Annotated in this window: 36 protein-coding genes, 1 tRNA gene and 3 pseudogenes (2 of these 40 running past the window's edge); 21 read left to right on the plus strand and 19 right to left on the minus strand. The window is 37.2% G+C overall.

The genetic code is table 11. The features are described 5' to 3' along the window. Positions 1-1,125, minus strand: partial view of a YifB family Mg chelatase-like AAA ATPase gene (locus ACFIML_RS02265; protein ID WP_375606130.1) — the 5' portion only. The gene continues 408 nt to the left of window position 1, outside the view; 1,125 of the gene's 1,533 nt are visible here — the first part of the coding sequence; it begins with the start codon at positions 1,123-1,125; its stop codon lies off the left edge, out of view. Positions 1,126-1,534: 409 nt separating this feature from the next. Here ACFIML_RS02265 and ACFIML_RS02270 point away from each other — a divergent pair, with 409 nt between their 5' ends. The 3 genes and pseudogenes from ACFIML_RS02270 to ACFIML_RS02280 all read left to right on the plus strand — a co-directional run. Further along, positions 1,535-3,499, plus strand: coding sequence for an autotransporter assembly complex family protein (locus tag ACFIML_RS02270; RefSeq protein ID WP_375687283.1), 1,965 nt, complete (start codon positions 1,535-1,537; stop codon positions 3,497-3,499). Further along, positions 3,499-8,157: a translocation/assembly module TamB domain-containing protein gene (locus ACFIML_RS02275; protein ID WP_375687285.1), complete on the plus strand. Its 4,659-nt coding sequence runs from the start codon at positions 3,499-3,501 to the stop codon at positions 8,155-8,157. The genes ACFIML_RS02270 and ACFIML_RS02275 overlap by 1 nt, the downstream gene beginning before the upstream one ends. Before the next feature lie 429 nt (positions 8,158-8,586). Beyond that, positions 8,587-8,853, plus strand: a pseudogene (locus ACFIML_RS02280) (Arm DNA-binding domain-containing protein); the annotation flags it as partial. Positions 8,854-10,381: 1,528 nt separating this feature from the next. Here the strand turns inward: ACFIML_RS02280 and ACFIML_RS02285 are convergent. Together ACFIML_RS02285 and infC are read right to left on the minus strand one after the other, a co-directional pair. Further along, entirely contained in the window at positions 10,382-12,148 is a 1,767-nt protein-coding gene (locus ACFIML_RS02285) for an ABC transporter ATP-binding protein (RefSeq protein WP_375606133.1), read from the minus strand. A gap of 600 nt (positions 12,149-12,748) precedes the next feature. After that, entirely contained in the window at positions 12,749-13,267 is a 519-nt protein-coding gene (gene infC, locus ACFIML_RS02290; RefSeq protein WP_026500140.1) for a translation initiation factor IF-3, read from the minus strand. Between the two features lie 195 nt (positions 13,268-13,462). Between infC and ACFIML_RS02295 the strand changes: the two genes are divergently transcribed. The 3 genes from ACFIML_RS02295 (at position 13,463) to dapE (ending at position 16,426) form a co-directional block, all read left to right on the plus strand. After that, positions 13,463-14,242: an alpha/beta hydrolase gene (locus ACFIML_RS02295; protein WP_375606134.1), complete on the plus strand. Its 780-nt coding sequence runs from the start codon at positions 13,463-13,465 to the stop codon at positions 14,240-14,242. 38 nt (positions 14,243-14,280) lie between these two features. Continuing rightward, on the plus strand, positions 14,281-15,027 hold the full coding sequence (locus ACFIML_RS02300; RefSeq protein WP_375687287.1) for a M48 family metallopeptidase: 747 nt from the start codon (positions 14,281-14,283) through the stop codon (positions 15,025-15,027). Between the two features lie 226 nt (positions 15,028-15,253). Continuing rightward, entirely contained in the window at positions 15,254-16,426 is a 1,173-nt protein-coding gene (gene dapE / locus ACFIML_RS02305) for a succinyl-diaminopimelate desuccinylase (RefSeq protein ID WP_375606136.1), read from the plus strand. Between the two features lie 1,847 nt (positions 16,427-18,273). Here dapE and hemW read toward each other — a convergent pair. Together hemW and rdgB are read right to left on the minus strand one after the other, a co-directional pair. Next, complete coding sequence (gene hemW, locus ACFIML_RS02310; protein WP_375607934.1) at positions 18,274-19,473, minus strand: radical SAM family heme chaperone HemW; 1,200 nt, start codon at positions 19,471-19,473, stop codon at positions 18,274-18,276. Continuing rightward, positions 19,470-20,117 carry an RdgB/HAM1 family non-canonical purine NTP pyrophosphatase gene (gene rdgB, locus ACFIML_RS02315; protein ID WP_375606138.1) on the minus strand — a complete coding sequence of 216 codons (648 nt, stop codon included), beginning with the start codon at positions 20,115-20,117 and terminating at the stop codon, positions 19,470-19,472. Before rdgB ends, hemW begins: the two co-directional genes overlap by 4 nt. A 514-nt stretch (positions 20,118-20,631) precedes the next feature. Between rdgB and hrcA the strand changes: the two genes are divergently transcribed. After that, a complete protein-coding gene (hrcA, locus tag ACFIML_RS02320; RefSeq protein ID WP_375610010.1) occupies positions 20,632-21,702 on the plus strand; it encodes a heat-inducible transcriptional repressor HrcA in 1,071 nt (356 codons plus the stop codon). A gap of 124 nt (positions 21,703-21,826) precedes the next feature. Further along, on the plus strand, positions 21,827-22,489 hold the full coding sequence (gene grpE, locus ACFIML_RS02325) for a nucleotide exchange factor GrpE (protein WP_375606140.1): 663 nt from the start codon (positions 21,827-21,829) through the stop codon (positions 22,487-22,489). A 95-nt stretch (positions 22,490-22,584) separates the two neighbouring features. Here grpE and thpR read toward each other — a convergent pair whose 3' ends face one another. The 6 genes from thpR to ACFIML_RS02355 form a co-directional block, all read right to left on the minus strand. Then, positions 22,585-23,124, minus strand: coding sequence for an RNA 2',3'-cyclic phosphodiesterase (thpR, locus tag ACFIML_RS02330; protein ID WP_375607938.1), 540 nt, complete (start codon positions 23,122-23,124; stop codon positions 22,585-22,587). A 624-nt stretch (positions 23,125-23,748) separates the two neighbouring features. Continuing rightward, positions 23,749-24,042: an HPr family phosphocarrier protein gene (locus ACFIML_RS02335; RefSeq protein WP_012754483.1), complete on the minus strand. Its 294-nt coding sequence runs from the start codon at positions 24,040-24,042 to the stop codon at positions 23,749-23,751. A gap of 17 nt (positions 24,043-24,059) precedes the next feature. Beyond that, the gene (locus tag ACFIML_RS02340; RefSeq protein WP_375606142.1) at positions 24,060-24,458 is read right to left on the minus strand and encodes a PTS sugar transporter subunit IIA; all 399 of its coding nucleotides are present in this window, start codon (positions 24,456-24,458) and stop codon (positions 24,060-24,062) included. 136 nt (positions 24,459-24,594) lie between these two features. After that, a complete protein-coding gene (locus ACFIML_RS02345) occupies positions 24,595-25,059 on the minus strand; it encodes an HPr kinase/phosphatase C-terminal domain-containing protein (RefSeq protein ID WP_375606143.1) in 465 nt (154 codons plus the stop codon). 23 nt (positions 25,060-25,082) lie between these two features. Continuing rightward, a complete protein-coding gene (locus ACFIML_RS02350) occupies positions 25,083-26,867 on the minus strand; it encodes a stimulus-sensing domain-containing protein (RefSeq protein WP_375606144.1) in 1,785 nt (594 codons plus the stop codon). A 39-nt stretch (positions 26,868-26,906) separates the two neighbouring features. Beyond that, entirely contained in the window at positions 26,907-27,629 is a 723-nt protein-coding gene (locus ACFIML_RS02355; RefSeq protein WP_005774392.1) for a response regulator transcription factor, read from the minus strand. 386 nt (positions 27,630-28,015) lie between these two features. Here ACFIML_RS02355 and lysM point away from each other — a divergent pair, with 386 nt between their 5' ends. Further along, a complete protein-coding gene (lysM, locus tag ACFIML_RS02360; RefSeq protein WP_375606145.1) occupies positions 28,016-28,471 on the plus strand; it encodes a peptidoglycan-binding protein LysM in 456 nt (151 codons plus the stop codon). Positions 28,472-28,581: 110 nt separating this feature from the next. Here the strand turns inward: lysM and ACFIML_RS02365 are convergent, their stop codons facing one another. Further along, positions 28,582-29,136 (minus strand): copper chaperone PCu(A)C, encoded by a 555-nt coding sequence (locus ACFIML_RS02365; protein WP_375606146.1) that lies wholly within the window; start codon positions 29,134-29,136, stop codon positions 28,582-28,584. A gap of 961 nt (positions 29,137-30,097) precedes the next feature. Here ACFIML_RS02365 and dnaK point away from each other — a divergent pair. From dnaK to ACFIML_RS02385, 4 genes are all read left to right on the plus strand, one after another. Continuing rightward, on the plus strand, positions 30,098-31,990 hold the full coding sequence (gene dnaK / locus ACFIML_RS02370) for a molecular chaperone DnaK (RefSeq protein ID WP_375606147.1): 1,893 nt from the start codon (positions 30,098-30,100) through the stop codon (positions 31,988-31,990). 158 nt (positions 31,991-32,148) lie between these two features. After that, complete coding sequence (gene dnaJ / locus ACFIML_RS02375) at positions 32,149-33,291, plus strand: molecular chaperone DnaJ (RefSeq protein ID WP_375606148.1); 1,143 nt, start codon at positions 32,149-32,151, stop codon at positions 33,289-33,291. Positions 33,292-35,179: 1,888 nt separating this feature from the next. Further along, positions 35,180-36,085: an acetylglutamate kinase gene (argB, locus tag ACFIML_RS02380; RefSeq protein WP_375606149.1), complete on the plus strand. Its 906-nt coding sequence runs from the start codon at positions 35,180-35,182 to the stop codon at positions 36,083-36,085. A 32-nt stretch (positions 36,086-36,117) separates the two neighbouring features. Next, positions 36,118-37,032, plus strand: a complete 915-nt coding sequence (locus ACFIML_RS02385; protein ID WP_375606150.1) for a DMT family transporter — start codon at positions 36,118-36,120, stop codon at positions 37,030-37,032. A gap of 1,014 nt (positions 37,033-38,046) precedes the next feature. Here the strand turns inward: ACFIML_RS02385 and ACFIML_RS02390 are convergent. Beyond that, positions 38,047-38,190 (minus strand): annotated as a pseudogene (locus ACFIML_RS02390) (integrase); the annotation flags it as partial. Positions 38,191-38,638: 448 nt separating this feature from the next. Here ACFIML_RS02390 and lepA point away from each other — a divergent pair. Next, entirely contained in the window at positions 38,639-40,444 is a 1,806-nt protein-coding gene (gene lepA / locus ACFIML_RS02395; RefSeq protein ID WP_375687323.1) for a translation elongation factor 4, read from the plus strand. Between the two features lie 576 nt (positions 40,445-41,020). Here lepA and dapD read toward each other — a convergent pair. Further along, complete coding sequence (gene dapD / locus ACFIML_RS02400) at positions 41,021-41,869, minus strand: 2,3,4,5-tetrahydropyridine-2,6-dicarboxylate N-succinyltransferase (RefSeq protein ID WP_375687289.1); 849 nt, start codon at positions 41,867-41,869, stop codon at positions 41,021-41,023. Between the two features lie 106 nt (positions 41,870-41,975). Here dapD and ACFIML_RS02405 point away from each other — a divergent pair, with 106 nt between their 5' ends. Beyond that, entirely contained in the window at positions 41,976-42,839 is an 864-nt protein-coding gene (locus ACFIML_RS02405; protein WP_375606152.1) for an LOG family protein, read from the plus strand. A gap of 32 nt (positions 42,840-42,871) precedes the next feature. Here ACFIML_RS02405 and truA read toward each other — a convergent pair whose 3' ends face one another. Genes truA through def form a run of 3 tightly spaced genes read right to left on the minus strand, consistent with a single transcriptional unit; the run spans position 42,872 to position 45,082 of the window. Then, positions 42,872-43,615, minus strand: a complete 744-nt coding sequence (gene truA / locus ACFIML_RS02410) for a tRNA pseudouridine(38-40) synthase TruA (RefSeq protein ID WP_375687291.1) — start codon at positions 43,613-43,615, stop codon at positions 42,872-42,874. Between the two features lies 1 nt (position 43,616). After that, positions 43,617-44,546: a methionyl-tRNA formyltransferase gene (gene fmt / locus ACFIML_RS02415; protein WP_375606154.1), complete on the minus strand. Its 930-nt coding sequence runs from the start codon at positions 44,544-44,546 to the stop codon at positions 43,617-43,619. Next, positions 44,546-45,082, minus strand: a complete 537-nt coding sequence (def, locus tag ACFIML_RS02420) for a peptide deformylase (protein ID WP_375606155.1) — start codon at positions 45,080-45,082, stop codon at positions 44,546-44,548. The genes fmt and def overlap by 1 nt, the downstream gene beginning before the upstream one ends. Positions 45,083-45,172: 90 nt before the next feature. Between def and ACFIML_RS02425 the strand changes: the two genes are divergently transcribed. Further along, on the plus strand, positions 45,173-46,354 hold the full coding sequence (locus ACFIML_RS02425) for a DNA recombination protein RmuC (RefSeq protein ID WP_375607945.1): 1,182 nt from the start codon (positions 45,173-45,175) through the stop codon (positions 46,352-46,354). A gap of 112 nt (positions 46,355-46,466) precedes the next feature. After that, on the plus strand, positions 46,467-47,054 hold the full coding sequence (locus tag ACFIML_RS02430) for a hypothetical protein (protein ID WP_375606157.1): 588 nt from the start codon (positions 46,467-46,469) through the stop codon (positions 47,052-47,054). A 1,662-nt stretch (positions 47,055-48,716) separates the two neighbouring features. On the opposite strand, the gene ACFIML_RS02435 is transcribed toward ACFIML_RS02430, so the two are convergent. Together ACFIML_RS02435 and ACFIML_RS02440 are read right to left on the minus strand one after the other, a co-directional pair. Further along, positions 48,717-48,792: transfer RNA gene (locus tag ACFIML_RS02435), tRNA-Ala, on the minus strand. Positions 48,793-48,909: 117 nt separating this feature from the next. Continuing rightward, entirely contained in the window at positions 48,910-49,293 is a 384-nt protein-coding gene (locus ACFIML_RS02440; RefSeq protein WP_375606158.1) for a TIGR02300 family protein, read from the minus strand. Between the two features lie 187 nt (positions 49,294-49,480). Between ACFIML_RS02440 and aroA the strand changes: the two genes are divergently transcribed. The 4 genes and pseudogenes from aroA to ACFIML_RS02460 form a co-directional block, all read left to right on the plus strand. Then, complete coding sequence (gene aroA, locus ACFIML_RS02445; protein WP_375606159.1) at positions 49,481-50,809, plus strand: 3-phosphoshikimate 1-carboxyvinyltransferase; 1,329 nt, start codon at positions 49,481-49,483, stop codon at positions 50,807-50,809. Further along, on the plus strand, positions 50,806-51,453 hold the full coding sequence (cmk, locus tag ACFIML_RS02450; protein ID WP_375687293.1) for a (d)CMP kinase: 648 nt from the start codon (positions 50,806-50,808) through the stop codon (positions 51,451-51,453). The genes aroA and cmk overlap by 4 nt, the downstream gene beginning before the upstream one ends. Positions 51,454-51,587: 134 nt before the next feature. Further along, positions 51,588-53,288: a 30S ribosomal protein S1 gene (gene rpsA, locus ACFIML_RS02455; RefSeq protein WP_026500132.1), complete on the plus strand. Its 1,701-nt coding sequence runs from the start codon at positions 51,588-51,590 to the stop codon at positions 53,286-53,288. A 226-nt stretch (positions 53,289-53,514) separates the two neighbouring features. After that, a pseudogene (locus ACFIML_RS02460) lies at positions 53,515-57,671 on the plus strand (GH36-type glycosyl hydrolase domain-containing protein); it runs 4,413 nt beyond the window's last position.

Below are 57,671 nucleotides of genomic sequence, written 5' to 3' on the forward strand. Positions count from 1 at the left end.
ACCAGAAATACGGGACTGATAATCGATTTGACAGCGTATCCCTTTAGGGCAAACATGGTCTTTTTCGCCTGCCATACCACAACGGCAAGGATTCATTGCGGCAATAAGTTGGAATCGAGCAGGATAGCTAATATGGTGATTAGCGCGGGCGATAACTGACTCCCCACTTTCTAAAGGTTGACGAAGAGAATCAAGAACCTGTGGAGAAAATTCAGGCAATTCATCAAGGAATAACACACCATTATGAGCAAGGGAGACCTCTCCCGGTCGTCCTTTAAGCCCTCCACCAATCATTGCGGCCATGGACGCAGAATGATGTGGGGAACGAAAGGGGCAATGAAGTGAAATGGTATTATGAACCGTTTCTCCTGTAATAGAAGCAATCAGAGAGACATCTAAAAGCTCACGGCTATCAAGAGGTGGCAAAATGGAAGGTAAGCGTTGCGCTAGCATAGATTTTCCAGCACCAGGGGGACCTACAAACAAAAGGTTATGGCGTCCAGCAGCACAAACTTCTAAGGCACGTTTGGCTGTTTTTTGTCCTTTGATTTCGCAAAGATCTGGAAGCTCAGTTTCGATAGTATATTGGCGCGGTTGTGGACGTTTTTGAATTTGGGTTCCTTTAAAATGGTTGACTATAGTGAGCAGAGTCTCTGGGGCAAGAATATTTATTTCTGCATTTGCCCATGCTGCCTCAGGTCCACATTGAAAAGGACAAATCAGTCCTTTATCGAGTGATAAAGCTGTCATGGCGGCTGGTAACACACCATGAACAGCGGTAAGTGAACCATCTAATGATAATTCTCCTAAAATGACATAGTCTTCTGCTACTTCAGGAGGGAGGATTTCCATAGCAAGCATTAAGCCTACGGCAATTGGCAAATCATAATGTGATCCCTCTTTAGGTAAATCAGCTGGTGCAAGATTAATCGTAATTCGTTTAGTAGGCATAGAAAGTCCACAAGCGTGGAGGGCTGCTTGTACACGTTCACGGCTTTCTGCAACTGCCTTATCAGCTAATCCAACAATAGCCATTCCTATTTTACCAGACGAAATCATAACCTGTACATCGACAGGGACTGCTTCTAGACCGCGAAAAGCAACAGTTGTAATACGTGCGATCATTTATTTATTTCCCCCCTTTAGACTTGGTAGAGACAATCATATCTATTTATAAAAATCAAGAAGCATCTCTATAGCTTTTTTTATAGAGAGAACTATATACGTGGGCAGTTTTTTAGCATTCCCATGGAAAGTCATTTGTACAAATTTAACCATGATGATATGGGACGCAATAAAACATTTATAATAAGCTAAATAAATATGTTAAGAAAAAAAAGAATGAGGCTGTTCGTGTTATACAACAGTGCAGAATTTTATGAAAATATAAGGGGAGGATAACGTTATGTATCGCAGAGTGTTATTTGATGTGATAAAACGTGTAAAATGTGCAAAGTAATTATATTTACCTTTCTTATTTTTATATTATTTAAAGCGTAGTAGATGCAAAGTGTATTATAAGGTATCTGATTTTATGGTATACCAGACAAGAATTTTGTTAAAATCAGGGACTCTGCGCTGTGTATTTATAGGCTTGTGTTTTACTTTTTCTTTTCCACAGCCACTTGCTGCATTTGATTTTTTCGGCATCCCTCTTTTTGGTCAAAAGAAAACAAATTCTTCTTCACATTATGCTAAAAGTACAGAGAAATTTTATAAAGTTGATGTTGTTGCACCGCCAGGCGCACCATTAGAAGGTATAAAAATAGTTAAATCTGTTTCTTCTCTTGTTGCTGATAAAGAGAAAGCATCCGCCAGTTCTTCTGGTTTGCTCGCCAAGGCGCGTTCAGATTATCGAGCAATTCTTTCTGCTCTTTATGCTGATGGACGCTATGGTGGTATTATTAGTATTAAAATTAATGGCTTAGAAGTCGCTGATTTAAGTCCGGTAACTCAACTTCCAGCACGGTCCAATATTGTTATTACAATTAATGCTGGTCCACAATATGTTTTTAGTATTGCAAATATTGATAAAGTAGCTCCGTTTGAAAAACGTAAAGCGCATAAAATGCCCACAATTGAAGAATTGGGCTATAAAGTTGGGGCTATTGCTAAATCTGAAACTATTTTGAAAGCAGAAAAATGGGCGATAGAAGGATGGCGGCAACAAGGTTATGCTAAAGCTAAAATTATGAAGAGTGAGGTCGTGGCTGACCATGCTGCGTTGCGTGTTGAAGGACGGATTGTTGTTGCTCCTGGACAAAAGGCTTATTATGGTCCTTTAAGTGTGCGTAATATAAGTAAGAAACCACGTGTAGATTCAGCTTATATCGCGTGGATGACCGGATTGAAACCAGGGCAGATATACGATTCCGATGCGTTAGCTAAGGGAAATGAACGTCTTGCGCGCCTTGGTGTTTTTCGTGCTATCAATATACGTGAGGCTGATACTATTAATCTAGATGGACGTTTACCGCTTGCACTTGTTGTACAAGAACATAAACCGCGTCGTTTTGGTGTAGGCGGTAGCTATTCAACTTTAGACGGTGCCGGTTTTGAGACTTATTGGATGCATAACAATCTTTTTGGTCATGCAGAGACTCTTAAAATTGAAACAAAAATAACTGGTGTTGGTAGCAATAAAAAGCAATCATATAATTTTAAAAATTTTGATTATCTTTTCGGAGGCACATTTGTAAAGCCCGGTGTACTCACGCCAGATACAGATTTCAGGTCAGAATTAAAAATACAACAAGATGTTTTAGAAAATTATACGACAAAAGCCATCAAAGGAAAATTAGGTATTACGCATATTTTTAATGGTAATCTATCGGGACAGGCTGCTGTAGAAGTTTCAAATGGTTATTCACGTGATGTCTATTTTGGGAGCCGTAATTTTACAACAATCGGTTTCCCTAGCGGCTTGATTTACGATAGTCGTAATAATAAGTTTAATGCAACAAAAGGTTTATATGGTGAAGTTTTCATTGAGCCTTTTTATGAGATGCGTTTTAGCAACTTTGTTGCAAAAGTAACAGCAGAAGGTCGCTCTTATTGGGCGTTGGATGAAGGGGATCGTTTTGTTGTTGCTGCGCGGGCAAAGCTTGGTACAATTCTTGGGAATGATACAGCACAAGTACCCGCAAATACGCTTTTTTTTGCTGGTGGTGGGGGCTCTGTTCGTGGTTATGCTTACCGTAATATTGGTATCAAAACAGAAAATGATGGGGTTGTTGGTGGACGGGCGCTTATTGAGGGGTCAGCAGAATTGCGTGTTTCTTTAAATGATAAAATAGGGTTTGTCAGTTTTCTTGATGGAGGTTTAGTAGGGGAAAAGGCGAATTTTGATTTTTCTCAAAAAATTAAATGGGGAGCCGGTATAGGAGGTCGTTATATGACGGGTCTTGGTCCTTTACGCGTTGATTTAGCCTTTCCTTTAAAGAGAGAGAAGGGTGACCCTCGCATTGGTTTTTACGTGGGTATAGGGCAAGCATTTTAATGAAAAAAGGTGCACGTTTATCAGCTTTCTTCTTTGTATTTTTGTTTTTTGGGGTGGGTTGTTTTGTTTTTGCGCAAAGAGGAGACATTCTTCCCTCTAGCGAAATGAAAACAGATGATCGCTCATGGTTTGTTTCTTTAATTGAACGAAAGCTTTCAGCGCCTAATCGTCAAGTTCGTTTACACAATATGCAAGGGACACTGTCTTCTCAAACATCAATTGATACTATTACTGTCAGTGATAAAAAAGGGGTTTGGCTTAAAATTACCAATGCTAAAATGGATTGGAATCGTCTAGCGTTGCTGAGAGGGCGGATGGATATTAACCAGCTTTCGGCAGAACAGGTTACATTTTTACGCAAACCGCAAGGCAATTCTTCTTTTGTTTCTTCCCTTGAGACAGGTAAGTTCTCTTTACCAAAATTGCCGCTTGCTCTTTCTATCAATACACTTACAGCCCAACATGTGACATTTGAACAGAATCTTTTTGGTTTTTCTGCTGATATATCCTTAAAAGGCAATTTCACCTTGGCTAGTGGTAATTTTGATGTCGATATAGCAGCTCATCGTTTAGATGCACCGGGTTCTTTTTCTGTTCTCACCAAGATATCTGATAGTAATCGTACAGCTCAAATTGATATTTCTGCTAACGAACCACAAAATGGTATTTTGGCGAATATTTTTAACATTGAACAACGTCCGGCATTAAATCTCGTCATGAAAGGTGATGGTACTTTTGATGATTTGGTTATCAAACTTTCTTTAGAGTCTGATCATCATTCTATTGTAGATGGTAATGTTATTCTTGCAAGCGTTCCAGAAGGACAGAGTTTTTCTACGAAACTAGAGGGAACACTGAGCCCTTTAATACCTTCTCAATATCGTAGTCTCTTTGAATCTAATATAACATTAAAAGCAAAGGCAAGAAGAACAAAAGAAGGTTTGACACACCTTGATCAGATGGTTATTCAGAACAAAGCAATGAATGTTATAGCCAATGCTGAAATAACCGCCGATGGATTCTTGCGACGGCTTTTTGTTGATGGAAAAATGGCTCTTGATAACGAAAAGGAGTCTGTTCATTTATCTGTATCAGAAGTGCCAAAACCTGCGAATACTCTTGCTTTGAACATTGACTATGGTCGCGAAGGGCAACAATCTTGGAATGGGCGGTTGGTTGTAAGTCATTTAAGCAATAAAAATATTTATATTCGCGATGCAATTTTTGATATGGGAGGAGTAAGCGAAAATCTTGATAATGTAGCTTCTCGTCATGTTGGTGTTCAGGTTAAAGGGACGCTTCAAGGGGTTAAAAAGATTAAGGGAGCGTTAGTAGAAAATTTAAGCCAAGCGGTTCATGTGCATTTAGATACGGATATTGTTTCGAATAAACCAATTTTGATTCATGATCTGAGTGTTACGGCTCAGGGTTTTTCTTCTTGGTTAAAAGGGACAATGGAGAATTTTGTTTTTAAAGGCGATCTCGGTTTAAAAGCTCAAACATTAACTCCTTTGGAAGTGTTCAGTAAACAATCACTTTCTGGTAATGCAGATATTAAAGCCAAAGGAACGATCAGTTTATTGAGTGGCATTTTTGATCTCCAATTATCAGGAATGGCTGACGATATGAAAATAGGCATGCAGTCTTTTGATCGTTTATTCAAAGGAAATACTAGTCTTTCAGGTGGAGTTGCTCGAAATACAAAGGGCTTCATTTTACGTCATTGGAATTTGAAAAATCAATATACAAACATAAAGGCTAATGGTTATTTTTCAGATGAAAGCGCTAAAATGGACTTATCTGCTCAAATATCTGATTTGTCCAAATTAGACCCAAAGATAAGTGGTGCACTTACAATTCAAAGTACGGCGAGAGGGAGCAATAGCCATATAAAACTAAATACACGTGCTCATGTGGCTGAAGCACTCTTTGTGGGGAAGAAACTTCAAAACACAACGTTTAACATAGAGGCACTTATGGATAATACAGCACCGATTACTTCTTTAACAGGAGTTGTAAAAGGTGAAGGAACTTTTGCTAAGAAACCTTTGCATTTATCGGCCTCTTTTGAAGATTCTCATAAAATTCGAAAACTTGAAAATATCGATATTAGAGGGGGAAATGCAAAAATAACCGGTGGTCTTTCTCAACAACTTGGAGGTTTTTTGAAAGGAGCGCTGCATATTGATGCCGATGATATTTCCGTACTTTCAGCGTTATTTTTGCAGGATGGTAGTGGAAAAGTAAAAGGAGATTTTATTTTTGATGAACAAAATGGCAGACAAAAAACCAATGTGAAGGCGCATGTTAACCATTTGAATTTTTCCAAGAATAAAATAAAAAAATTGGCAATAGATGCTGATATATTCGATCCTTTTGGCATGACTCAGTTTGAAGGAGTTCTCAATGCAGAACATATTCAAACACCTTTGGTAATGGTCAATCGTTTAAATGCTCACGCTGATAGGAATAATGGACAAACGGTTTTTACTGTTCAGGCGATGTTGCATGATACTCTCAATGCACGGCTTTCTGGTCGTTTAATGGTTGAGGAACTTCCAGAAAGTATAAAACGAGAAGTGCAAATTGAAACTGTGGACTTAAAACAACATACTTTTCATGCAACATTGCTGAAGCCATCCATAATTGCTTTTGATAAAGATGGAATGACAATCAATGAATTAGGAATTGCAATAAATGGGGGCAACATCATCTTAGCAGGGAATATTCAAGATACCCTGAATTTACAACTTACAATGAATGCCCTTCCTGCTACTTTAGTCAATTTGTGGAAATCCGATCTTGGAGCAGCAGGGAGTGTAACAGGGCAGGTTATGATTCGTGGTCATTTAAAAAAACCTGATATAAATTACGATATAAAAGGTGAGGGACTGACAACCGTTGCTTTTCAAGATAAAAAAATTATGCCTTTTTCTCTTTCTGCTACGGGAAACACTGTAGATCAAAATCTTACTTTGAATGCAAATTTAACAGGAGAAGGAGTACAAGCACAAGCTCAGGGGCATATATCTCTAGAGAAAAATGCGCTTGATTTTCATATTAATTTGCAAAATTTATCTGCGCGTTTGGCGAATGGTTTTATTGCAGGACAAGCGCTTGATGGGACAGTGATAGGTAAAGTTGATATTGGTGGAACAATGAAGGATCCATCTGCTCATTTTGAGCTTTCTAGTCAAAATTTAACCGCTATGACGCCTAAAGGACCGATGTCAATCAATATAAATGCTCGTGGTTCTTATAAAAAATCGACATTTCATATTGAAAATATGATAGCTACTGGAGATAAAGGATTAGATCTTTCCATCCATGGGCCTGTATCTCTTAATGGTTCAGAGGCAAAATTAAACGTTAAAGGGATAATGCCTCTTGATTTTGTTAATCTCTTATTAGCCAAGCGTGGTGCACATATAACGGGTACAGCAAGAATTGATACAGCTCTTAATGGGGCATTATCAAAGCCACAATTGATAGGAAATATTTCTATAGGCGACGGTAGCTTTTTTGATTCACAAACAAATGTAGGATTGAATAATATAACAATTGAAGGCAAATTGAAAGGTGATCATATCCTTATAGAAAAAGCTTCAGCTTCTTCGTTTGAGGGGGGAGGAATTTCTGCTTCAGGTCGTATTTCTAATGGTCTAGAGACAGATTTGATATTTCATCTTGATAATGCCAATTATAATGATGGTTCTATGATTCTGGCAACATTATCAGGTGAGATGACAATGACAGGTCATTTTTTAAATGATCTTGTTCTTGGTGGTGATATCATCGTTGAAAAAGCTGAAGTTTTTGTTCCTGATCATTTTAAAAGTGCCAAGTTTCTTGATGTTAGAAATAAGAATTTAACTAAATCGATTCAAACAACACTTGAACGTGCTGATGTTAAGAACACGAACAAAAGCAAAAGCCGTATAGTTACACAAGAATCTTCATCTGTCGTGCTATCAAATATGCGTATTACTGCACGCAATCAATTTTTTGTACGCGGAAAAGGCTTAGATGCTGAACTGGGAGGACGCATTAATCTAGCAGGTCCATTGAATGATGTGCATCCAGTTGGTGAATTTAGAATGATTCGTGGACGTTTTGATATCCTGTCGCAACGTCTTAATTTCGATCAAGGACAAGCGAGTTTTAGTGGTAATCTTAATCCTACGGTTTATTTTGTAACCAACAATAACAGTGGTGATATTCGCGTCACTGTAACTGTAAGTGGGACGGTTGATAATCTTGATATTAATTTTTCATCACAACCAAATTTGCCTCAGGATGAGATTTTGGCGCGTTTGATTTTTAATCGCTCTCTTAATGAATTATCACCATTTCAGATTGCTCAACTTGCAGCGGCAGCGGCTGATCTTGCAGGTGGTTCTAATACATCTTTGTTGAATACTTTACGAACTAAAATTGGACTTGATGATCTTGATGTTATCGTTAATGAGAAGGGTAATACAGGCTTACGTATTGGACGCTACATACACAATAATATTTATTTGGGCTTTGAAGCAGGGTCTGATGGAACAACGAAAGGGACAATTAATTTAGATATTTCGCGTCATCTCAAAGCTAAAGGTGCCATAGGAAATGAACAAAATTCTAGTATAGGTCTCTTTTATGAAAGAGATTATTAAAGATTGAATTTAAAAAAACAATTTCTTCGTTTTTTGTCTCTCATTTCTAGATCTGAGGAAGAAGACATAGACTAGAAATACTATAAAAGAAGAAGCTTTTTGTTGAGGCGTGAAGAGAACTATCTGAAATATTCGATTTATTCTCTAAAGGGACAAAATCTTCACGAAAGATAGTATGTTATTTTGCTGCTATATATTTATTTCAGAGAAATACCTTATCTTATTTTCAAGCCCATGTGGTGCTGTTGCCTAAAGAATGTAGTGTGTGCAATATATTGATTTATAAAGATAATTTATCGTTATTCAACTTGAATTAGAACTATGCATATCATACGAATTTCTCTCGCGTTGAATCAATCAAAATCATTCGGCTTGCATGCTACAAGCTGGGAATCCTGTGTGGATAAAACTATTAAGAAATGACTAAAAATGCCTCTTATGAATCATCTCGAGAGCTAAGAGCTGTCGCAACATTAGGGGCTGGAAAATAGTGTAAATGGTGCCGGCTTGTTACTCCATAAGTGTAAAGATGGGGAGCTTAATGGATTTATCATTATACAATTCACGGATGTTATCGCGAAATGGGTTTGGGAAAGACTTTGAGAGAGGTTTCTTTAAAACAAGCAGGTGAATTTGCAACACAATGGCATTCTGTTTTTACGTGAAGGACATGATTCCATTAAAGAACGTGATAAATAAAAGCGTGAGGCAAGCGGAGAATTCATAAGATATTGATTTTATTGTCAAACGCATTTAAAGCAATACTTTTTAATAATAAAAATTACCTATTATTTTAGATTTTTGTTTATTGTATTTTTGAATGAGATCACTTTTCTTATAACAAATAGCCCTCCAAACAGAATACTCCAAAATATAACATTATTGTGTTGCAAGTTCACGTGCTTGTTTTAAAGAAAAATTTCTCAGTGTGCACTTGAGCCTATTTCATAAGATTGCTTGTGAAATGGTATAAAATACCTCTTATGAATGGTATAAAATCCATACTACCGTTATTAATAAAGGTATAAGTATTTATTAAAGATATAAGCCGGCATTATTATCTATTTTTTAGCTTGTCATGTTGACGATAACCTTTGCACTTGAAAGCATAGAGGTATTTTTATTGCTGATCTTAAGAGTTTTTATAAACACGCTAATGTCTCTTATGGCGCACAACAAGTGCTTTGGATTGATTCATCCTCAATATAAAGAAGATTTGCAATAAGCAAATTACATCGTATTTTTTATTTGAGATGTAAAATAATAAATTATGATTATAAATAAGTGTTAAGATGTATGTTGACAGGTATTTTTGTAAAAATATTTATCAGAGTTATATGTCGTATTTTTCTATTTTAGCGATTAAAAGAAAGAGGAATGTCATTTTGCTTTTCATCTGTTTTTTTGCATATTGAATCATAGCCTTATATAAGCATTAACGTTGTGCATTTGTAAACTCTTCAAGCAGTTAAGGTATTAGAGGAATATCATTTTAGTTTCTAGATGTAGAAAAAACAGCAAAGCTTGCTTTAAAGCAAGCTACAACAGTAAAAAAAGTTTTATAAAATCCTCTCTTATTTTTCAATGTTTTTCTTACACGGAGTGTATCTATAATTTGCAGCACAATTTATAATTGTTAGCTTATTCTATTGTACTATAAAAGACCGACATTTGAGGTGAGGTGATATAAGATATGTAATTTTGACACAGTATTCTGAAAACACGTGGTAAATATTTTAGGGTAAGCCTTGTATAAGTGAATCACATAAGTTGTTATCAAGCGGAATGAACTCAATAAAAATCTAGATTGTTACAGATCAGATTGGGTAGAATCTTTGTCCTTTAAAATGTGTAGAGAAAAAAATTATCAGTGCAGGGATAAACACGGATAAAGGTTGTATTAATCCAGATTCCTCCTCCGTAACAATTTTTTCAAACCTTGATGCTCTCTTTTTCAGGGATTCACAACACTTATGAATGTTTCAACACTTATTTGAGGAAGGGAAGGGGTTTTTGAAGTTTCGTGGTTAAAGTCAATTGCATTCAACAAAATAGCGAGTAAAGGTTTCATTTAAATCCAAGAAGTTTATTTTCAATAAACCATAAATTCTTTGCCAATTCTTGATTGAAGTAATGCTTTTTCTTGATAACAAGTCTTTTTTTATAAATGAAGCATTACCTTCTATCCATTTTTTATTTCAAATCTTATTTAAGGATCTAGAAATTAGGGGGTATGTTTTTTGAACTGGATATTATGAAGTTTTTTATAAAACCCATGTTCTTTTGCGAGCAATTCTTTTTGAGTACCTTGTTCAATTAGTTGTCCATTTTGTATGACCACAATTTTATGAGCACGGGCAATTGTTGAAAGGCGATGAGCAATGATAATCGTTGTGCGTCCTTTGGTAAGGTGATGAATAGCTTCATTAATTTGCGCTTCGGTGTGTGAATCGAGCGCACTCGTTGCTTCATCAAGAATCAGAATTTCACTATCGTGAATCATTGCTCTAGCGATAGAAAGTCGTTGTTTTTGCCCCCCTGAAAGATTACAGCCATTATCACCTATCTGTGTATCATAACCATTTGGCAAACGCATAATAAAGTCATGAGCATTTGCTGCTTTTGCTGCTTCGATAATTTCGTCATCACTAGCCCCTTCTTTTCCAAGTCCGATATTATATTTAACAGTTCCTTGAAAGAGAAAAGTATCCTGTCCTACATAGGCCATCAGGTTTCTCAGAGAGCGAAATGTTGTGTAGCGGATGTCTTGATCATTAATTAATATGCGTCCTTTTGTGGGATCATAGAGTCGCATAATAAGGTTAATAAAGGTAGACTTTCCCGAACCTGATGGTCCCACCAATGCTGTCATTTTTCCAGCTTCTATTTCTAGGTTTATGTCTTTCAATACCATTTTGTTCTCAGTGTATGCAAAAGAAACGTGTTCGAAGCGAATAGCTCCTTGCGTTTTATTCAGATCTTTAGCTTCTTTATGTTCTATAACTGTAAGAGGATGGTCGAGTATTTCAAACATCGTACGGATATTGACCAATCCAGATTCAATTTTAACACGTACATTTGCTAGTCTTTTTGCGGGTTCATAAGCTAAAAGTAAAGCAACAATAAAGGACATAAATTCACCTTGAACACCTGCGCGTTGGGTTGCAAGGTAACCGGAAAAACAGATAATACCAGCAATGGCAACACCTGTGAGCGTTTCCATAATCGGATTGGTAATAGCTTCGAGTGTTGCAATATTATTTGTTTGTTTTTCAACATCACAAATGGCTTTGTCCATTCTTTTCTTCATGACTTCTTCTAGTGAAAAAGCCTTAATGACTCGAATACCAACAGCAGTTTCCTGTACGATTTTTATAATTTCACCAAGTGAAAGGAGCTCTTTTTCCATAAGGCGGCGAACGCGTTTTAAAGCCATTCGAACGCCTAAAAAAGCTAGTGGTCCTACGATTAAAGTAATGGCAACTAATATAAAGTTTTGAATAAACATGACAAGCAACAAACCACTAACGGAAAGCAAATCACGTACAAAAGTTGTGATAATAGTATCAATGATATTACGTACAGCTGTAGCATTGTGGGTTACGCGAACAAGAAGATCAGATGAAGTGTTATTATGATAAAAAGAAACTCCTTGTTCCATAAGTCGGGCAAAAATTTTGCGTTGTTGTTCAGCAATGATACTATTGCCTGCTTTGTTTAGAAAATAAGTTTGGGAAAAAGTTGCAACTCCTTTGAGAATAAAGATAAAAGCAATGATGCTAGAAATCAAAACGATCATAGGAAAATTTTGCGCATCAATAATCTGATTAACAACATCACGCATCATCCATGCACTAGTTGCAGTTGTACCAGAAATGATGATCATTGAGAAAATAGCTGCACTGTACCAACGCGCATGTTTGTGAAAATTTTCTCGCAAAAGACGGATAATAAGATGTTTATCAAAAGAGGAAATTTGTTTTTTGTCCATAAAGTGCTTCTATATTTTCTTGTTGTTTTATGCAAGATTGAAGCACTCTTAGATTAAAAAAATCCATAAATCTTTTGTACAAAAATAGCCTTTTCTTTCAAGGTTCATCCATCAATTTCACGACGGTGAGAGTGAAGAATATAGTGCAAGGTTTCTGTGAAAAGTATAACGAAAATTTGTTGTTTATTACTATCTTTAGTTAAATAAAAAGTACGGGCGAGTCTCATCATTATTATTTACTAATTTCCATATTGTAATAGCCTTTGGCACTTCAAATGGTTCACAAAAGGCATTTCTGCTTTTTTTAATAATTTTATGTATGCATTATCTCTGTTTGTGATGTGCAAGCAGAATTATTTTGTCGGATTCATATAGAAAGAACTTGAAATAATAAGACCTTACGATGTTTAAGCTTTTTCATTTAATATGCAAAATAACGAATTCTTTTTATAAATCAATCAAGCACTGTTAAACTGTTAAAAGGATTTATACACATTTATAAAACCTTAAAAGCACCACAAAAACTCTATGTGGTGCTTCTAAATAACACTATACACATCATTTTGATGAGTTGCATGGGAATATTATTCCAATGCAAAACTATTTAGGTGCTATCACCATCATCATTTGCCTGCCTTCAAGCTTTGGCTCCAATTCGATTTTGGCAATTTCACTTGTATCTTCTTTCACACGCTGAAGAAGCTTTAATCCAAGATCTTGGTGAGCCATCTCACGACCACGAAAACGCAAAGTAATCTTTACTTTATCACCATGATCAATAAAGCGATGAACAGCCTTGAGTTTGACTCCATAATCATGGACATCAACATTTGGGCGCATCTTAATCTCTTTGATTTCGATGACTTTTTGCTTTTTACGTGTTTCAGCAGCTTTTTTTTGGGTTTGATATTTTAATTTTCCCAAATCGATGATTTTACATACAGGTGGCTCCGCATTTGGTACAATTTCAACCAAATCAAGTCCCGCATCTGCAGCCATAGCAAGAGCTTCTTGTATCGCAACAACTCCCTGATGTTGTCCCTCATCATTGATAAGCTGAACATGAGGTACCCGAATATCCTGATTTGAACGTGGTCCGTCTTTTTGGGTAGGTGTCATTTTAAACGGTTTACGAATGGTTTATGCTCCTTAAATTTTGATTCAACTACAGTTAATTTAATATACAATTATGCACCTAAAAACAACAATAATTCGTATCTTTTTCATTATTTGATTTATTACTTTTTGGAATGATTTAGATTATAAAAGTTTTCTCTTAATTTAAAGAAATTGTTTTATGGAGGATAAAGAATCATGGATCAAAATATTCCTTGTCAGTTTTTTTCGTTTGAGAACACCGCACTTGCGGTACGCTATCGCAAGGGGCGCCAATCTCCAGGTTTGGTTTGGCTTCCTGGCTATCAATCCGATATGTTGGGAAGTAAGGCAACGTTAGTTGATCAGTTTGCTCAGAAGAATGATTTGTCTTGTTTACGTTTTGATTATTCTGGACATGGAGAATCTGAAGGTGATTTTTTTCAAGGAACAATTTCGCGTTGGGTTAAGGAAAGTTTAGCGATTTTTGAAACCTATTGTGAGGGTCCACAAATTTTGATTGGTTCCTCTATGGGTGGGTGGATTGCGCTAAGGCTTGCTATGATGCTAGCACAGAAAAATAAGAAGCTTGCTGGCATGATATTGATTGCTCCAGCGCCTGATTTTACACAAACATTGGTGGAACCAAAATTAGGCCCAGAAGAATGGAAGGTTTTGGAAGAAAAAGGCTATATTGAACGACCTGCAGTTGATGATATAGAGCCAATGCCCTTTACAAAAACATTGATTGAAGATGGACGCGAAAATTGTGTTATGAAAGGATGCATTGATGTTGGGTGTCCTGTCCATATTCTACAAGGGATGGAAGATGAAGATATTCCCTATCATCATACATTGACTTTACTTGATCATTTACCTCTCCATGATGTAACATTGACACTTGTTCGTGATGCAGATCATCGCTTTTCTCGTCCACAAGATTTAGATTGCCTTGAAACAGTATTGAGATCTTTTATTAATCAGATTAATGCAAAATAAGGGGTATATTTATTTATTAATGATGAAGATAAAAATATATGAGCATTTCTAAACAGCATTTTATTTTTTCTGATCGCTCTGTACCTGTACGGGTGCGGGAAAATAAGTATGCGCGCCGTCTTACCTTACGTATCGATGCCAGAAATCAGGAGATTTGTGTAACAACACCACCAGCGATAAATCTCTATGCGGTTGAAAATTTTATTGAAAAACATCGGTCTTGGATTGAGGCACGTCTTGCTCGTGTACAAGTCTCTCCTGAAAATGCTTATCTCAAAGAGGGGGAGACAATACCTTTATTGGGCGTTTCTCATACCATAAAGCATAGAAAGGGACGTGGAGTAACAGAAATTGTTACAGCAGATGCGGAGCAAGGGCCTGAAATTATTGTTTATGGTCAATTAGAATATCTTCCAAGACGCATTGCTGACGTTTTAAAAAAACAAGCGGCGCTTATTATAACGCCTTTGGTGGCACTTTATGCTCATCAGGTAGAACGTAAAGTCAAATCCATTTGTTATAAAGATACGAGAAGTCGTTGGGGCTCTTGTTCAATCGATAAGCGTCTTTCTTTTTCTTGGCGCCTTATTATGGCACCAAAAGAAGTTGTTGAGTATGTTGTTGCCCATGAAGTTGCTCATCTTGTTGAAATGAATCACGGACCAAGATTTTGGGCTCTTTGTGAAGAGCTATGTCCTGATAGTAAAACATATCGAGCTTGGTTGAAAGAAAATGCTCCTAGACTGCATGCAATTAATTTTGATTCATATAAATTAGAGGCGTAAAAAACTTTCAAATGAAGGCAATATTTAACGGAACTTTTTGTTGAGTGTTTTGTTGAGTGTGTGCTTGCTCATGCATCATAATGAGGAAGCCATTGAAGCTCTCAGCACGATTGTTCTCCCCTGCTTGGTTTGCTGAGTGTCTTCAATGTTTTTGCTTTATCTTTTTTGTAATTCAGCGTAATAACTCTAAGTTCCGATGACTTATAAAAAAATGGGAAGGGACCTTATGTCTGTTCTTACAGATCCACTTCAGCTATTACAGGCACTTATTCGTTGTCCTTCTGTTACACCTCATGAAGCAGGGGCTTTATCAACTTTGGAACAATTTTTGAAAAAAATGGGATTTCACGTCGATCGCCCTATTTTTACGGATAAAAATACAGATAATGTTGAAAATCTTTATGCAAAAATGGGAAGTGAAGGACCCCATCTTATGTTTGCGGGTCATACGGATGTCGTACCGCCAGGCGCATTGGAAGATTGGACTTATCCACCTTTTGAAGCTGTTATAGATCAGGGGAAATTATATGGGCGGGGTGCTGTTGATATGAAGGGTGGTATCGCTTGTTTTATTGCGGCTCTAGCGCGAGTTCTTGAGAAACAGTCCATTAAAGGAAGGGTAAGCCTTTTAATTACAGGTGATGAAGAAGGACCTGCCGTTAATGGTACGGTAAAACTTCTCAAATGGGCAGAAAAAAAAGGCGAAAAATGGACTGCGGCTCTTGTGGGAGAACCAACAAGTGTAAAGACTGTTGGTGATATTATCAAAATTGGTCGTCGCGGATCGATTTCTGGTATCATTATCGTGAAAGGTCGCCAAGGCCATGTTGCTTTTCCAGAACGGGCTGCCAATCCCTTGCCTTTGGCAAGTAAGCTGATTCAAGTATTGACACAAACAGCTTTAGATAAAGGGACAGAGAATTTTCAACCGAGTAATTTAGAACTAACAACCATCGATACCGGTAACTTAGCAGTCAATGTTATTCCAGCGCAGACAACGGTTCGTTTTAATATACGCTACAATGATCTTTGGACAAAAGAAACACTGATGGAGGAAATTGAAAAGCGCCTTGCTTTGGTGCAAGCAAAAAACAATAGTGATCAATATCCCTCTTATCAGCTTGAATGGATTCCAAGTTTAGGGGATGTTTTTTTGACTAAAAATGATAAACTCATTCAAACTGTATCCAATGCGATTAAATGTGTAACAGGGAGTATACCAGAATGTTCTACTTCTGGTGGTACTTCAGATGCGCGATTTATTAAGGACTATTGCCCAGTGGTTGAGTTTGGCTTACCAGGGCAAACGATGCATATGGTAGATGAGTGTGTATCTCTTGAAGCCGTGGAAACGCTCACTGCTATTTATGAGCGTTTTATTGTTGATTTTTTTGCATAAAGAAATAATTGTTGGTTCAAAAATACCTTTGTCTTGTTGTGCCATAAGATAAGGTGTGGTGATACGAGACTCGTAAAACTTAATATATTAAGTAGTCTTAGAGTAAGTGATGAATATTCTTAAGTTGGGATTCTTGCCTGTAGAGTCTTTAGTTAAGTGAATTACATAATTGAAAAGCCAAAAGAGACCTGTTTGAAGAAGCAGAACTGTTTAGACCATATTGGATTGAAAATATTCGTTCTTTAAAGTGTAGAAAGGAAGTCACACGCAATCATATATGGAAAACAATGAATATTATATCATCATTGTGTGATGACAGATTGGAGCCATAAAGACACACAAAAACATGCTGCTATTGTAAAAAGTTCGTACAACGTAAATGCATTCATTCATACCACATGTCTTATATGATTTCTGCATGTTCATAAAATGCTTTCCTTGTTTCAATGAACTTCTTTTAAAATAAAGCCTATAGAAATACGCTTCAAGTTTATTTTATCCATATATTTTGCCATACTCTTTGTTACTCCAAAGAACCTTTATTGTAGAAAAAATCATTATGAGATAGAAAGTAAGCTTATCCAATCAGCTTTAATATTTTTGATGATAAAGATATATAGAAATTCTTCTGTAGCATCACATTGACTTTTTTAGCCAAGGATTGTCCTATATTATTATTTTCAATTAGTTATAAAATAACCTTAAAGGACGTGTATAGATAGCCATAAGCATGTACACATACAAGTAAGGTGATATGCAACGAATACCATTTTGCTCGCCAACGAAGCAATGCCGATTCATATTTAGTATATTTGTGATTTTATAGCATTGTATGTTTAATAAAATTCGTGATTTTGCTGTTACCTTATAAATCAATACCAAGCACACAACGGCATGTCTCAAATATTGGTTCACAATTTTCTTTGTTACAACAGTTTTTATATGTCAGGGTGAGGTAAAATGTTGCATGTATATCTGTTTTTGTAATCTCTTAAGATACATCACATTGATTTATAAGAATAATTCATTGTTTTGCATGTTGGGTAAGAGCCCTAATATTCGAGGATTCTTTCATTTCAAACCTGTTTATCTTAAATCAAGAGAAATCATTTGCTTGCACATAACAAGCGGGGATGAGTGTGTGGGTAAAAACTATAGAAGAAAGGAATACAAATGTCTCTTATGAACCGTCTCAAGTGCCAAGGGCCGTCGCAACACCCACGAGCTGGTAAAGTTATGTGCTGGTGCTCGGCTTTGCTTCTTCACAAGCAGACATAGAGTCTCATTGAGGGAGGATATAAAAGCATAAAGGTAAAAATAAATGTACCTTTTTACTATCCTTTTTCATGCGATTTTACAGTTTTCAAAAGAATCTAGAGTAAATAATAGAGATTGTTTCATGCTTATGTCTTTGGTTCTTTAATAGTGCCACGATCTCATAAAGAACAAAAATCATCGTGTTATATATTCATGTGCTTGTTTTAAAGAAATATCTCTCAGTTTTTATCATATTCATGCTACAATGGTTCTTATGAATATGTAATTTTCCGTGAAGTGTATAAAGTCTATAGTATTGCATCATCTTTGCGCTTATGAAAAAAGCTAGACCACTATACACTTTCCAGCTCAAAATATTGCGATAGCTTTCATTTGAGAGTGTTCATAAAAGGTATTGCCTCTTTTTTATAGTTTTTATCCACATTCCCTATTTTTAAGGTGTAAGCGAATGGTTGTAATTAATTGACTATAAACAGATTTAAAATAAGGGAATCTTACAATATTTTAGTCTCGCTTTTGCTATGAAAAATGATAATTATGATTAAAATAAGTATGTTGTTATAAAAACTTTAGTTTGCGAGTTGGCTGATGATGTGATCAAGAACAATACGTCCTTTGGTTGTTGCTTTTAAGCGTTGGTTATCCACCATTTCTATCAATTCTTGGTGTTGTAAATCGATCAGTTTTTCCATTGGGATACGTTTAGGGCTTAAGGTTTCATAGCGTATAAGTTCTAAGCCTTCGCAAAGGCGTAATCCCATAAGGAGCATTTCATTTGCCTGTTGTTCAGTGGTTAAATGTTCCGTTTCAATACAGCCATGTCCTGTTGTTTCTACCAAATTAAGCCACTGTTCGGGATGTTTTTCATTTATTGTGACATAACGTTCACGGTTTTTAAGGTGTGATAATGATGTTTTTGAACAGAAAGAGGAATGATTCGGTGCGTGCTCAATGAAACGTCCATGTGCTCCTGGACCAAAGCCTGCATATTGGTGATAACGCCAATAAAGAAGATTGTGTGCTGATTCGGCACCGGGCATTGCATGGTTTGAGATTTCATAGGCAGGAAGTCCATGCAGTGCGGTTATTTCTTGAGTAAGATGGTACAGATCTGCTGCTAGCTCTGATGGGGGAAGGATAAGTCTTCCTGCATCATGAAGCCGTTTAAAGGCAGTTCCTTCTTCGATTGTCAATTGATAAAGAGAAAGATGGTCTGCTGCTAAATCAATTGCTTGTACAAGTTCAGATTTCCATTCTTCAAGAGTTTGTTCAGGGCGGGCATAAATGAGATCAAAGGATAAACGTGGAAAAATTTGTCGCGCTAAAGTAATGGCACAAAGAGCTTGTTCCACATTATGGAGTCGGCCAAGTTTGCGCAATGCTTTATCATTGAGCGCTTGTATTCCTAGAGATAAGCGATTAACACCTGCCGTACGGTATCCACGAAAGCGCTCTGCTTCCACACTGGATGGATTAGCTTCTAATGTAATTTCAACTTTATCATCGACTACCCATTTTTTTGCAAGTGCTTGCAATAGGGCGTCGACAGTTTGCGGCTCCATAAGAGAAGGGGTTCCTCCACCAATAAAAATACTTGTAATATGGCGTGGGCCTATTTTGTGGTATTGCGTTTCTATTTCGCGCTTAAAGGCGGTGACAAAACGTGGTTGATCAACACCATGGATGCGAACATGCGAATTAAAGTCACAATAAGGACATTTAGCTGCACAAAAGGGCCAATGAATGTAAATGCCAAAAGGTTCATTCATGAGAATGCTAAAAGGTTTTCTGCCAAAAGTTTGAAAGCACGTGCGCGATGTGAAAGAGGGGGAATATCATTACATTTCCAGTTGTGTTTTTGCTCTGTTGACATTTCTCCAAAGGTATTTTCATATCCATCGGGTAAAAAAATAGGATCAAAACCAAAGCCTTTGTCTCCCCGTGGAGGCCAAATGAACGTTCCTTCAACGCATCCGCGGAAGTAATCTGCATGAGCATCAGGCCATGCAATGCAAATGACGGATATAAAACGGCATTTCCGTTGGTTTTTTTCTCGTGCTCCGACTTTTTGGAGTTCATTTTCTATTTTTTTCATAGCTTTTGGAAAATTACGTGTACCATCGGCTTGAATTGCCCAATCAGCGGTATAAACGCCTGGCGCACCCTCCAATGCATCTACCTCTAATCCTGAATCATCAGAGAGGGCAGGAAGTCCTGTCTTTTTTGCTGCTGAAAAAGCTTTAATATAAGCATTTTCTTCAAATGTTTTTCCTGTTTCTTTTGGTTCTGGCAAGCCCAGTTCTTTTGCCGATTGTATTATTAAACCGAAAGGCGTAATTAAAGTAGTGATTTCATGCAATTTTCCGGTGTTATGTGTAGCAATGACAAGTTTTTTATCTGCTATGCTTCTCATATAGATTTCTCCAAAAATGAAAGGGGAATTATTTTTGTGCTAAAAACCGGCTTAAATGCTCATACACACACATTCTGCTTGATTTTACATGATATGATTATTTTACATGTTTTATGATATTTTGTTCCAATAAAATTTTTTATCTTGTACGAAGATAACCTTGCAAAGATAGGAAAGACATGTCTTTTTTATGATAGCATTTTTATGGTAAATTTCCAATTTTCTGCTTGCTCTAAAGGGTAAAATTTTCTACTTACAGCGGTTTTTAATCAATCTAGATTCTTTTGACAAGTCCCTACAGCAGACCACTTTACAGATCAACTCTTATCTTAAATATTTCTCATACACTCTAACAAAAAATATTTCCTGCGTAATTTATCAAGCATCACTCTGAAAGGTAGCATTTTACAGCTCAATAGGATAATATGTTTCTATACTACTTTAGACTATTTGACCAAACCTTGGCAAAACTTATATAAGAGATGAGGATTTTAAAAATAGTGAAACAATTGTGATGAAACACAAAACTATTGATAATGAACTAAAATATCTTGATGAGCGTTCGCGTGATATTTTTCGCCATATTGTTGAAGCTTATCTTAATGATGGGGAACCTGTAGGGTCACGTAATCTTTCGCGGCTTTTGCAACAGACATTATCACCTGCAACGATTCGTAACGTGATGAGTGATCTTGAACATCTCGGTTTGATTTATGCACCACATGTTTCTGCGGGTCGAATGCCAACACAATCAGGTTTACGCTTTTTTGTTGATGCATTTATGGAAGCGGGTGATTTGCCAAACGAAGAGCGAGAAAATATTGAAATGCAAGTCAAAGAGGCTGGTCATGCACAATCGGTTGAACATTTTCTTGTTCAAGCAAGCCGAGTTCTTTCAGATCTATCACGTGGGGCAGGGCTTGTTTTAGCAACGAAACAAGAAGGAACATTGAAACATATTGAATTTGTGCGCCTTGATAGGGAGAACGCTCTTGCCGTTTTGGTGACTCAACAAGGTGAAGTTGAAAATCGTATTGTTCATTTACCAGAAGGGGTTACTCATGCACAATTGACGGAAGCAACGAATTTTCTCAATGCCCATATCCAAGGGCGCACACTAAGTGAAGCTAAAGGGGAAATTGCCCGCTTATGTGCAGAAACACGGGCTGCACTTGATGATTTATCGCATCATCTTGTTGAAACGGGATTAGCTCTTTGGGGAGGAGAAGATGCTGATCATAAAATACACCTCATTGTTCGCGGGCGTAGCAATTTGCTTGAAGATGTAAAAGCAGAAGAAGATTTAGAACGGTTGCGCCATTTGTTTGATGATCTTGAAACGCGTGAGAGTATGGCACAGCTTCTCGATTTAACGGATGAAGGTTCTGGGGTTAGAATTTTTATTGGTTCAGAAAATAAGTTATTTTCACTTTCTGGTTCTTCTTTAGTTGTAGCACCTTATCGTGATTCACAACAAAGAGTCATTGGTGCTTTAGGTGTTATTGGTCCTACACGGCTTAATTATGCAAGGATCGTGCCCATGGTTGATTATACAGCTCAACTTGTGTCACAGTTATTGCGTTAAAACGGTGCAAGTAAGTATTTGTACTATAAAAGCTCATTGTATTATATACATCGATACCCCTTGATTTTTGTCTGTAGAATTTCGATATCGAGAATAACGAATCTTATGAAGGAATAAAATTTTTATGTCTGATGAAAAAAACAAATTTACTGACGCTTCATTTGAAAATTGTGATTTAAAAAATCCAGCTGATCGTAATACACTTAAACAGGCAGCCGATGAATTTTTAAAAACACATAAAACAGAGGAACACGAAGTCGTTGAAACAGAAAGCAATGAGGTTAGTGATCTTTTAGCGTCTTTGCAGGATGAAAATAAAGAATTGAAAGATCAACTTTTACGTCTTGTTGCAGATATGGAAAATCTTCGACGCCGTACTATGCGAGATGTGGCGGATGCAAAGGCTTATTCCATTGCTAATTTTGCAAGGGATATGTTATCGGTTTCTGACAATCTCAATCGTGCTTTGGAAGCGATTCCAGAAGGTGCACGGGAGAGTGATGCTGGTTTGAAATCATTAGCAGAAGGCGTTGAAATGACTGAACGTGCCATGATGGCAGCATTAGAACGTCATGGGGTGCAAAAAATTCATCCAGAGGGGCAAAAATTTGATCCTCACTTTCATCAAGCGATGTTTGAAATTCCCAATGCTGATGTTCCAGATAATACTGTTCAACAAGTGGTTCAGGCAGGTTATATTATCGGGGAAAGGGTGCTACGTCCAGCTATAGTGGGTGTAGCTAAAGGAGGAGCAAAAGAAGCTTCTGTTGAAGCTGATTCGGCTTAAAACACATCAATAATAAATCTCCAACATAAAATGCAGTATTCCCTGCAATTACATATATATGAAGTCTTTTTTTAAAGGGTGTTTATAACACCCTTTTATCTTTGAAGCGCCCAACTTCCTTTTACAATATAGGGAGTCTTATTTAAGGGAGAGGCCGATAACAATAAAACAAAATGATCAACCTCAAAAGGAGGGAGCGAAAAATCATCTCGAGAAGATAGATAAGAAGAAAGATCTTTAAGATTAATATCAAATATTCGTGCAAGAGTGATATGCGGAATAAATAGTCTTTCATCAGGCTTTAACTCTAATTTATTCCGGATATATTGCATCTTTTCATGTAAAAGAGTAAGCTTTTCACAAGGTTCAATGCAAACCACAAGAGAATGGGGAGCATTTTCTGAACTAAAAACTTCAAAACCCTTTATCTGTAGCGTAAAAGAAGGAAGTTCTATAGTGTTAAAGGTATGCATAATTTCATCTTCTAGGGAGCTTTCAACTTCGCCAAAAAAAGATAAGGTTACATGAAAATTTTGCGGATTGATCCATTGCGCTTTTGGTAAGCCATTTTGCAATGATATGAGGGCTTTTGTTGTTTGTTGAGGAATCTGAAGAGCACTAAATAGACGATCCATGATATTATCTCCTTATAATGAAAGATGTTATCCCAAGCGCAATATAGATAATAAGGGCGGGGCACGTACCACAGAAAACAAGGCAATAGTATAGAAAAAGAATGTCTAAAGAATTCTTACTATAATTATGAGCTTACAAAGCTTATTCGTTTTAAGAAAATGGTTATGACATTGATAAGAATTGCATTTTCATGATCTGTATCACAATGATGTGCAATGGAAGATTACTTGTGTATTATAAAAGCTACAAAGTGAGCAGAAAATAAGAAAGTTGATAGATTTTTGATGTGCGAAATTATTTTGACATTTATCTTTAGCCTAAAATAAAGCATATTCTAATACAAAGGTGAAGAGTTCTCTTTTCTGTAAAGGTCTAATTATATGATTAAGTTGGGGAATAGCCATAATACGCAAAACTATTCAAATGGGCCAAATAATGTTAGGAAAAGGAAAAAATTATTGCATAACAAAATAACTATAAGCTTTTACATTTATGATAATTATACCAATCTATAATGGATATGAATATTGGTATAAAAGCGGGAAGAGAAATTAAAATTCAAAATAATGATGGAAAGTTCCTATTTTCTAAGAATTATCATCCTTGTTTATGATGAAAAAGCACTAGTTTTCCTCTCCAAAGTTGTTATTGATGAGCTTTTCAAGAGCATTAAGAGCATCTGTTGCTTCTGGTCCTGAAACACGAATGGTAAGGTTGCAACCGGATGAAGCCGCTAGCATCATAAGTCCCATAATTGATGATCCGCCAACAATTTTTCCGTCCTTTTCAACTTCAACAGTAACATTAAAATTGTCAACAGTTTGTACAAATTTTGCAGAGGCACGTGCATGCAACCCACGTTTATTACAGATATTGAAATGACGACTTATACATGGGAGGGTATCTTTGGAAAACATTGGTATTTTATTATCCGCTATAAAATTATACTTGGTACATTAATATATTTACGCCCTGCTTCTTGTGCTATTCTTAACGCGTCTGATAATGAAATATCAGGACATTTGCGAATAGAAATCAGTTTAATAAGCATGGGCAAATTAACACCCGCAATCATTTCAACGCGTCCTTTTTCAATAGCAGGAATAGCTATATTTGATGGTGTTCCACCGAACACATCTGTTAATATGATGACGCCATGATCCGTATCTGTATCGGTTACTGCGGCTATAATATCACCTCGGCGCTGATCTATATCGTCATCGGGATAAACGCATATTGTTGCGAACTTTTCTTGTACTCCAACAACATGTTCCACGGCATGTAAAAATTCGACAGCCAGCTCACCGTGCGTTACAAGCACGAGTCCAATCATTTACGCAAACTCCTGTTAACTAATAAGACCCGACCATAGTTGGTGGGAAAGACATTGTACAAGGCTTTATCTTGCTGCCAAGAAAAATTTGCAAAAAAAAGGCAAAAATTGTGATTTTTTTATCTTTAGAAAAAAATTAGACAGATTTTTGCCATATTCTTCTAAACAAAAATGCTTCAATAGCTTGACAAATGGCTGTACAATCGGCTTCACGAAGAGAGGGAAGTTTTAAAAGAGGAATGTGCAAATTTTCAAATTGAAAAGTTTTATTTGTGGAAAAACGTTCATACTTCGGACCGAGAAAAATAACACAATCGATAGTTGTGTGCTTTTCAAATTCTATCATATAAAGACCAACGCCACGAATCTCGATGCCGCCCTCTAAATTATCAGGAGTGTATCCGTGAAGCTTTCCATTTTCCGCACGCAACATTGTATAATCATCACTGATAAGCTTCGCTTCACGTTTTGACCACTCAGCGCGGTCAAGCAAAGAAAGGGTGATGGTTGATTTTCCTGATCCAGATGGACCTATAATTAACAGCCCCTTGCCGCCTAGTTGCAGGCAATTTGCGTGGAGTATTTCACATTTTGTTTTCATGTCTTTTACTTTGGATAAAAGATTTATTTAGCAAGCGGAAGCATAATAGTAAAACGTGCACCAGTTTTACACTTCCCAAGTGTAGGATCAATAATATTTTCGGCTGTAATTGTCCCATTATGAGCTTCGATGATTTGCCGACTAATAGAAAGGCCAAGTCCAGAGTTTTGTCCAAAAGCATCTTCATTTGGTCGATCTGTGTAAAAACGTTCAAAAATGCGTTCAATATTTTCTGAACGAATACCTGGGCCATTATCTTCAATGGTTAAAATAAGGGTTGAAGCATGACTTTTCATAGTAATGCAAATTTTGCCACGATTCCGAGGAATAAAAGAACGCGCATTTTCAAGAAGATTTGAAATCACTTGTCCTAAACGGAGTTCGTGTCCCAATACAAGATAGGCTTTTCCATGAGGACGTGGGACAATATTAAGGCTTATATCAATAGTTTGCGTATTACGATACACTTCCTGAACAGCATGAACAAGACTTTCCAAAAGCGGTGTCATATCAACGATCTCTGCAGTTTCTCGTGCAAGCTCTGCATCGAGCCGCGATGCATCAGAAATATCTGTAATCAACCGATCAAGGCGGCGCACATCATGTTGAATAATTTCAAGCAATTTCTCTTGTGCTTCTTCATTTTTAGCCAGAGGGAGCGTTTCAACAGCACTGCGTAGGGAGGTGAGAGGATTTTTTAATTCGTGGCTTACATCAGCAGCAAAACGTTCAATGGCTTCAATACGCATATAAAGGGCATTGGTCATATCACGAATAGAAGTTGAAAGGTGACCAATTTCATCTTCACGCATTGAAAAATCAGGAATTTCCACACGCTGATTATTGCCATTACGCACTCGATTAGCCGAGGCAGATAATTTACTTAATGGATGGGCAATCGTATGGGCCAAAAAGAGAGAAAGAACCAAAAGTACGCTACCTACAACGGCAAAAACTTTAAAGATAACCAGTCTTTCGCCTTTTACAATGTTATCAATATCGGAACCAGTGGTTGAAAGAAGAAGAGCACCAACCACTGCGCGATAGCGTTGAACAGGAACGGCAACAGAAACAATTAATTGCCCTTGTCTGTTGCGTCTTTTAGCCGTAGCAAGAGATCCGTTTAATGCGCGGTACACTTCTGGATAAGCAATACCACTGGTTTTTGTTTGTTCTCTGTCAAGAGCAATACCTTTGCCATAAAATACGCTTGAATACCATGAAGTAAGGCGATCCCACATGTTTTGTTCTGTTTTAAGTGGGGGTAAATCATAACTAAAAACTTCTCCACTAGAATAAAGAACGCGCGAATCAAGAAGGAGAGTAGCATCACGATCATAGATACGTGCTCTTGTCGTTTTAGGTGTAATAAGACGCCGTAAAAGAGGGGCAACTTGCTCAGGGTTAATAGGAAAATCCCAAGAATCGGTTGATTGAGGAGCGGGTGTAACGCTTTCACCAGTCTGTAACTCTAAGAGTTTTTGAGGGTCAATGAGGATAGAATTTGTATCTACTGTTGCAGAAGCAGCAATAGCCCCAGCAATAATTTTTCCTTGGGTACATAAACTTTTGATTTTTGCTTCAATTAAACCATCGCGAAATTGGTTAAGGTATAAAATGCCTGTAACTAAAACGGCAAGGGCAGCAATGTTTAATATAACAATGCGACGTGTGAGGCTGGAAAAAAGCAATTGTCTAAAGAGACGTTGTGTTCGAAGATGCAAACCAGCGAACATAAGAAATGGCGTTGAGGAGGTACCATTAACGGTTGTTTTTTGTAAAGTTTCCAGTTGAGAATTGTCTGTCATCGATTTGATTGCCATTCAAATTTTTGCGACAAAGTAGTTTTATACCTCGTGGAAACGATAACCTACACCATAAAGTGTTTCAATCATTGCAAAATCATCATCCACTTGTTTAAACTTTTTACGCAGACGTTTAATGTGACTATCAATGGTGCGATCATCTACGTAGACTTGATCACTATAAGCAGCATCCATTAAAGCATCACGACTTTTTACAACTCCTGGTCTTTGTGCTAAGGTTTGCAGAATCAAAAATTCCGTAACGGTTAAAATAACAGGTTTATCTTTCCATGTACAGGTGTGGCGTTCTTGATCCATCACAAGATCTCCACGTTTGAGAGAAGAGGTGGAAGAAGTTCCTGTAGAAAGCGGTTGGTTACGTGCATTAGAACGGCGTAAAATAGCTTTCACTCGTTCAATAAGAAGACGTTGGGAGAAAGGTTTAGTAATAAAATCATCAGCTCCCATTTTGAGACCAAATAATTCATCAATTTCATCATCTTTAGAGGTAAGAAAAATAACTGGAAGATCAGATTTTTGACGCAAACGACGCAAAAGTTCCATCCCATCCATTCGGGGCATTTTAATATCAAAAATAGCTAAGTGTGGAGGGTGAAGTGTGAGACCCTTGAGTGCAGATGCTCCATCTGTATAGCTTTCAACCCGATATCCTTCTGTCTCAAGCGCAAAAGATAAAGATGTCAAAATATTGCGATCATCATCAACAAGTACGATCGTTTGCGTGATTGTTGGTGTATCTTTCATGGTTTCTTAGACCTTTCTATTGCTGTGGTAGCAAATTACCCACACTTATTTATATGGGAGTTCATATTTTTTTTGCAAAACAAATATGATACAAATTGTAGCAAAGTAAAAAACCTTTTGTCATTACTGTAAAATCTTGTTTTGCTTTCATAATTTATAATGTTTCTACGTCTATTAAGATCCCTTCATTTGAGAGAAAATTTTCATAAAGGCTTTTTTTATCAAGGTTTATTACAAAGTTTATTATTGTATTTGTCTCATAATTGAACAGATGTAGTTTTGATTGTTGAAGTTTAGAAAATCTGCCTATGTGTTTTAAGAGCAAAGAAAAGAATGTGGCAATATATGCACAAAAATTTGTTTCTGCTACACGAAAGGAGGTCGTAATGGGATTTTTTAATTTTATTAAAACTGTAGGGGAAAAGTTAGGTATTGGGGACCATGAACCAAAAGAAAAGGATTTTAAGAGAGCATTTGATCATTTTCAACTCGGTACAGAAAAAGTCAATATTCAAGTTGAAGACGGTAAAGCTATTTTAAGCGGTGAAGTTCCAGATAGGGAAACACTTGAAAAAGCACTGCTGGTTGTTGGCAATTCACAAGGTATCTCTTCTGTAGATGTTGATCAATTAAAGGTTATAGATACAACGCCTAGAAAAACTTCTCGCTTTTATGAGGTTAAATCTGGTGATAATCTTTGGAAAATTGCTGAAGAGGTTTATGGAAAAGGGCAAGGTAATAAAAACACATTTATTTTTGAAGCCAATAAGCCAATGCTAAAATCTCCCGATAAAATTTATCCTGGTCAAGTTTTACGTATTCCTGAAATTGACCATAGTTAATTCATCAAAGGGGATAATTTTTTACTGATGGCATTAAACAAAAAATAAAGAAGCGTAAAAAATTTCACACTTCTTCATTTTATAAAGTGTGTATTTATAATAAAAGGAGCTTAGTGAACAGGAGAGGATTTAGAAGGTGATGGTACTTTCATAGCGTTTACAGAGAAATCAACATCAATGGTTCCTGCTTTCTCAAATGTTAATTTTGCGCTAATTTTATCACCTAACTTAAATGGTTGTGAAAGCCCCATGAACATAATATGATCACCGCCAGGCTTAAGCGTGATTTCGCCATTTCCCGGAATTTCAATGCCATTGTGCATTTTTTCCATTTTCATAATATCGTTAACGACAGCCATAGAGTGTATCTCTGTTGTTTTTACTCCGTTTGTGGAAATAGAAACCAAACGGTCTGGGGTATTACTGTGATTAATAATGTAGAGATAACCGCTACCAACTCTTATACCTCTAGGTGTTTCGCGTGTCCAAGGATTGAGAATTTCTATGTCGCCAAGTTTATATTGCTGAGCACCTGCTGGCAGGATTATACCAGCAAAGAGAAGAGTACACACGATATTTATGATAACCTTTTTATATGGATATTGTGTATGTATTATATTCTTAAAGATGAGATTTGTTATTTTCTTAATAATAGATGTCATCATTGATTTACCCTCCTTCATAAGATTCACACTTTGAATATTTTTTATTTTAGCAGAGCTTTTATTTAAAATAAAAGAAAGAAATACTAAAATGAAATTGATTTGAATATAAAAATCATAGAATTCTTGAAATTTAAAAGAAGACAGTAAGATTTACAATGACAACACACCTCTTAACGCTTCCGTGTTCATCTCATAAATAGTATTTGCAAATGGTATAAAATCTATGATGCACTACTATTTTACTTAATGAAGATATAATACAGAACAATCATTAACCACTTTACCAATTTTTAATATTATGACAGCTTTTGGCATTTTAAAGCGTTTATACAGAGGTATTTTTATATATTTTCAAAGTTCAAAATTATACAGTTAAGAAAAAACGCTTTAGGTGAATTTAAAGCACAGATTTCAAATAGCCGCAAACAATGAGACCGTTAGAGGGAGAATTTTTGAAAGGAGATTGATAGATAATACCTTTACTGATACGAGCATTAGATATGATGACTATTTTAGTCCAAGAAAAATCTATAATATTTGTGATATAAATTATTCGCCTTTTAAAAAGCTTTTACGTGAGTACGATTTTATCAATGATGAGAAGATCAAGAGCGAGAGTGCAATCATTCTTTTATTTTTTAATTTTTATAGAAAGATATATTTTTTGAGAATTGCAAGAAAAATATATTATGCTCTCAAGTCTCTCATAAATATGGTATTTATGGGTCATTAGAGTGCCTATTTTAAAATAAATTTTTTATTTTGGAGATGTTTCTCTCATTATTCTCTTGTAGCAATAAAAGCCTGTTCTTATATACGAGGCAGCAAGGCTTGTTGCGACTTGCAGTTTATTATTATTTATGTTGCTTGAAGCAATATACGGGCTTTAGGTGTTATGAGGAGCTATCTTAAAAAGATGCTTTATGAAGGTTGAGGTAGCTTGCTGAATGGAGATTATAATATGGCAAAAGTAATTGGTATTGATTTGGGGACAACGAACTCTTGTGTGGCTGTTATGGATGGCAAAAATGCAAAAGTTATTGAAAACTCAGAAGGAGCGCGAACAACACCTTCCGTTGTTGCCTTTACTGATGGGGGGGAGCGGCTTGTTGGGCAACCTGCTAAACGGCAGGCGGTGACAAATCCTGAAGGGACAGTTTTTGCAGTTAAACGTTTGATAGGGCGCCGCTTTGATGACCCTATGGTTGAAAAAGATAAAGCGCTTGTTCCTTATAAAATTGTTAAAGGTGACAATGGTGATGCATGGGTTGAAGAGGCGGGAAAGAAATATTCTCCGTCACAAATTTCAGCTATGATTTTGCAAAAGATGAAGGAAACAGCAGAATCTTATCTTGGTGAAAAAGTTGAACAAGCCGTTATTACGGTTCCTGCTTATTTTAATGATGCGCAACGTCAAGCCACGAAAGATGCAGGTAAAATTGCTGGACTTGAAGTTTTACGGATTATTAATGAGCCAACTGCTGCTGCTTTAGCTTATGGTTTGGACAAAAAGGATGGAAAAACAATTGCTGTTTACGACCTTGGTGGTGGTACATTTGATATTTCAGTCCTTGAAATTGGAGATGGCGTTTTTGAGGTTAAGTCAACCAATGGGGATACATTTTTAGGGGGTGAAGACTTTGACATGCGCTTGGTTGGTTATTTTGCCGATGAATTCAAAAAAGAGCAAGGAATTGATCTGAAAAATGATAAACTCGCTTTACAGCGCTTAAAAGAAGCAGCAGAAAAAGCAAAGATTGAGCTTTCTTCGTCACAGCAAACAGAAATTAATTTACCATTTATCACGGCAGATCAATCAGGTCCCAAGCACTTAACAATGAAATTGACTCGGGCAAAATTTGAATCTCTCGTTGACGATTTAGTCCAGCGTACCATCGAACCTTGTAAAGCTGCGTTGAAAGATGCTGGATTAAAGGCTGGTGAGATTGACGAAGTTGTTTTAGTGGGTGGTATGACACGTATGCCTAAGATTCAGCAAGTTGTGCAGAACTTCTTTGGTAAGGATCCACACAAAGGCGTTAACCCTGATGAAGTGGTTGCAATGGGCGCTGCCATCCAAGGAGGTGTATTGCAAGGCGATGTCAAAGACGTGTTGTTGCTAGATGTAACACCTTTATCTTTGGGTATTGAAACCTTGGGTGGGGTTTTCACACGCCTTATTGAGCGCAATACCACTATCCCGACGAAAAAATCGCAAGTTTTTTCGACAGCTGATGATAACCAGAGTGCTGTAACGATTCGTGTTTTCCAAGGTGAACGGGAAATGGCAAGTGATAATAAGTTATTGGCTCAATTTGATCTTGTTGGTATTCCTCCAGCACCACGTGGTATACCTCAAATTGAAGTTACTTTTGATATCGATGCGAATGGTATTGTTAATGTTTCGGCCAAGGATAAGGGAACAGGGAAAGAGCATCAAATTCGTATTCAGGCATCAGGTGGTTTAAGTGATGCTGATATTGAAAAAATGGTAAAGGATGCAGAAGAGCACGCGGCTGAGGATAAAAAACGCCGTGAAGGTGTTGAAGCTAGAAATCAAGCGGAGGCTCTTATTCATTCAACTGAAAAGTCGCTCAATGAATATGGCGATAAAGTATCAGCTGAAGAAAAGGGACAGATTGAAACAGCAATCTCTGATTTGAAATCTGCGCTTGAAGGCAGTGATACGGAAGAGATAGCAACAAAGATGCAAAAATTAGCAGAAGTTAGTATGAAGTTGGGACAGGCTATGTATGAAGCTTCACAAGCAGAAACTGCTGATACTGAAACAGAAACAAAGAATGATGATGTTGTCGATGCTGATTTTGAAGAAGTTAATGATAAGAAGAAATAGTGTCAGCGTATGTGTTGATTAATTTATAAACCCGGCCTTTGAAATATAAGGCTGGGCTTTATTATTTGAGATAAGTTGCAACTTTGTTGCTAAAAATATAAATTAAAAGCAATATTATCCATAAAGTTGGATGACAGAAAAATTATCAGGAATACATGATGAAGGTTGACTATTATGAAATTCTTGGCGTGACTCGCGAATGTGATGATAAAAAGTTGAAATCTGCTTTTCGTAAGTTGGCAATGCAATATCATCCTGATCGCAATGCGGGGGATAAAGAGGCAGAGCGAAAATTCAAAGAAATTGGCGAAGCCTATGAAGTTCTTAAAGATCCCCAGAAGCGTGCTGCTTATGATCGATTTGGCCATGCGGCCTTTGAAAATAGTGGTGGTCAAGGGGGAGCAAATCCCTTTAGTGGTTTTGCTGCTGGTGGTGGATTTGCGGATATTTTCGAAGACTTTTTTGGTGAGATTATGGGAGGGACCCACCGTAAGCGTGGTGATAGTCGCGAACGTGGTGCAGATTTGAGTTATAATATGGAAGTGACTTTAGAAGAGGCATTTTCAGGAAAAACTGCAGAAATTAATATTCCCAGTTCCGTTACGTGTGATGTTTGTGAAGGATCAGGAGCGAGAAAGGGTTCTAAGCCGCAAGTTTGTGGAACATGCCATGGATCTGGACGTGTGCGTGCTGCACAGGGTTTCTTTTCTATTGAGCGGACATGTCCTACATGTCATGGACGGGGTGAAACTATTACCGATCCATGCCCCAAATGTCAGGGGACACGGCGTATAGAGAAAAAACGTTCATTGAGCGTAAATGTTCCAGCTGGTATTGAAGATGGAACGCGTATTCGCCTTTCTGGTGAGGGTGATGCTGGTATTCGTGGTGGCCCCAATGGTGATCTTTATATTTTTCTTTCCATTAAACCGCATGAGTTTTTTCAGCGAGAAGGAGCAGATCTTCACTGTCGCGTTCCTATTTCAATGGTAACAGCTGCTTTAGGAGGAGAGTTTGAAGTTTCCGACCTTGATGGTGTTAAAGCACGTGTTAAGATCCCAGAAGGAACACAAAATGGACGTCAATTCCGCCTTAGAGGCAAAGGTATGCCCATGTTGCGCCGTCAGCAAGCAAGGGGTGATCTTTACATCCATATCACAATTGAGACACCGCAGAAATTAACGCAAGAACAACGTGAATTGTTGCAAAAATTTGAAAAGCTCTCAAATCATGAAAATTCACCGCAATCACATGGTTTTTTTTCACGGATGAAAGAATTTTTTGAAAATATTTCTGGTTAAAATATGTGAATGTTCTCAGAATAATTAGAGAGAACTGTGGGAAAGTTATTTTCATTAAGTGTTCTATTGTCTCATTATCTTTGAACAGCATTTTTTTCTTTAAAAAGAAAAGAGAGAGACAGCTAATTTAGGATAAACTCCTGCTGCTGATAGTTTTTATATTTCATGAGTTTTATGGATAAGTCTTATTTTTGAATGTCTATGACATTTTAAAAAGGGCTTATCCATATAAGAACGCAATTGAGTGATTGATAATAAATATTGCCAGTGTCATGATGGCTGTCTTTATGCATTCAGTATTTTTTGTATTTATTTTTTCACTCAAAATTTCTTTTTAAAGGCTCTATAAATAAAACTATAAAATAGTTAGCAGCTTGCCAAGAAACGCTAAATAAGCTGTTAGGCAATTCATCTTTTTCAAATAAAGTATCAACTTCTTATAACCGATTTTATTTCTGGCATTTTCATAGCCTTAAACCACTGCTTTCCTTAAAATACGGGTTATTCTTATTCAAAATAACTTTTACATGCTTCATCTCAGCTTTTAGCAGTAATCATGTCTTTTTAGATTGTGGATTTGGTTTTGTATTTTAATAAAGCGCTTGCTTTTGCTGTTATCTGTAAATCAATTCAGATCTCATGGAGTAGTATGTTTGAGATAAATGGATAAATGTTAAGGCAGTTCAGTATGTTCTTTACTGTTGCAACTTTTTTATGTCGGAGTGAAACAAGAGTATTGTATATATCTGTTTAAGTAATTTTTGCAACGAGGATATAGCTAAAGTTGAGGAGAATATAAAAGCATAAAAGTAGAAAATTCAAGCTTTGCCACCTCTTTTTCACTTAGCTTTGCGCCTTTCAGAAATATTCAAAGTAGTATTTAATAATGGAATACATAGTCCCTCACGCTTTTGTTTTCGCGATCTTTAATAGAGGTAAATCTCTTACGCCCATACAGAAGATCATTGTGTTACAAATCTATACGCTTATTTTGAAGAAACATTTCCTAATGGATGTACCCCGATTGCATGCGATGGTGCTTGAAAGGGTATAAAACTTCATTGTACACCACTCTTTTTACGCTCATGTATGCGTAAGTTGACACTATCATTCCTCGTTTCAAACATTGCTGCATCTTTTGCTATTGAGAGCATTAATAAGAGGTATTTTAAGCTTTCTATAGTATTTATAATACCAAGTTCATTTGTAACGTACAAGCCAACGGTTTTTATTGATTTGAAATGTGAGAGTTAAAATGACAAAATATTCTTATATTCAGACTTCTCATTTAGGGTTTTACGCTATAAATATATAAAATTATTATTATAAATCAACGTATTATAATTCTTCATAAAGGGATATTTAATTGACATTTTCTCATGTTTAATGATTGAAAAAAGTCAAATTTTAAAAACCAAAGTTATAGTCTCCGGTCGAACTTCGTTTGACAATTTCATTAAAGAAAAATTGAGATAGGTTACTAAAGCGGTTGAGTGGTTTCTTATCTTGGCGATAGGTTAATTTTATTATGATAAGAAAATTTTGCTTTTATCTTATAAAATCAATGGTTGTATATATTTCTATTCATTGTTAAGTATCCATAGGTATAAATTAATGAATTGAATATAGGGCGTCGCTTAAAAAATTTTCAAAATTTTGCTTTTCAATTTTATACATAAGATCATAAAGTAATGACGTTTTTTGACACCTATTTTGTTTAATTTTTTACGGTCAATTTTTAAAGGATATTTTTTGTGTTTCATCTTCGTAAATTAAAAGAAAATTGACGATTTTCAGGGGGATGGATAGAGTAAAGCTTGGTTTTATTGTTTTCACTTTTCCTAAGTTTCATTAAGAGATGGTAAAAAGTGATGAGGAGGCTCTATTGATGGATGATGCTAAAAACGATGATGTAGATGTTTTGGAAAAACAAGCAGCATTTTTATCGTCTGCTTTACCTTATATGCAAAAATATGAAAATGAAACGGTCGTGGTAAAATATGGCGGCCATGCTATGGGTGATCCCGCTTTGGGACGAGCATTTGCGCGTGATATTGCTCTATTAAAGCAATCAGGGATTAATCCTATTGTTGTTCATGGTGGTGGACCTCAAATTGCTAAAATTTTAATGAAAATGGGAATTGAATCACGATTTGAAAACGGTTTACGGGTAACCGATGAACGGATTGTTGAAGTTGTTGAAATGGTTTTAGCGGGATCCATAAACAAAGAAATTGTTGCTCTCATCAACGCTGAGGGTGAATGGGCAATAGGATTATGCGGCAAGGATGGCAATATGGTTTTTGCCGAAAAGGCTTATAAAACTGTCATTGATCCTGATTCTCATATTGAACGTGTTTTAGATTTGGGGTTTGTTGGTGAGCCTATTGAAGTTGATCGCACATTGCTAGATCTCTTAGCATGTTCTGAAATGATACCAGTTCTTGCTCCTGTGGCTCCAGGACGCGATGGTAAAACTTACAATATTAATGCTGATATTTTTGCTGGAGCTATTGCTGGTGCATTAGAGGCTAAACGCCTTTTATTTCTCACTGATGTTCCTGGTGTTTTGGATAAACAGGGTAAACTTTTAAAAGAATTGACAGTTTCTGAAGCTGAGAAACTTATCAAAAATGGAACAATTTCAGGAGGCATGATCCCAAAAGTAGAGACTTGTATAAAAGCCCTTCAAAATGGTGTGGAAGGTGTTGTCATTTTAAACGGTAAAACCCCTCATCCTGTTTTACTAGAACTGTTTACCGAACAGGGAATTGGAACGCTTATTGTTTCATAAATTGTGCGGAAAATTGAAGGAGAAGGCTTTTCATGAAAAGTATAAAACAGTTTAAATATCCTTTATTAAGTAAACCAGAATTGGCACTATTTGCTGCGACAATATTGTGGGGCATTACATTTTTAGTCATTCACATTGCGGTACGCTATAGCGGTCCTCTATTTTTTGTTGGATTTCGTTTTATTGTTGCATCTCTTATATGTGGGGCAATTTTTTGGCGCTCTATAAAAAGGATAACTGTTTATGAAGTTTTTGCTGGGATGGCGATTGGTTTAGCCATGTTTTTGGGGTATGCTTTTCAAGCAGCTGGACTTCAAACGATTATTAGTAGTCAGTCGGCTTTTATCACAGCGCTTTATGTACCGATGGTTCCAATCTTGCAATGGATTGTGTTTAAAAAACCTCCCCGTTTAGCCTGTTGGATTGGTATTGTTTTCGCTTTTATTGGGCTTGTATTCATTTCAGGACAAAAGCCTGGAAGTTTTGATTTTTCAAAAGGTGAAATTTTGACTTTGTTAGGTGCATTAGCGATTGCTGGAGAAGTCATACTCATCGGAATTTTTGCGAACAAGGTTGATAGTCGGCGTGTAACCATTATTCAGTTATTTTTTAGTGGTTTTTTTTCATTTGCTTGTATGCCTTTGATGGGTGAAAGCATTCCTGAATTTTCGTGGGTGTGGTTTAATATTGGTATAGGATTGGCATTAATGAGTGCCATCATTCAATTAGCTATGAATTGGGCACAAAAGTCTATTTCCCCTACGCGTGCGACACTCATTTACGCAGGTGAACCGGTATGGGCTGGTATTGTTGGGCGTTTGGCTGGAGAACGTTTATCTCCCTTAGCTTTATTGGGCGGTTTGCTTATTCTTATTGGGATCATTGTGGCTGAATTACAACCTTCACAATGGCGTAAAAAAAATAAAGCAATTAAAAAAATTGATTAGCTATACATTTTTTTATTATGATTTTATTGCACGAGATTTTTGCTTGTAGAGTTTTCATTTTTAAAGTTTTTTTTAATATTAAGATGATTAAGAATTCTATAAATTATTCCAGCTTTTGCATGCCAAATTGGAGCAAGAGTATGCTTCTATCTGTTTTCTAACCTCTGAAAAGGAAAAACAAACTTCATTGAGCTAAGCATTAAGTTGTAAAAGTGAAAATTAATACGCATCTTTACGATCATTTTTAAATTCGGCTTTAACAACTTTCAAAAACATCTACGGTAATATTTTTGAATAATGAAAACTATGCACTGTCGCACGTTATTCCTTTTATTCTTTAACTCCCATGCAAAATAGAAACGCTCAAAGCAACCCCCATAATGGTGTACATTAACGCACTTTTTTAAAAGACATATTTTCTCAATGGATATTGTACCCATTGATGGTCCATGTGAAATGTATAAAGGCCATGAAATATCACCATTTTTACTTAAAATAAAAAATTAAAGTTAATAGCATTATTTTCTTTATTAATTACCATTACGACAAGTTTTGGTACTTGAAAGAGTTTATTAAGAGGTATTTTAATCATTCCTTAAACGGCTTTATCCATACACCAGTCCTGTTTGTCCAGTTCTGTTTGTAATGTGTAAAAAATTTGACTAATTTACTATAAGCAAGCTTAAGATGAAAAAGGCTCGCGATGGTCAGGGGTTTCATTTAAATTGCAAAGCAATAAATAGTCATTATAAATCAAAGCACTAACAAATTAATAGAAGAGATTTGATGTTTTTTATCTTTAATAAAAGAAGAAAGGCGTTGTATAAAAGGGCATAAAAACTTTACTCAATAAAGCCAATTTCTAAAGTTTTAAACATTGAGAAAAAAATTATCTCTCTCAATATCTATTTTATTTTATAAGATTGCTGAAAAAAACAGATTATTGCGTACAAATAAAAAAGCATTTCTTGTGCATTTTATTGAAAGTCTTAGTGATATACGCATCCATCATTGCGTTGTATATTCACGGGCTTGTTTTAAAGAAACATCTCTTAACGCTCTCAATCCCATTTCACGACGGTGCCTATGAATAGTATAACGGTAAATCCATTGAGCACCTACATCTTTACGCTTATGAAAAAGTAAGTCGGCACAATCACACTATTTGCCAGTTCGTGGGTGTTGCCGACAGCTCTTGCATTAAAACGGGTTCATAAGAGCCATTTTTAGTTCTTTCTTATATAAAATTTTATCCACACACTTATGCCGCTTGTAATATGCAAGCAAGTGATTTTAATTGATTCAAGATATACAGATTTGAAATGAGAGAATCTTACGGTACTCAAGGTTCTAATTCAATATAAATAATGTTAAATTATATTTATAAATCAATATCTTACTATATAATGCCAGCATATGAGTTATCAAACAAGATGTGAAAAGGTCATTTTAGCACCCTTGGATTTAATTTAGCAAACAAAAGCCTCATTTTTTAGGCTATGAAAAGTTGTGTTTTGAGAAGCTTTTTAGGTTTATATTCTTTTGATAGAAGCCGGAGCATAATTGGTCTTTGCGTTTTGTATTATTCTTTGCTAAATCGCCTTATATGACAATAGATCGTAATTATATTCGTAATTTTTCCATCGTGGCGCATATTGATCACGGCAAATCCACTTTAGCTGATCGTTTGATTCAAATAACAGGTGGGCTTGAAACACGTGAGATGAAAGAACAAGTGCTCGATTCCATGGATATTGAGCGTGAACGTGGAATTACTATTAAAGCACAAACGGTACGTTTACACTATAAGGCAAAGAATGGTGAAACCTATATTTTAAATCTTATGGATACACCTGGTCATGTGGATTTTGCTTATGAGGTTTCGCGTTCATTGGCAGCTTGTGAAGGTTCTCTGTTAGTGGTGGATGCAAGCCAAGGCGTAGAGGCGCAGACATTAGCAAATGTTTATCAAGCCATTGATAATTCCCATGAGTTAGTTGTTGTTCTCAATAAAGTTGATCTTCCGGCAGCAGAACCTGAGCGTGTTAAAGAACAAATTGAAGATGTGATAGGCATTGATACATCTCAAGCAGTAGAAATATCAGCAAAAACAGGTTTGGGTGTTCCTGATGTTTTGGAGGCAATTGTTGCACAATTACCACCTCCACGTACAGGCGATGTTGCAAATCCCTTGAAAGCAATGTTGGTTGATAGCTGGTATGATGCATATCTTGGTGTCATTGTTTTGGTACGGGTGATAGATGGTATTTTAAAAAAAGGCCAAACCATTCGTATGATGGGTACAGGAGCAAAATATCCAGTTGAGCGCGTTGGGGTTTTTACACCTAAAATGGTACAGGTTGATGAATTAGGACCAGGTGAGATTGGTTTTATCACTGCTTCTATCAAAGAGGTAGCAGACACACGGGTTGGGGATACGATTACTGAAGAGCGTCGTCCTTGTGAAAATGCTTTGCCTGGTTTTAAGCCGGCGCAACCGGTTGTCTTTTGTGGACTTTTTCCAATTGATGCTGCCGATTTTGATGATTTGCGTGCAGCCATGGGCAAATTACGCTTAAATGATGCGAGTTTTTCTTTTGAAATGGAAACATCCGCGGCTTTGGGTTTTGGTTTTCGCTGTGGCTTTTTGGGACTTCTGCATCTTGAAATTATTCAAGAGCGATTAGAGCGTGAGTTTAATTTGGATTTAATTGCGACAGCACCTTCGGTTGTTTATCGCATGAATATGAATGATGGTTCTGTTAAAGAGTTGCACAATCCAGCAGATATGCCTGATGTGGTTAAAATTTCTTCCATAGAAGAACCATGGATTCGAGCGACAATCATGACGCCTGATAATTATCTTGGGTCAATTTTAGAGCTATGCCAAGAGCGGCGCGGGGTACAGGTTGGTTTGTCCTATGTTGGAACCCGTGCTATGGTAACGTATGATTTACCACTGAATGAAGTTGTTTTTGATTTTTATGATCGGCTAAAATCGATTTCAAAGGGTTATGCTTCTTTTGATTATCAGATGGCAGATTATGCAGAAGGGGATTTAGTTAAAATGTCTATTTTGGTAAATGGAGAGTCTATAGATGCATTGTCTATGCTTGTGCACCGCACGATTGCAGAAAAGCGCGGGCGTTCCATGTGTGAAAAACTGAAAGATCTTATTCCTCAGCATATGTTTCAGATTCCAGTTCAAGCGGCTATTGGTGGTAAGGTTATAGCGCGCGAAACAATTCGTGCTTTGCGTAAAGATGTAACAGCGAAATGTTACGGGGGTGATGTTACGCGTAAGCGCAAACTTTTGGAAAAGCAAAAAGAAGGCAAAAAGCGGATGCGCCAATTTGGAAAAGTAGAAATTCCACAATCGGCATTTATCCAAGCGCTCAAAATGAATAAATAATGGAAAAAGGAATATTTTCTCTCATTGGTTGCGCTTTTGCTTTTGTCGATTGGTTCAGGTGCTTAAAGAACACTTTTAAATAGAATCGCACTGTGCTTCATGTTTTTGTGTATTGCGAATGGTGTCACTTTCTCATGTAAAACAGAATGCTTTAAACAAAATACATTTGTTGTGTTGCACGTTTGTGCACTTGTTTCAAAGAAACATCTCTCAATACATCAAACTTCATTTCACAACGGGGGCTGCAACAAAATATAATGTGAAATTCATTGTAAATTACATGAAACCCATTTGGCGCCACATCTTTATGCGTCAGAAAGGTGCAAAGCGCACCCATCATACTCTTTTTCAGCTCAAAATATTATGATAGCTCTTGGCGATAGAGAGAATTCATTAAAGGTATTTCACTCTTTTCTTGAAGTGTTTCTTACCCACAGACCAACAGCATTTGTGACGAGCAAGGAAATGATAGTGATTGATTCACTATGAAAGGATTTGAAATGAGAGAATCCTTGTATTCGAGGTTATTATTCAAGTTAAAAAACGAGAAAATATTATTATGCATTAATCTTGTGTCTAAGAACGTAAAAGATCATTAATGGATGTTTTTTCTCGTGTTTTTTGATCAACGCGTTTTACAATAACAGCACAATAAAGGTTTGGGCCTGCTTCACCATTTGGTAAAGGTTTTCCGGGGAGAGAACCCGGTACAACCACTGAATAGGCTGGTACTTCACCAATAAAAATTTCACCTGTTGTACGATCAATAATCTTTGTTGATTTTCCAATAAAGACTCCCATTCCTAAAACAGCGCCTTCACGAATAATACAGCCTTCAACAATTTCAGAGCGTGCACCGATAAAGCAGTGATCTTCAATGATTGTTGGATTTGCTTGCAGGGGTTCCAAAACACCTCCAATACCAACACCGCCAGAAAGATGAACATGTTTACCAATTTGTGCACAAGAACCAACGGTGGTCCATGTATCAACCATTGTTCCTTCATCGATAAAGGCGCCGAGATTGACAAAGGATGGCATCAATATAACATTGGGTGCAATGTAAGCAGAATGACGTACAATGGCTCCAGGAACGAAACGGAAATCAGCACTTTTAAAATCTGCCTCTTGCCAACCAGAGAATTTTGAAGGAACTTTATCCCACCAATGTGTTCCATTTACACCACCGGCAATAATTTGCATAGGGTTAAGCCGAAAAGAGAGCAAAACAGCTTTTTTCAACCATTGATGAACATGCCATTGTCCGTTTTTTTGCCGTTCTGCGACGCGAATTGCACCTTTATCGAGAAGATTCAATGCGTGTTCGACACTCTCACGAATTTCACCTTTTGTGGTAGTATCAATAGAATCACGATCATCAAATGCTTTTTCGATAATGATTTCAAGTTGTGTGAGATTGATCATGAACATAGTTCCGTTAAACAAGTTGAAAGCTTCAAGATTTATTCTCTATGACTTACGCGAAGAAATGTTTTCAGTCAATAAAACGATGAGGAAGTAGGACAGGTGCATGAAAAAAGGCTGTAAAGAAAAAAGAAAAGCAGAGCAAGAAAACTGGACACCACTTCTCCATACGAAGGATGCTCTACAACAAATACATAAAGTCTCTAATTCAGCACAGGTGCGTTCGTCTACTTATCGTTTAGCCTATATCGATCAAGAGTTTATGATGCGTCCAGAGCTGCGCTCACAACGTATTGGTCTTGAATTTTTAAAGCCGGAAATAACTCTTAAAGAATATAATATTCAATCGACAGTTGTTTTGTTTGGTGGTGCGCGCATTCCTGAACCTAGGCAAGCTGCGTGGGCAGCAAAAAATGAAACACAAAAGAAAAATTTGCGTGCTATGTCACATTATTACGATGAAGCAAGAGAGTTTGCGCGTTTGTGCTCACTCTATTCTGCTACGACAGAATATCGTGAATTTGTGGTTGTTACGGGGGGCGGACCAGGGATCATGGAGGCGGGAAATCGTGGTGCTTGTGATGTTGGGGCTCCAACAATTGGCTTGAATATTATTTTACCGCATGAGCAAGAGCCTAATTCATATGTTTCGCCGCATTTGTGTTTTAATTTTCACTATTTAGGGATGCGAAAAATGCATTTTTTATTACGAGCGAAAGCATTAGCCATTTTTCCTGGAGGATTTGGGACTCTGGATGAACTGTTTGAGACGTTAACTTTAGTACAGACGGGGCGTATGAAACAGGTACCAATTTTATTGTTTGGCAAAGAGTTTTGGAGCAATGCTATCAACTTTGAGTATCTATCTGCACAAGGTACGATCTCTCCCAGTGATGTTAATTTTGTGAAATTTGTCAATACAGCAGCAGAAGCGTTTGAAGAAATTCGTTCTTTTTATATGCTGCCTTAACAGTTTTTGAGGCGTTAACGCTTGAAGGATCATTAATATTCTACTTTGGTTAAATAAAGTCCTGAGGGGGGGGCAACAACACCACAGCGTTTGCGATCTTTAGCGTGAAGAGCTGCTTCAAGATCTTGTGTTGTCCAACGTCCAATACCCACTTCCATGAGGCTTCCTGCGAATGAACGGATTTGATGATGAAGAAAAGAACGAGCTTGTGCATAAAGGAAGATTTCCTCTCCTTCTCTTTGAACATCAAGGCGTTCAAGGGTACGAATAGGGCTTTTGGCTTGGCAATGTGCTGAACGGAAAGTTGTAAAATCATGTTGTCCAACAAGCTTTTGCGCAGCTTCATGCATAGCTTCAGCATTAAGAGGTTTTGGTATCCACCATACGCGTTTGGCATTTAGAGCTGGTGGAGAGCGGCGATTGAGAATTTTAAAAAGATAATGGCGCTTTACAGCGGAAAATCGTGCATCAAAGTCATCAGGGACATTTTGTACGTTTAGGATTGAAATCGCTTCTCCCTGTTTACGTAAAAGAGCATTGAGTGCGTCACGCACAGTATGGGGGGGCCAGTTTTTTTCAAAATCAACATGGGCAACTTGTCCCGTGGCATGCACCCCTGCATCCGTTCGTCCTGCTGTTGTTATGGTCAATTGTTGTCCACTGAAGGAAAAGAGTACTTGTTCAAGAGCTCCTTGTATCGTGTGAAGTTTTGCTTGACGTTGCCAACCAGCATAATTTGAACCATCGTATTCAAGAGTGAGTTTAAAACGTGGCATATTAAAAAACAGCAGAAATATGAGCGCCTCGCAAGAATGTTGCGCTATCAAGAATTTTACCGCCAGATCTTTGGAGAGAGGTTATTTCTATCCGTCCTTGTCCACAATGAATAATCAAAGAATTTGGTTCTATCCTCCCAATTTCAAAAGAAGCTCCTGTTGTTAAGCGACTTTCAATAATTTTTACGCGTTCTTCTCGTCCACCGATATTCATATTGCACCAGCAACTAGGAGAGGGAGAGAGCGCGCGAATATGCCTATGAATAAACTCTGCAGGTTTTGTCCAATCAATGCGGGTTTCTTCTTTCCTAATTTTGGCTGCATAGGTGATGCCTTCCTCTGATTGTGGGGTCAGTTTAAGTTGTCCTTTTTCAAGAGTTGATAGAGCTTCTATCATAAGTTCTGCGGCTATATTTGAAAGTTTATTTGAAAGCTCAGCGCTGGTGGCGCTATCAGTAATAGGGAGAGAACGAGAAAGAGCAATAGGTCCTGTATCAAGTCCTTCATCCATTTTCATGATCATGATACCTGTTTCCTTATCACCGGCCATAATTGCTCGTTGAATAGGTGCAGCACCACGCCAACGTGGTAAGAGTGAAGCGTGGGCATTAAAACAACCAAAACGCGGTGCTTCGAGAATAGCTTTGGGTAACAGGAGTCCATAAGCCACGACAATAGCAGCATCAACAGAAAGTGCTGCAAATTTTTCTTGTTGTTCGGCTGTTTTAAGTGTTTGAGGCGTAAAGATAGGAATAGATTTTTCTTTTGCTACCGTGTGAACAGCTGAGGGGATTAATTTAAGCCCCCGACGTCCTGCTGGACGAGGGGGTTGACTATAAACAGCGACAACATCATGACCAGCATTCAATAAAGCATGTAAAATGGGAACAGAAAAATCTGGTGTTCCCATAAAACTTAACCGTAATGCCATTACAAAACTGCTTCCTGTGTGTTTTTTTCTTTTGCGCGTTTTTTAAATTTTCGTATCACCATATCGCGTTTGATCTTTGAAATGTAATCAATAAAAAGACGCCCATTTAAATGATCAATTTCATGCTGTAAGCAAGTCGCCAAGAGATCATCTGCTTCAATTTCTGTCTGTTTTCCTTCACGGTCCTGATAGCGAACACGCAGACGTTTAGGGCGTTCAACTTCCGCAAAATAGTCAGGAATAGAAAGACAACCTTCTTTATAAATATTGCGCTCATCTGAAAGCCATAAAATCTCAGGGTTGATAATAACAAGTGGTTTTTTCTGCTCATCTTCAGAATTTCCAGAGACATCCATAACCAACATACGTAGTGGTATACCAATTTGAATAGCAGCAAGACCAACACCTTTAGAATGATACATGGTCTCCAACATATCATCTGCGAGCTTTTGGAGAGCTGAATCGACCTGCTCAACGGGTTTGGACTCTTCCCGTAAAATCGGATCAGGTAAAATAACTAAAGATCTTATTGGCATAAGAAGAGATTAATCAAAGGTTTGTTATTGGTCAATATTGAATAACGGATTCTTGCATTTTTTTACCATAAGAGCGTTATATTACCTTTTATGTTTGATTCGTTTTTTTCTATACTCACTGGTGAGTTTTTTTCTAAATTAATCGTTTTACTTTTATTTACACTTGTCTGTTTGGCATTTTTTATGCTGATACATTCTCATCGAAAAAGAACATTTTTGGAACAAGAAACTGCTGAACGTGCGCGTGAGGCACAAATGCAGATGGCTACCTTGCTAAAAACACAAGCTGAAATGCAAGGGCGAATGCAAACGATGGCGGAAATTTTTGGTCAACGGCAAGCTGAATTGAATAAATCGCTCAGTGAGCAACTCAATGGAATGACAACAAGCTTAGGTCAAACACTTCAGGTACAGACTAAATCCACTTATGAAAATTTGAATCGTTTGCAAGAACGTTTAGCAGTGATTGATGCGGCACAAAATAATATTCAATCGCTTACGGGACAAGTTGTTCAGTTGCAATCCATTTTAAGCAATAAGCAGACACGTGGTACCTTTGGTCAGGGGCGGATGGAAGCAATTATTGCTGATGCCTTACCAGCAAATGCCTATGCTTTTCAGGCTGTTCTTTCCAACGGAAAGCGCCCAGATTGTCTTATTCATATGCCCAATAAAGCACCTTCTCTTGTTGTTGATGCTAAATTCCCTCTAGAGGCTTGGAATGCTATGCGTAAAGCCGCATCAACGCAAGAGCGTCAAGAGGCAGAACGCCAATTTCGTACCGATATGGAAGTCCATATCCGTGATATTGCGCAGAAATATTTAATTCCTGGAGAAACCCATGACACTGCTTTCCTTTTTGTGCCATCGGAATCAATTTTTGCAACAATTTATGAGGACTTTGAGGCATTGGTACAAAAAGCCAATAGAGCCCATGTGATTATTGTTTCACCATCTTTGTTGATGCTCTCTGTCCAGGTTGTACAAACCATTATGAAAGATGCGCGGATGCGTGAACAAGCGCATTTAATTCAATCGGAAGTGGCAAAACTGATGGAAGATTTTGGACGAATGGATATGCGTGTTCGCGCCCTACAGAAGCACTTTTACAAAGCAGGTGAAGATATAGAGGGAATTTTAATATCATCTTCCAAAATTATGAAACGGGCAAATCGCATTGAAACTTTCGAATTAAAAGAAAATTACTCTGAGCCAACAAAAATGACAACATCCGCTCAGTCACAAACATTGCGTTTAGTTGATGAGGAATAACGCAAAACAATTTTCTTAAATATCACAAGTTAGATCACGCTCTTTATTGATTGGTAATCATTTTTTAGTATCTCTATCTTGTTTTATTTCTTAAACGAGAGGAATAGAGAATATGCGACACCTTTTGTTTTTAGGGGCATTGGTGTTTCTGCTAGGGGGCTGTGCAACAACCACTCCCACTCACACAAACAATGCTTGCGCTATTTTAGCACAAAAAAATGGTTTTTTTGATAATTGGGGAAAGGCGTCTCAAAAAGCAGAAATGCGCTATGGGATTCCTATGCCTATTATTCTTGCAACCATTAATATGGAATCAAGTTTTCGTCATAATGCACGTCCTCCACGCAAAAAACTACTTGGTTTTATCCCATGGAAACGTCGGTCGACAGCTTATGGTTATGCTCAAGCGCTTGACAGTACATGGGCAATGTATCTTCGCTCTACAGGAAAGTCTTTTGCATGGCGTACGAATTTCGCAGATGCTGCTGATTTTGTTGCTTGGTATCATCGCCAAAGTGTTCAACGCAATGGCGTGAGGTTTGATGATGCATATAGCCTTTATTTAAATTATCATATGGGACATGGTGCTTATGCGCGTAGTGGCGGGCATGTCACTGTTGCACTTTCACAGGCAGCACAGCGCATGGCGAGAATATCGAAGCTCTATGAACAGCAATTAAAGAGATGTGGGTGGCGTTAGGGAGGATTTTGAAAATCTCAATCAGAGAATTGATGTGGTGAAATTATTCGAAAGAAAAAACCCTTATGATATGATAAAATAGTGTCGTTTTTCCGATCGTTCAATGAAATAAATTGTTTCTTTAGAATAAACTCAAGCGACAGAAAGCTTTTGCAATACACAATGTGTTTGAAGATACTCTCGACATTTTTACCTCCTTTGTTTAAAAAATTTACAATGGAAATTATCTTCTATTTAGCGCTGGCATTTCGCATTGGGCTAAGTACCAGAGATTATAAAAATTTTAAAATATAATATCATTTTTATTTTCATTATGCGTATTACTGGCTGATTATTAAATGAATATTTTCTTTACTAAGCGTATAAAATAGCAATTAAAACAAATGCAATTCGGGCATTATAAAAAGGGTAAAATATTCGATATAAAAAAACGAGAAATGCATTAAACGAAAAAACGTTATTTTGTATAAAGAGGGCAATACAGTCTTCAAAAGAACTAAGTGTATTTAGTATTGTATGAAATAAAACATACTCGTCTATCCAGTCCATCTTAATTGAAAGAAGTTATCTTATTGTATTGTAAAAACACTCCCGTTTATAGGATGATAAGGTATATGCAACTTTACACACAATGAATACTCAGGGTAGGGAGTATTCAGAGAAAGATTTGTAGCGCCTATGAAGTAACAAGTCAGCCTCCAATGCTGTGATAGCTTTTGCATTTGAGAATATTTATGAGAAGCATTTTAATTCTTTTTCTTAAATGGTTTAAGCATATTGATTTATAAAGATAATATATCGTTATTTATATTAAAGTAAGAATCTCGAATGGCGTAGGGTTTTATCGTTTCAGATCTCTTGAGGTTGAATCAATAAAACCATTGGCTTGCACATAACAAGCACAATGGGCATGTGGATAAGAACTGTGAAAGAAAAGACTAAAAATGTTTTTTATGAACATACATTCTCAAATATAAGAATTTTTGCAACATTAGGGATTGAAAAGTATAATGATGGTACTGCTTTACTCCTACATCTCAAACATCGTTTGTGATGTGTAAGGAAGGAATCCAATTGATTCAATGCGTTATGGCTTATGGTGAGAGAAGTTTATTTTGTTTAGAGTTATCACTTAATAATATAAATAACTTATAATGATAACAATACGTTATTTAAGATTTAACATGCTTCAGTATTGAGTTGGTGAATGCTACTCAAGGGGATAATTTTTTAAATTGCTAGGACATCTGATAAGACTAAAAATATTCAACAAAAGTCCTGCTTCGCAATAATTGGAAAATATATCTTAGTCTTCTATTCCCAAATCTTTGTTTAGGAACTTCTTACCTTTTAAAAGGATATCGATAATTAACAGATTATGATTTTGTGGTGAAGAAGGATTCAAATTTTGTCCTTTGAAAATATAAGGTGTCAGTTAAATAGCCCCTTTTTTATTTCTATATAAAGCATAAAAAATGATCTCTTTCCATTGTTATGTAAAGTAAAACTTTACAATCCAACAAATGATTAGAAACGCATAATGATAGCATTAAAGCAAGGAACGCGCTACTGGATCAATGGTTACAGAGCACATAAACCTTTTAAATTGATGCACACATCTTTTATTATAATTAATTCCCTTGATAGAACAGTTAGCCCTTTTGGTGGAGCTAAGCGGGATCGAACCGCTGACCTCTTGCATGCCATGCAAGCGCTCTCCCAGCTGAGCTATAGCCCCTATAAAAACAAATTGTCCCAAAAGGACAGTATACAATTCCAGCTTTTCTAGAACGATCAAACTTGAAGATCAAGAAGAATTTACATTTAATGGAAAAGATGTCCTCTTTTACTTCTTTTAAGCATCATCATCATTAGAAACACCGCCTCCGAGAATATCAGTAACGTCATCATCTTCATCGTCACCATCATGAGACAAAAATGTATCATCATCATCATCACCAAGATCTACATCACTATCTTCTAAATCAGGAAGATCGTCATCTTTAGAATCCACATCATCATCTTCAAGAAGCATAAAAGCAGATTTTTCAAGTGCTGTATCAAGCTCTTCAGTATCAACTTCTTCTTCATTATTTGCTTCAGCTGCTGCAACTTCAAAGTAAGAACGCGGATAAGAAATTCCTGTATAGGGCGACACAATAGGATCGCGATTTAGATCGTAAAATTTTTTTCCTGTTTCTGGATCAACACGTTTAGTTCCGAGTTCTTGTTTTGCCATAAGCCGTGCCTCTTTGATTAACTATTATTCCATTAAAAGATAAATTTTATGGTGCTTAATCGAAAAATAATACCTTTGTCAAAGATAAATACACTGTTCCACAGTGATTTTTTCATGACGTCTTTTAAAGCATGTGCTAAAGGATGCACAATTTCATAAAAGTTAGATAGAATTAAATAGAATTTCCATGCAAAAAGCAATCCCTATAACCACCTATAAATCGAGTAGTCTCTCTGGAAAAATTCAAATACCAGGAGATAAATCAATCTCTCATCGCTCTCTTATATTGGGAGGATTAGCAAGTGGTGAGACATATATTCATGGATTACTTGAAAGCGCTGATGTACTCAATACAGCTGCTGCTATGCAAGCTATGGGTGCCTGTATTATTAAAAAAGAAGACTTCTGGATCATACGAGGAACAGGGAATGGTTGCCTTTTAGCTGCACAAAAACCTTTAGACTTTGGAAACGCTGGAACAGGTGCTCGTTTGGTTATGGGAATGGTTGGTCCGTATCATATGAAAACAACCTTTATTGGTGATTCTTCTCTCTCTAAACGTCCAATGGGACGTATCCTTGATCCACTGCGTCTCATGGGGGTTGAAATTGAGGCAACGCGCGACGATCACCTTCCTTTAACGCTTTATGGTCCGAAAATGGCTAATCCGATACGTTACCGTGTTCCAATAGCTTCCTCCCAAATTAAATCAGCAATCCTGCTTGCTGGACTCAACACCGCCGGCACTACAACTGTTATTGAACCAGTTCTGACACGAGATCATACGGAAAAAATGTTAAAAGCATTCGGTGCGCAACTTGAAATAGAAAAAGATAACGAAGGTGCGCGTTTGATTCATCTTAATGGTCAACCCCATCTTACTGGACAAACGATTCATATTCCGGGTGATCCTTCTTCTGCTGCTTTTCCAATTATCGCAGCCCTTCTTGTAGAAGACTCTGATATCACCATTGAAAATGTTTTGATAAATAACTCTCGAATAGGACTTATCGAAACATTGTGGGAAATGGGTGCTCAAATTGAATTTTTGAACCGACGTCAAACAGGTGGAGAGGATGTTGCTGATCTACGGATAAAATCATCGGTCCTTAGAGGCGTTACGGTGCCCAAAGAACGTGCTCCATCGATGATAGATGAATATCCTGCTTTGGCAGTAGCAGCAGCCTTTGCAGAAGGCAAAACAGTTATGCTAGGCATTGAAGAATTGCGTGTAAAAGAATCAGATCGATTGTCTGCTGTTGCTCAAGGATTAAAAATTAATGGCGTAGACTGTGAAGAAGGTCAAGATTTTCTTGTTGTTTATGGAAAAGGTTCTGCCAAAGGTTTGGGGGGTGGGTATGTTGCCACACATCTTGATCATCGAATTGCTATGTGTTTTCTCATTTTTGGGCTTGTGTCAGAAAAACCTGTTACCATTGATGATAAACGAATGATCGCTACGAGCTTTCCAGAATTTATTCCTTTTATAAAAAAACTTGGGGGGAGAATCGCTTGAAGCCTTTTGTTATTGCTATTGATGGACCTGCAGCCTCAGGCAAAGGAACCTTAGCACGTAAAATTGCTGCACATTATCATCTTCATCATCTCGATACTGGTCTCACTTATCGTGGTGTTGCTTATGCGCTTTTACAACAAAATTTATCTCTTCATGATGAAAGTAATGCTATTATTTATGCTAAAGAACTTGATTTTAATACCTTAAATCCTTCTCTTCTTTCTTCTCATGAACTTGGTGAAGCGGCTTCAAAAATAGCAATTAACCCTGCTGTACGCAAAATTCTTGTCGAAAAACAACGCAACTTTGCTAAAGGTTTGCCCGGCTGTGTGCTTGATGGGCGTGATATCGGAACGATTGTTTGTCCTGATGCCGATATCAAGTTTTATATTCTAGCCAATGTTCAAACACGCGCCAAACGCCGCTACCAAGAGATTTTAAAAAAAGGTGTTCAAGCAAATTATCATGAAATCCTAGCTCAACTTGAACAGCGCGACAGTCGCGATATAACGCGCAAACAAAGCCCACTAAAACCAGCAAAAAACGCCCACTTGCTTGATACGTCAGAATTGAGTATAGAAGCAACATTTGAAATTGCATGTAGTTTTATTGATCCAATCATAAAAATGCATATAATTGGATAAATTCGTCAAGGTGACTTCCGGCCTAGCGCTAACTTTTTTTCCTGTATTTAAAAGGAAAAAGGCAAGAAGTTGCTTATGTTAACACTAACCTAGCGCTCATACCTTATAATACAAGGTATATATTAGGAGTTCTTATGTCACAATACAATCCCACAACAGCGGATTTTGAAGCCCTTTTAACAGAATCTTTTCAAACTAATGATCTTAATGAAGGATCTGTTGTTAAAGGTCGTGTTATTGCAATCGAAAAAGACATGGCCATTATTGATGCTGGTCTTAAAGTCGAAGGACGTATTCCTCTCAAAGAATTTGGAGCTAAAGCAAAAGATGGTTCTTTGCAAGTTGGCGATGAAGTTGAGGTTTACATTGAACGCATTGAAAATGCGATGGGTGAAGCTGTTTTATCGCGTGAAAAAGCACGGCGCGAAGAAAGTTGGGTCCGTTTGGAGGAAAAATTCAATGCTGGTGCGCGCGTTGATGGAGTGATCTTTAGCCAAGTAAAAGGTGGTTTTACAGTCGATCTTGATGGTGCCGTTGCTTTCTTACCTCGCAGCCAAGTTGATATTCGTCCCATTCGTGATGTTTCACCTCTCATGCATAATTCACAGTCCTTTGAAATTTTGAAGATGGATCGTCGTCGTGGCAATATTGTGGTCTCACGCCGCACTGTTTTAGAAGAAAGCCGCGCTGAGCAACGTTCAGAAATCGTACAAAATCTTGAAGAAAACCAAATCGTTGAAGGTGTGGTGAAAAATATTACAGATTATGGTGCCTTTGTTGATCTTGGTGGGATTGATGGTCTCTTGCACGTTACAGATATGGCATGGCGGCGTGTTAATCACCCATCTGAAGTGCTCACAATTGGTCAAACGATTAAAGTGCAGATTATTCGCATTAATCAAGATACGCACCGTATTTCTCTTGGAATGAAACAGCTTGAAAGTGATCCTTGGGAAAGTATCAGTGTCCGGTATCCGATTGGTAAAAAAATTACGGGTGCTGTTACCAACATTACTGATTACGGTGGTTTTGTTGAAATTGAACCAGGAATCGAAGGGCTGATCCATGTTTCTGAAATGAGCTGGACAAAGAAAAATGTTCATCCTGGAAAAATTCTGTCTACATCACAAGAAGTAGAAGTGGTTGTTCTTGAGATTGATCCTTCTAAACGGCGTATTTCTCTTGGCTTAAAACAAACATTTGAAAATCCATGGGAAGCTTTTGCCAATAAATTTCCTGTCAATTCTCAAATTGAAGGAGAGGTTAAAAATAAAACAGAATTTGGTCTCTTTATTGGGCTTGAAGGCGATGTTGACGGTATGGTTCATCTGTCTGATCTTGATTGGAACCGTCCTGGTGAACAAGTCATTGATACTTACAATAAAGGCGATATCGTTAAAGCTGTGGTTCTTGATGTTGATATTGAAAAAGAGCGCATTTCTCTTGGAATTAAGCAGCTTTCCAGCGATAAAGTTGGAGAAGCAGCTGCTTCTGGCGAATTGCGAAAAGGTGCAGTTGTAACATGCGAAGTGATTGCTGTTAACGACAATGACATTGGTGTGAAATTGATTGACCACAACCTTGAGACAACTATTCGGCGTGCTGATCTTGCGCGTGATCGTGATGAGCAACGTCCTGAGCGTTTCGCAATTGGGCAAAAGGTTGATGCTCGCATCACAGCATTTGATAAAAAAACACGTAAAATTTCAGTATCAATCAAAGCTTTAGAAATTGCAGAGGAAAAAGAAGCTGTTGCACAATATGGTTCTACAGATTCAGGTGCTTCTCTTGGTGATATTCTGGGTGCAGCTTTGAAAAAACAAGAACAAGATTAATCATCAATCATTAAAGTTGATGTTGTTATTAAGGTCACTCATTTTAAGAGTGACCTTTTTATTTTCTAAAGAAATTGTCTACTTATTTTTTAATTATTGCGTCAAAAATTGCAAATGCTTGCAAATAAAAACAAAAAGTTTGTTTTTTTGTCTATCAACGGTTCACTATTCAGATAAAATGCTTACAATTTAAATAAAAAACGATGTAATTAAATAACAATGGGACATGGCGTGCATAATATCCTTCATAAAATACTTTTTTCTCAAACAGAGAGAAAAGATCATTTTACTAATACGGATTTTCCTCTTCGTGCAATTTATAAAGTACAGGAAGATCTTTATAATTTAGGGCATGATATAGCTTCTGGTAAAGAAGTTTTACTCCCTGAATATGAGGGAGTAGAAGATTTTCGCAAGAGATTGAATGAAAGTGCTAAACTTATTCTTCATGCCTTTCATACCAGTGATTTTGCTGCCCAAAATGATGAGACCATCGCACCGTCTGCTCAATGGCTCATTGATAATTATTACGCCATTGATAAAACCATACAACAGCTACGCCGTAACCTCCCCAAGTCCTTTATAAAGCAACTTCCTCTTTCTAGACAAAAAGCAGGAATGCCACGAATTTTTATTTTAACTTGGCTTTATATCGCGCATACTGATAGTAGTTTTTCACAAGAAACACTGACTGCTATGATTAATGGATTTCAAGAAGTTTGTGCGCTCACAATTGGTGAATTGTGGGCTCTTCCTTCTGTGATGCAGATGCTGCTCATTGAAAATGTCCGTCGTCTTTCAGTCCGTATTGAAAAAGCGCGGCGTATGCGTCATCTTGCTAGTCAAGTGGCTGATAAAATTTCTCTTGTAGAAAATAAACCAAAACTCCATTCTATTTTTACGCAGTATCAACCACTTACTATTGATCCAACCTTTTCAGCGCATTTATTTTATCGTTTGCGCAGTGCATCTATTGATTCAACCGTAGCATTAACTTGGCTTGAAAAACAATTGGAAAGCCAAGGCAGTAGCTTAGAGATTGCAACAGCCGATGAACACACCCGACAAGCAGCAGATGGTGTGACCATGGGTAATATTATCAGTGCTCTTAAAGCTATAGATGATGTTGATTGGACAGCATGGTTTGAAACAGTGAGTTGTGTTGATTCTATTTTGCGTAAAAATAGTGATTTTTCTGAAATTGATGCTCACTCACGCAATATTTATCGACAAGTCATTGAAAAAGTTTCACGCTTTTCACCTCTTAGTGAACTGGAAGTTGCACATAAAGTTGTAGAAATGGCAAATTCCACTTCTAAAGATATGCCTCATCATTCTTGTGTGGGGTGGTACCTTGTTGATGATGGTTGTGGTATATTTGAAAAGGCTTGTGGATATATTCCGCCCTTTCTCATAAAATGGACACGCGCTTCCTGTTGCTCAAAATTGAGAGTCATGGCCGTTCCTGTTTCTTTTCTAACGCTTGCTCTTTTGCTTGTAATTTACGTTTTTTTACAAGTGTCTGGCATGACACAATGGATGTCTTTTTGCTTTACTGTATTGGCGCTTTTTCCTGCTATCGATGCTGCTTTTGCTTTATTTAACACTGTTGTTTCTTGGTTTGTCCCATCAAAACAACTCATTGGTTATGAATATAAAGAAGGTATTCCGGGATATGCGCGGACAATGGTTGTTGTACCTACTTTGATGACATCACGCGATGATATTGATGAACAAGTGCGCAATCTTGAAGTGCACTATCTTTCCAATCCTAAAGGTGCCATTCATTTTGCACTCATTACAGATTGGGTGGATGCTCCATTAAGAGAAACGCAAGATGATCTTGATTTATTACACTATGCGCAAAAGAGTATTGATAAACTCAATAGTCGTTATCATCGTGATGAACTTCCGCTTTTTTTCCTTTTACATCGCCGACGCCTTTATAATACAAGCGAAAAATGTTGGATGGGATGGGAACGAAAGCGAGGAAAACTTCATGAACTCAATCGACTCTTAAGAGGCGATAAAAACACGAGCTTTTATCCTCCCAATCCACGTCTTCCTATGGATTGCCGTTTTGTTATGACTCTGGATTGTGATACACGTCTTACTCCAGAGAGCGTCACACAACTTGTTGGAAAGCTTAACCATCCACTCAATCATCCCATTTTTGATCCACAAAGTGGAAAGGTTGTAAAGGGCTATAGCATTTTACAACCACGCATTATTCCTTCTCTTACAACAGAAAAAAAAACATCAATTCTCCAACGCGTTTTTTCTACCAACCGTGGTATTGATCCTTATGTTTTTGCTGTTTTTGATACGTATCAAGATCTTTTAGGAGAAGGCACCTTTATCGGTAAAGGGCTTTATAATATTGATGCATTTGAACGAGCACTTTACGGCAAAATTAAAGAAAATACTGTTCTCAGTCATGATCTCTTAGAAGGAGGATATGCTCGTACTGCTTTTGTAAGTAGCGTAGAAATTGTTGAAGATTATCCGACAGCTTATAATATTGATGTTATGCGGTATCATCGCTGGATCCGCGGTGATTGGCAACTTTTACCTTATCTTTTTTTTCCTCGTCAAATAAGCTTTGTAACGCGTTGGAAAATGCAGGATAATTTACGTCGTTCTCTCATGCCACTTATGTGGTTAATCGCAGCATTTTCAGGCTGGACTCTTTTGCCATTAAAGAGTGCAATCGTCTGGCAACTATTCTTGTTGTTTAGCTCCTTCATTTCACCCATTCTATGTGTATTAAAAACGTTTGTCTCATCCAATATAGATCATTCTTTGCGTGGACATTTTCAATTAATTTTGAACAAAATTGCTCTTACAAGCGCTGATATATTTCTTAAAACGACGTTTCTTGCGCATTCGGCGTATTTTATGACCGATGCGATTATTCGTACACTCTATCGTATGACGATTTCAAAACAGCATCTTCTTGAATGGAAAACTTCTGCCGCAACAAAATCAATACCCAATAGTTTGCGTTTCTATGTTTTTACAATGGCACCAGCATCGCTTATTGGTATTCTTACTATAGCACTCCCCCTTTTTTCTGATAGTTTTGCAAGCTTGGTTGCTTTGCCTTTTGGGATAGCATGGTTTTTTTCACCCTTCATTGCTTGGATTGTGAGTCAACCTTCAACCTTTCAAGATAGCCTTTATCTTTCTTCAAAAGATGAAAAAAAACTCCGTTCTATTGCACGGCGGACATGGCTTTATTATGGAACTTTTGTCAATGCACAAAACAACTATTTGCCTCCTGATAATTTTCAAGAAGATCCTGAACCTCTTATAGCTCAACGTACATCTCCTACGAATATCGGGGTTTATCTCCTTTCTATTATTGCAGCACGTGATTTTGGTTGGATTGGTGTTGAAGAGACCATCACCCGTATTGAATGTACATTACGCTCTCTTGCAAAAATGGAAAAGTTTCGTGGTCATCTCTATAATTGGTATGAAACGGATACACTCAGACCTCTTTTACCTACTTATGTATCAACCGTTGATTCAGGAAACCTTGCCGGTCATTTGGTAACACTCTCTTCTGCTTTAAGTGAATGGGCTGAAAAACCTCATATTTTTTTTCAAAGTGACCGAGAAGGCTTATTGGATGTTTGTACTATTCTTGATGAGACTGTCAAAGAAATTCCAGATCATCAATTCAGTTTACGCCCTTTACGCCAAAGAATCGAAGAAAAAATCACTCGTTTTCATGACTCTGTCTTCACTTTTATAGAACAAGAAAATACGATCCCTTCTCACATCATGAACCTTTCACAGGTAGCCCACGATATTGTGCACTTAGTCGGTGAATTTGATCAAAAAATTCAAACGATAGAATCTGCTCGTGCGCTCTCTTGGGCTAAATGCCTTCTCGACACCTGCAACGCTCATCATCATGATGCTACTGATAATTGTGATACTGAAAAATTATGTAAAAAACTAAACCAGTTGGCTATAGCAGCACGGCAAATAGCCTTTGAGATGGAATTTGACTTTTTAGAACAGCCTAAACGGCACCTTTTATCCATTGGATATCGTGTGCAAGAAAACAAACTCGATGAAAATTGTTATGATCTGCTTGCTTCAGAAGCACGTCTTGCAAGCTTTTTTGCTATCGCAAAGGGAGATATAAAACTTAAACATTGGTTTCATCTTGGTCGACTCCTTGTACCGATAGGTTGGAAAGGTGCACTCCTATCATGGTCTGGTTCCATGTTTGAATACCTTATGCCCTCTCTTGTGATGCATGAACCGTTAGGATCTCTACTAGATCAAACAAATCGATTAATTATTCGATGTCAAATACAATATGCCCATAAACGAGAATTGCCATGGGGTATTTCAGAGGCCGCATTT

The organism is Bartonella sp. AC62GZZY (assembly GCF_042196525.1).
In the GTDB taxonomy this organism is placed as follows: domain Bacteria; phylum Pseudomonadota; class Alphaproteobacteria; order Rhizobiales; family Rhizobiaceae; genus Bartonella.

What these genes read in the sequence shown, in the direction of transcription:
- ACFIML_RS02270 (WP_375687283.1), top strand. Translation starts at nt 1,535, where the DNA reads ATGGTATACCAGACAAGAATTTTGTTAAAATCAGGGACTCTGCGCTGT.
- ACFIML_RS02275 (WP_375687285.1), top strand. Translation starts at nt 3,499, where the DNA reads ATGAAAAAAGGTGCACGTTTATCAGCTTTCTTCTTTGTATTTTTGTTT.
- ACFIML_RS02285 (WP_375606133.1), bottom strand. Translation starts at nt 12,148, where the DNA reads ATGGACAAAAAACAAATTTCCTCTTTTGATAAACATCTTATTATCCGT.
- infC (WP_026500140.1), bottom strand. Translation starts at nt 13,267, where the DNA reads ATGACACCTACCCAAAAAGACGGACCACGTTCAAATCAGGATATTCGG.
- ACFIML_RS02295 (WP_375606134.1), top strand. Translation starts at nt 13,463, where the DNA reads ATGGATCAAAATATTCCTTGTCAGTTTTTTTCGTTTGAGAACACCGCA.
- ACFIML_RS02300 (WP_375687287.1), top strand. Translation starts at nt 14,281, where the DNA reads ATGAGCATTTCTAAACAGCATTTTATTTTTTCTGATCGCTCTGTACCT.
- dapE (WP_375606136.1), top strand. Translation starts at nt 15,254, where the DNA reads ATGTCTGTTCTTACAGATCCACTTCAGCTATTACAGGCACTTATTCGT.
- hemW (WP_375607934.1), bottom strand. Translation starts at nt 19,473, where the DNA reads ATGAATGAACCTTTTGGCATTTACATTCATTGGCCCTTTTGTGCAGCT.
- rdgB (WP_375606138.1), bottom strand. Translation starts at nt 20,117, where the DNA reads ATGAGAAGCATAGCAGATAAAAAACTTGTCATTGCTACACATAACACC.
- hrcA (WP_375610010.1), top strand. Translation starts at nt 20,632, where the DNA reads ATGAAACACAAAACTATTGATAATGAACTAAAATATCTTGATGAGCGT.
- grpE (WP_375606140.1), top strand. Translation starts at nt 21,827, where the DNA reads ATGTCTGATGAAAAAAACAAATTTACTGACGCTTCATTTGAAAATTGT.
- thpR (WP_375607938.1), bottom strand. Translation starts at nt 23,124, where the DNA reads ATGGATCGTCTATTTAGTGCTCTTCAGATTCCTCAACAAACAACAAAA.
- ACFIML_RS02335 (WP_012754483.1), bottom strand. Translation starts at nt 24,042, where the DNA reads ATGTTTTCCAAAGATACCCTCCCATGTATAAGTCGTCATTTCAATATC.
- ACFIML_RS02340 (WP_375606142.1), bottom strand. Translation starts at nt 24,458, where the DNA reads ATGATTGGACTCGTGCTTGTAACGCACGGTGAGCTGGCTGTCGAATTT.
- ACFIML_RS02345 (WP_375606143.1), bottom strand. Translation starts at nt 25,059, where the DNA reads ATGAAAACAAAATGTGAAATACTCCACGCAAATTGCCTGCAACTAGGC.
- ACFIML_RS02350 (WP_375606144.1), bottom strand. Translation starts at nt 26,867, where the DNA reads ATGACAGACAATTCTCAACTGGAAACTTTACAAAAAACAACCGTTAAT.
- ACFIML_RS02355 (WP_005774392.1), bottom strand. Translation starts at nt 27,629, where the DNA reads ATGAAAGATACACCAACAATCACGCAAACGATCGTACTTGTTGATGAT.
- lysM (WP_375606145.1), top strand. Translation starts at nt 28,016, where the DNA reads ATGGGATTTTTTAATTTTATTAAAACTGTAGGGGAAAAGTTAGGTATT.
- ACFIML_RS02365 (WP_375606146.1), bottom strand. Translation starts at nt 29,136, where the DNA reads ATGATGACATCTATTATTAAGAAAATAACAAATCTCATCTTTAAGAAT.
- dnaK (WP_375606147.1), top strand. Translation starts at nt 30,098, where the DNA reads ATGGCAAAAGTAATTGGTATTGATTTGGGGACAACGAACTCTTGTGTG.
- dnaJ (WP_375606148.1), top strand. Translation starts at nt 32,149, where the DNA reads ATGAAGGTTGACTATTATGAAATTCTTGGCGTGACTCGCGAATGTGAT.
- argB (WP_375606149.1), top strand. Translation starts at nt 35,180, where the DNA reads ATGGATGATGCTAAAAACGATGATGTAGATGTTTTGGAAAAACAAGCA.
- ACFIML_RS02385 (WP_375606150.1), top strand. Translation starts at nt 36,118, where the DNA reads ATGAAAAGTATAAAACAGTTTAAATATCCTTTATTAAGTAAACCAGAA.
- lepA (WP_375687323.1), top strand. Translation starts at nt 38,639, where the DNA reads ATGACAATAGATCGTAATTATATTCGTAATTTTTCCATCGTGGCGCAT.
- dapD (WP_375687289.1), bottom strand. Translation starts at nt 41,869, where the DNA reads ATGATCAATCTCACACAACTTGAAATCATTATCGAAAAAGCATTTGAT.
- ACFIML_RS02405 (WP_375606152.1), top strand. Translation starts at nt 41,976, where the DNA reads ATGAAAAAAGGCTGTAAAGAAAAAAGAAAAGCAGAGCAAGAAAACTGG.
- truA (WP_375687291.1), bottom strand. Translation starts at nt 43,615, where the DNA reads ATGCCACGTTTTAAACTCACTCTTGAATACGATGGTTCAAATTATGCT.
- fmt (WP_375606154.1), bottom strand. Translation starts at nt 44,546, where the DNA reads ATGGCATTACGGTTAAGTTTTATGGGAACACCAGATTTTTCTGTTCCC.
- def (WP_375606155.1), bottom strand. Translation starts at nt 45,082, where the DNA reads ATGCCAATAAGATCTTTAGTTATTTTACCTGATCCGATTTTACGGGAA.
- ACFIML_RS02425 (WP_375607945.1), top strand. Translation starts at nt 45,173, where the DNA reads ATGTTTGATTCGTTTTTTTCTATACTCACTGGTGAGTTTTTTTCTAAA.
- ACFIML_RS02430 (WP_375606157.1), top strand. Translation starts at nt 46,467, where the DNA reads ATGCGACACCTTTTGTTTTTAGGGGCATTGGTGTTTCTGCTAGGGGGC.
- ACFIML_RS02440 (WP_375606158.1), bottom strand. Translation starts at nt 49,293, where the DNA reads ATGGCAAAACAAGAACTCGGAACTAAACGTGTTGATCCAGAAACAGGA.
- aroA (WP_375606159.1), top strand. Translation starts at nt 49,481, where the DNA reads ATGCAAAAAGCAATCCCTATAACCACCTATAAATCGAGTAGTCTCTCT.
- rpsA (WP_026500132.1), top strand. Translation starts at nt 51,588, where the DNA reads ATGTCACAATACAATCCCACAACAGCGGATTTTGAAGCCCTTTTAACA.